The organism is Morganella psychrotolerans (genome assembly GCF_001676055.1).
GTDB classification, from domain to species: domain Bacteria; phylum Pseudomonadota; class Gammaproteobacteria; order Enterobacterales; family Enterobacteriaceae; genus Morganella; species Morganella psychrotolerans_B.
In genome coordinates this window covers 288,357-346,027 of the sequence record NZ_LZEX01000012.1, presented here as the reverse complement: position 1 = coordinate 346,027, position 57,671 = coordinate 288,357, and the positions used below count along the sequence as shown (strand labels likewise).

The following is a 57,671-nucleotide window of genomic DNA, read 5'->3' as shown; positions in this document are numbered from 1 at the left end:
AGGCTATCAGACTCATACCAACAGACCATTGCGGATTTATCCGCAGAGCCAGACTCGGTGCCATCGCAATACCGGTAATATTCCCATACTGAATATAACGGCTGCCGCTCCACTGCGGGTCGTAACTCAGCCCCAGCCCGTGGCTGCCAAACAGACCAATACCGGCAGACCAGCGTTCATTTAATTCATGAGTGACATAAAGAGTGCCGAGCGGCGCTGTCTGCACCGGATTTCCGCCGGAAACACCGCCATTATCCAGCTTTATTGTCATATCACCGCTAACGACTCCGGCACTTAATTGTATTTGTGTTCCGTCAAGTAAGACCATTCCGGCTGGATTTCCGGCAATTGTTGACGGCCCCTGCGCCTTTGCAGCCGATCCCGCATTGGCGGATGCGCTGTTATCCGGACTGGTTTCATATAATGCCAATCCTCCGGCAAGAGCCGGACTGTTAAATAAAAATGTCAGCAATAACCCGTTAATATATTTATTCATTTTAGGTAAACTTGAGATGTGAATAAATCAGGCTCCGGAGAGCCTGACAGGTTTAAAAACTAAGAGATTTAAAAACGAAAAAATTAAAAAATGAAGAATCAGCGGTTAACCGGGGATTTTTTATCAAGACTGAAACCGTGACTGTAACTACTGTGGTCATTTGGTGTCACGATATTAAACCAGAACGGAAAATCATCGAGATAGGTATTAAGTTTTGCTAACCGTTCTTTATCGCCGGTAATAATCAGACGCCCCTGCTTTTGCAATGTCTCAGGATCTTCTTTTTTACCCATAAAATCACGTAATGCATCACGGTTAAGAGCCAGGCTGACATCAGGTTTGTCAGATAAATATCCCTGAATATGGCTCATATTGCCATTCTGAACAGTAATAAGGTATTTTTCGTTACTGTCCGAAATAGTCAGATTTGCCGTTAACGTATAATTATCTTCAGCAACTTTGTTACCATCCATACGTACAGCCATATAATCCAGGAAGCTGCTTACCGGCATTTCTGCCAGCATATCCGGACTGCCCGCCTTGGTTGCCATACCGTCAGGAACACCATTGCGCAGCTCATACGCCCCCATCAGGAAACTGTTCCGCTCACCTGCAGATTCACTCTGATAGCCGAGTTGTTCCAGACAATCCGCCTGTAATAAACGGGCCTTTTCATTCTGCGGCTGCGCAAACACAGCGTAATTAACCACTTCAGCACACCAGCGATAATCGCCCTTTTCCGATGCTTTTTTTCCTTCGGCGAGAACGTTGTCAATTCCGCCCATTACGGCAACATAACGCGGCGCGGCTTCTGCCGGTGATAATGTCAATAATTTGGCCGGATTAAGGTCGGAATACCCGAGATAACGGTTGATTACTGCTTTGGCATTGCGATGGTAGCTTCCGTGATAGCCCCGGTTATACCACTCTTTCGCCAGCACTTTCGGCACTTTAAACTCATCCTGAATCTCATCAATGGTAACGCCGTAATTCGCCAGACGCAGTGACTCATTATGAATAAAGCCATACATATCCCGCTGCTTTTCGAGGAATCCCGTAATATTTTCATTTCCCCATCGAGGCCAGGTATGCGATGCCATGATCACGTCAGCCTGCTGACCGAACTGCATCAGCGCCTGGTTGATATAAGCACTCCAGACTTTCAGGTCACGCACCGGCGCACCACGTAATGTATAGGCATTATGCAGACCACCGATGGTATTTTCAGCCGCCCAGAATGTTTTAAACTGAGGCAGCCAGGTGTTCATCTCAACAGGTGCTTCCGTGCCCGGCGTGTTTTGCATTACCATAGTTACGCCGTCAATCGTAATTTCTTCGACAGGGTTTGATATCTCTATATTAGGTTTGATAAAGGATGTCTCGCCCAGTGCAACCCCCTTACCTATCGCCGCATCAACCTGGCCTTTTGCATTTTTCGGCAGCATATTACCGTATTGATAGGTTGCCCGGCGCGCCATAGCATTACCGGCTAACACATTTTCACTGACAGCATGTTCAGTAAATCCTGCCGGAGCGATCACTTTCACTTTGCCGCTGTCCACATCTTCCTGGCTGATAATTCCCTTAACGCCGCCGAAGTGATCGGCATGAGTGTGACTGTAGACAACCGCAACAATCGGTTTTTTGCCCAGATGCTTACTGACCAGTTCATATGCCGCCTTCGAGGTGGCAGGTACTGTCAGCGGGTCAAACACAATCCATCCGTTATCACTTTGAATAAACGTGATATTCGCCAAATCATAGCCACGAACCTGATAAATACCATCCGTCACTTTGTAAAGACCATGATTCATATTCAGCATAGCCTGACGCTTTAAACTCGGATGAATAGTATCGGCAGACTGACCGGCATCCATAAGAAACTTATAAGAGCCTAATTCCCATACTACCTTTCCATTCGCATCTTTTATTTGTAAATCTTTTTCCTGTGCAATTAATCCTTTTTTCGCCAAATTAAAATCATCAATATCTGACATTGGCAATGTTTTCAGGATGTCATCAAACATATTTTTTGTTGATGCAGAACTGTCCCCGGAACTGATATCGACAGCTTGTGCCAGCGAATACACAGGGAATGATAATGCTAATACAAGAGTTAATTTTTTCATTTAATATAAATATCCTATATTTACTATTCTGAGATACACACACCGGCATTCACACGACAGAAAATGACGTTTGGTATATCCGCATTTACGTAACACAATCATTAAAGAACCGAGGTTTATATTCCTTAAAAACGTTGCTGAAAATAAGATACAGATATAGTCATACTGACGGGTAATTCTGTTTATAAATAAAGGTATTCATTATTTAAATGCCCCGTTATTTGCAGATAACATCAGAATGAAAAATGGTAACCGGTTCCCTGTTACATCAATAACGCTACCATCCGGATAAATATAATAAAATTAACAAACAACGCTATTTGTTTTCAAAAAACACCCATTTACACAAAACAAACCACATAAAACTAATAGATACACCATACACATCTCAGGCATGTCAGATGCAACAAAAATGATACCGACCTCAACGCATTAATTCATATAAAACACTAACATATTGATAATAAAAAGATAAAATAAAATATTTTGTATTTTACCTCAGAATGCAAAATAGGGTTGGCAATCAATTTTTCATACTATGCAACAAAACCAACACACCAATACAGTTGATATAGCACAGTCCTAAAATTAATAACTCAAATTGTCAATGATTACGTAAATATATCTATAAATATCATAAAATGTGTATTAGCATTAAACAAAATACAATGTAATATTGAATATGAAATTATTCATAATCTTAGATCTCTATTTCAAACCTATACATAAGAGATAAATATTATAAGAAAGGGCTGACAAAAATGAATTCTGAAGTTTATCATTACTACATGATAGGAAATCTTATCAGCTGGATTGAGGACAATCTGGAGAACGAGCTTAGCGCTGAAATAATTTCAAATAAATCTGGCTACAGCATCAACTATCTGCAAAGAAAATTTAAAAGGATAACAGGTTACTCAATTTCAGGATATGTACGTCGTCGCCGTATATTCAGGGCAACATTATACCTTTGCCTGACAGGAAAGAGTATTGCTGCCATTTCAAAATGCTTAGGATATAGGTCATCATCCGTATTTATTCATCTTTTTAAAAAAAAACTTCCTGACCACACCTTTAGTATACAGAAGGAATAAAGTGCTGGATCTTTTTAATGCACTACCGCGAATTGAGTTAATGAAGGAAAGACCAAATATTGAGATTAACAGGCACATAGAGCATGAAGAAATAACACTTTATGGAAAAACATACACTTATACTATTGCCGTAACTGACTTTGATAAACCCCACTACCCAATCAGAAAGGTTTTCCGCGAAATTTTTTTTACAGAAACCGGATTTAATCCTGACTATTACTGTACTACCGCACATTACTCCCCTTCATTTGATGATCAACATATTGATGTATCTTATTTTATCGGTACAGATGATATAACAATGATGAATTCCTGCCCTGATTACTGTAAATATATAACAATAAAATTTAGAAATGCCAAATCATTCAAATGTACTGATAACATCATCAATCCTTATGATGTAATTATTGATGTTTTATTCAGAATATTAACACAATATAATGAAGGATGGACGACAGAATGGGATTTTGAAAGATTTGGGCTGATAGATAATAACAGAGTAACACTGGAGTATATCATTCCGGTTCAGTATATTAATAAGCAGGTTAAAAATGAACATTAATCATAATGCTTTTAAAATAAGTAATCTGGTTGCATTCCATTCTATTATTAATCACGGCAGTTTTTCTATGGCGGCTAAATTGACACACCGTTCCCAGGGGCAATTAAGCCAGATAGTCAGTGCTATAGAAGAAATATGCGGTACAGGGCTGCTTATACGAACAAGCTCCGGTGTTCAGCTAAATGAACAAGGACATATTTTTGCACAGGAATCCCGGAAATACCTGGAATCCTATAATATTTTTTTGAAAAACATTAGTGAATTATCTGAACCTGATGATAAATCCATCATAATTTATGCACCACCCGGCTTTATTCATTATTTATCCTCACATATAATACAGCCATTGTCTGTTAAATTTCCTTATATTTCAGTAACAATGAAAAAGTGCCATCCTGGCGACATTAATAACTATGACCACCTTCTCCGTGAAGCTGATATTATTTTATCTTTTGTTCCGTCACTACACCCTATGACTGTTAATACAGAATTAGAATTAGAAATGGGCTTCTACACAGGTGTTAATTATGCAGAAAAAACTGATCTATCACATCCGTTAAATTTATTAAAAGAACAATGTATTATCGTTGACAGCTACGGCTCAGAACATAATGCATGGCGCTATTGTGATAATAAAAAAAATACACAAATTAGATATACAGCCAAAATTTCAATGCCATGACATTATATCGGCTATTATTATGGCAACAAATAATATCGGCATTGTCTACGTACCTAAAATAGTAGCTGATGAATATGTGAATACAGGAAAACTCAGACCGCTGCTTTCCTCATTTAATCTTAAAGTACCTTATTACATCATTTATAAAAAAGAAAAAAATATAAATAAAAATATAGCACCTGTCAGATCTTTCCTGATTAAACATATAAGGTTAAAAGATTAGTAATGTCATACATTACAAAATACACAGATATAAATACAATGATTTACATTACTTTTTAGTTTTATATGTCCATTAATATATGATAACTCGATATAAAATATAATTACATCAAATAAATGGCTAATTGGTAACCGACAAATGAACATCGACAACATACGCGAAGATATTATTAAAAGTTTAGTACTATGGATAGAGCAAAATTTAGAATCTGATTTATCTCTGGATATTGTTGCACAACGCTCAGGTTACTCAAAATGGCATCTTCAGCGCTTGTTTAAAATTCATACCGGAATGGTTCTCGGAAAATACATACGTTCCCGTCGCTTATCCTGCGCAGCCAGAGCACTGCGGATAACAAACAGCAGTATTCTTGATATCTCACTTAAATTTCGCTTTGATTCACAACAAACATTTTGTCGGGCATTTAAATCCCAATTTATGATTACACCATCAGGCTACCGGAAAAAAATTGGCTGGGACACGACCGGCTTTTGTTTCCCGCTACGCCCGGAGCGTAATATCCATATTCAGTCTGATTTGGTCGTACTGCCGGATTTGAAATTACTGGGCGCTGACCATTACTATCAAAACAATACAACAGGCCCGCATACTAAAACAACACCGTTTCGCCGCAGGTTCTGGCATCAGTTTTTGAGCCATGTGGATACCATTCCCTGTGACCTGTATGCAATGCATGCTCCGTCTGTTTCCTCTGTCGATGACATTAATTATATCTATACAACGGCGATTGCTGAGGCGTTATTACCGAAACAACTTCCCCGCAGCACTGTGCTCTCCGGCAGAGTTTTAAAGGGAGGACACTATCTCAGAATAAAAATACGCCCGGAAACACTGACAGAAAACATGAATGGCTATAATGATATAATCCATTCTGTTTATGAAAAAATATTGCCTGAGTTTAATCTGTTACGCAGAAAAGGGGCCGATATTGAGCACTATAAACTAACAGCCCCCTATACGTATAATGACTTTATGACTAACGGCTTACCCTTCCTGAAAGAAATTAATTACTTCATCCCCGTCATTTCATAACATCACATAGCATGCTGTATAATTTTCAAACGAAATGTCACTGTGACAGCACGCGTCACACTTGTTCCGTGTGAGAAATAATTCAAGAACACCAGATGATTGCCGATATTGATAGCATGTACTACAGACACGAGTAAATTAACATACTGATACCAATGAATTTTTGCCTTACAGCCATATATTCTTACTTTTTTATTGGGTAAGGTGATATTCACACCGATTTTACTCTTAAAATGCGTTATTTTAAGTTAACGCCTTGAATTTTAACATGCGCATATTGTAGTAATAATTTGTAATATTTCAGATTGTTTACTTGTTATAAAACTAACCAATTGAAATACAATGACTATTTTTATAATATTATGTAATGCATATTGTATTTTTATGTTAACGAAACTTCTTAAAAAAACAAAATTACGCCTTTTGATAGAAAGAAAGATAAAAAGCATTCAGATGAGACTATCGCGCACCATGCCGATAGTTTTTTATACTTAGAAAACGCAAATTACAAAAACAAATAATTAGATAACTATCCACATGAACAATTATTATTCATTTCAGAATAATTGATTTTATTTTTATTTAATATTTTTAATGTTGTAATTCAAAAGATTACAACCATAAATTGATAATTATAATGAATTAATTCATAATATGACATTAATGCAGGTTTTTCATCAACCATGAAAAAATAAAAAAAATAATTATCATTTAATTTCATTGATTTATGAATTATCATAAAAAAGATAAGCAACCAAAACTCACACATCACATTTTGTTAATTTTTAAAAAAGATTATAACGATCAAAATATCGTTATTGATAGTTTTTATCTATTAATAATGCCTGTTTGATCGTTACAACTAACTTTACTTAACTCTTGTAAGAGCTAATACTTAACACCGAAACATAACCGGCTATTCCCGGGAAATACTTTTGTTTTCTGATTTATCTGCCCTGATTTGTTAATCCATACTATCTGATTATTTATTCAGGCAATCTTATTAGTCATTTTCTATAGAGAGAATTAATAAATTTCGAGTGTTGAACATGATGAATATAAATAAAATTGTTGGAGAACAAATAAGAGCAAACAGAAAAAAACAAGGATTGTCCGGTTCGGAGCTAGGTGACAAATTAAGATTAAGCCAGCAACAAGTTTCGCGCTATGAGCGTGGTGAATGTAATATACCTCTTGATATGCTATTTACTATATCGCTGGTTCTGGATATACCTTTTGTTAAATTATTTGGCGATCTTAATAAAAGCCATGAATTGATGTATTAATTTTTCCGACCCTGAGTACACACAATATTAAAAAATTGTATCTGAAGATAATCGTCTTCAGATGTAGTGGTTTACTATGTTTTATTGATAGTAAAATTCAAAGATGGCGTTTATTTTTTAGGAATTTAGTATTATGAAATTAAATATTATTGGTGCATCTGTTGTTTCAGCATTGTTATTTTCAGCAGCAGCTTCTGCTGATCCGGTCATCGTAAACGGTGGTTCAGTTCATTTTAATGGTGAACTGGTGAACGCTGCATGTGCAGTCAGCACTGATACCAGCAACCAGACCGTTGAATTAGGTCAGTACCGTACTGTTAAATTAAAAGCAGCCGGTGATATGACTACACCGGTACCTTTCAAAATCAAATTAGTTGACTGTGACCCTACTGTTTCCGCAACTGCGGCAATCGCGTTCTCCGGTCAGAGCCTGACAGGTGATGCTACGTTATTAGCTGTTAACTCAGGCACTAATGCGCCGGCAGCACAGAACGTTGGTATCCAGATCAGCGATATCGCATCTAAAGTATTACCACCAAGTGGTGCTGAGTTCTCTACAGCTAAAACATTACTGGAAGGAACAAATACTTTAGATTTCACTGCCCGTTATGTTGCTAAAGGCGCAACAACACCTGGCCAGGCAAACGCAGATGCAACGTTTGTTGTTAAATACGAATAACAGATTATTTATCTGTAATTAAATAATTAAAATCTCTCTCTGTATAAAGTTAATTTATATTAACTTTATCGATGGATCATGTTTATAAAAAGGAACAGAGAGAGTTTTGTAACTGATTTATGGCCTATCTGATTACCAAGCCATTCTATAAAAATGAAATACCATACTCTATGCGTTATTTCTGACAGAAAATATCAAGAGGTATCTTTGTGATTTCTTACTTTAAAAATAGTGCATGGATATTGTTTTTCACATTAATATCAGGCTTTGCTTATTCTGCTTCAAATCAAAATACCGGTATTGCACTGGGAGCAACGCGTGTTATTTATCCTTTAAACGCAAAGCAAACATCATTATCTGTCATTAACCACAGTCCGAAAGAACGCTTCCTTATTAACTCGTGGGTTGAAAACGAAAACGGGAAAGAGAAAAATTTCGTTATTACACCGCCACTGTTTGTTATGGAACCAAACAGCGAAAACACTCTGCGTATTGTTAATTTGGCAGATGACCTGCCCAACGATCGTGAATCTGTTTTCTGGTTAAATGTTAAAGCAATACCGTCTGTTGATAAAGATTCACTTGAAGGAAAAAATGTTCTGCAACTCGCTATTTTATCGCGAATAAAATTATTTGTCAGACCGGATAATTTATCAATTCAGACCGAAGACGCCGCTGAAAAAATTAAAATAAATCAGAAAGGCGGAGACATCTATATTGATAATCCATCCCCTTATTACACCACCCTTGTCAATATCGTTTTAGACGGACGCTCTCTCGATAATGTCATGGTTGCCCCTTTTACCATACACCGGATACAGGGTAAAAACGGGCAAAAAATAACATACCAAACTATCAACGATTACGGCGGATTACGTAAACAACGTGAAGTCAGTCTGAAATAAGTCGTTAGAGATTAATTTTTATTCAGGGAATGCGGCGAAATGAGTAACATTAAAAAGGTTTTCACTTACACACCGGTTTATATTGCTGTGCTTGCAGCAGTAGCCTATCTTTTGCCTGCGGGAACCGCTGGTGCAAAACCCTCCTTTAATGCCGCCTTTTTGTCTGACGACCTCTCTGACACGGATGTATCAGATCTGTCCCGTTTTGAAACCGGCGGTTATCAGCCGCCCGGAAATTATCTGGTTGAAGTATCGGTTAATGGTGAGTTTGTTTCATCATCAGAGATAACCTTTACCGAACATAAAAATAAAGACGGTGAACCGGTTTTATTTCCCTGCTTTAGTGCAGACACAATTACCGGTTTCGGCGTGACTATCGCAAAACCGGAAGAATTAACCGATCAGGAAAAACAGTGCTTTCCGTTTACACAAAAAATACCCGGATCTGAATACCATTTTGACTTTCAGAAACAACGCCTGAATGTCAGTTTTCCGCAGGCCAGCCTGTCCGGTCAGGCACGTGGTTATATTTCACCGGATAAATGGGAATCAGGTATTCCGGCATTGTTTGTTAATTACTTTGCCTCAGGAAATAATAACTCTGATAACACCAGCAGTTATTACGTCAGTCTTAACTCCGGATTTAACCTCGGTGTCTGGCAATTCCGCCAGTCAAGCGCCTGGAATTACAATAAAAATAAAAATACCAGCAGCAGCCAGTGGCGCAGCCTGATGAATTATGTCCAGCGGCCGGTAATCGCACTGAAAAGCCAGTTGGTTATCGGTGATGGTAACTCAGACGGTAATGTATTTGATTCTGCCGGCTTTCGTGGTGTGCGCATGTTTTCTGTCGATAATATGTATCCTGACAGTCAGCAGGGCTATGCGCCGACGGTCCGCGGAATGGCCAAAACAGATGCAAAAGTGGTTATCCGTCAAAACGGATATGTTATTTATCAAGTCTATGTGCCGCCGGGTCCATTTATTATCAATGACTTAAACCCAGCCACATCCAGCGGTGACTTACAGGTTACCGTAGAAGAAAATGATGGTTCAACACAGCGCTATGTTGTGCCTTATTCAACATTGCCGGTTTTACAACGTGAAGGCCGGGTAAAATATGATGTTATGGCCGGTGAATTCCGCAGCGGGAACAGTAATCAGGATACACCGACATTTGTTCAGGCAACATTGCTGGCCGGTTTATCACGTGATGTATCTGTCTATACCGGGACACAACTTGCCAATAAATATAAAGCCATATTGGTGGGTGTTGGCCAGAACATCGGACAATTTGGTGCATTTTCATTTGATATTACCCATGCAAACAGTGAATTAGCTGATGGCTCCCGTCATAAAGGCCAGTCATTACGTTTCCTTTATGCAAAATCACTGAATACTACCGGAACAACATTCCAGTTATTAGGTTACCGTTATTCCACCAAAGGTTTTTATACGTTAAATGACGTCGCATATAAACAGATGAGCGGCTATGAATTTGCGCCTGACGGCGAAGAAGGTGATAACAACAAGCCGATTATTATTAATTACCATAATCTGCTTTATAACAAAAAAGGCCGCTTCCAGGTCAATCTTTCGCAATCATTCGATAACTACGGGTCACTGTATTTATCCGGTAACCAGCAATCGTACTGGGATAAAAGCGGTAAAGACGAATGGTATCAGGCAGGTTATTCCAACAGCTGGAATGGTATGAATTATTCAATTTCACTGAGCACCACCAAAGCACTGGAAATTAAAGATCGCGATAACATGATCTCAATGAATATTTCTGTTCCGTTCTCTTCATTTTCATCCGGAAATGCACGGAGTAACAGCGCCTTTAATAATGCTTACGCCACCTTCTCTGCCACTAATAACTCCGGCGGACGGAAAGCGTATCGTGCCGGCATTAACGGAACACTTCTGGAAGACAGAAACCTGAGTTATACCGTTTCGCAGGGACATATCAGCCAGCAGGGCTATAACGGTTCAGCCGGTCTCGATTATCAGGGCACATATGGCGATTTCGGGGTCAGCTATAACTATGATCCGGATCAGAACCAACTAAACTACCGGGCTTCCGGTGCATTACTGGTGCATGAAAACGGGATCACATTAGGACAATCTCTGAATGAAACCACGGTACTGGTTAAAGCACCGGGTGCCGCCGGTGTTTCTGTCGAGAACTATACCGGAGTGAAAACGGACTGGCGCGGTTACGCTCTCGTACCCTATGCCTCAGCTTACCGGAACAACCGTATCGCACTGAATCCTGACTCATTCAGTGATAATACCGAGATTAAAAACAATGTGCAGAATGTCGTGCCGGTCAGTGGTGCTGTTGTCCGCGCATCATTTGATACCAGTATCGGTATCCGCGCACTTATCACGCTGACCCATAATGGCAAACCAATCCGCTTCGGCAGTATGGTGCAGGAAACCGGCTCGCAGATAAACAGTATCGTCGCTGATGACGGACGTGTGTATCTGACCGGTCTGCCACTAAGCGGAAAACTTCTTGTGCAATGGGGAAATACCCCCGCTGACCAATGCACCACGGCTTATGACTTTACCCGTCAGGAATTAAACGGGCCGTTCCTCCGCACAGCGCTTGAATGTAAATAGAGAGTTAATGATGAAAAAAATATATTGGGCTCCGTTATTAATGACATTTTTACCTCTCCCGGCACTTGCGGTGATATGCAGTAATGCCTCCGGCGGAGTCGGTGAAGTATATTATGACCTGTCAAAAAGCTTTTCTTCCGCAAATAACCAGGTCGGCCAGGTCGTGCAAATGTCTAAAAACTTTGCCGAGCGGGTCGACGGTATATGCCCGAAGCATAAGGGAAACAGCACCACGATGCGAAGCTATGTGGCAAATACCCCCGTGGTGGAAACAGTAGGAAACTATAAATATCTGAGGCTCAATGATTATCTGATTGGTGCAATGAGTATTACTGACAGTTCTTCCGGTACATTTTATCCGCCACAGAATTATGTCCAGATGGGCATGCACCCTAACGTGGTATTAGGAAAACCGTTCGGGATCCAGGACAGTAATTTTATTTTCCACCTGAAAGTTACGCGCCGTTTTGTTGACCAGGTTGTCATTCCGAAAAAAACACTCTTTACCGTGTATGTCACCACAAATTATGGCGAGGCATTAAGTACACCGGTTTATACCATCAGTTACAGTGGTAATATTAACGTTCCGCAAAACTGTAAAATTGGCGTTAATGACATTGTTGTTATCGATTTCGGTAAAATTGGTTCTCAGCTTTTCAGCCAGGCCGGTGCCGGTAATAAACCGGATGGTGTGAATAAGAAAACAGAAAATCTGGCGATACAGTGCACTAATATCGACGCAAAAGCCTATCTGACATTACGTATTGAAGCTGAAAAAGTTCAGGGGAAAATGATTGTCTCGGATAATCCGGATGTCGGGTTTATGGTCGGTGACAGCAGCGGTAACGCATTAACACCGAATAATGTCAGCAGCCTTATTCCTTTTCAGCTGGATGGCACCGGTGCTTCCCGTACTACTATTACAGCCTGGCCTGTCAGTGTGACAGGAAATAAACCGAAAGAAGGCAGGTTTGAATCCCGTGGTTATTTACGCGTTGACTATCAATAGGCCGGACAATGAAAAAAATATTAAATCCGGCATTACTGATAATAGCATCCGGATTCCTCAGCCCGCACTTTGCAGCCGCTTATGAACTCGGCAGAGTAAATCTTCGGTTATCAGGTGAAATTGTGGCTTATACCTGTGGTGTGGAAGTTTCTCAGGCAAATAAAAAAGTTAACCTGGGACGCTGGCCACTAAAACACCTGAAAGCAACAGGCGACAGAACCCAATCAATGCCATTTGGTTTTCAGCTGCAAAATTGCCCGCCCTCTTCTTCCGTTACAATTGTCTTCAGCGGAAAAAAAGATAAGCAGGATAATACCTTGCTGGCGCTCACAGAAGGAGCAGCTGCCGCAAAATCAGTAGCGGTTGAAATATTGGACAGCCAGAAAAAACGACTGCCGCTTGATACCAAAAGCCCGAAAATTGCCATGGATATTAACGGAAACGGACAAGCTCAGTTTTATGCAAACTATATTGCCACAGGCAGTCAACCGACACCCGGCACAGCCGATGCTGATGCAACCTTTATGATTACTTACGAGTAATTCCCCGTTACGATGCTCCCCGCTGGTCTGTTCATTCAACAACTGACGGGGATTTTGTGCTATTTGTTTAAAAGATGCATTTAAAATGCTTTTTTATATCTGATAAATTTCATAAGATAGTTCCCTAAACATGCGTTCATGTTCAGGAGAAAAAAGATGGATCGCATTATTATACCCACACATTATATTCATATCCGCAGCACCCCTCTCTGGACCAAAGAGACAGCCCCGAAATCTATCTGGCAGAGGCACCTGGACAAAGGTACACGCCAGGGCGTTTATCCAAAGCTCTCTGTTATGCAGGGAACCATCGTTTATTATGCCTATGCTGATGAAATAAGTCCGGAACCGACAGACACGCTGGTTATTGAGGCCGGTCAGTTCGGTGTATTTCCTCCCGAAACCTGGCACCGGATAGAAGCGATGACAGAGGATACGGTATTTAATGTCGATTTTTATGTCGCACCGGAAATTCTGACTGAGGAGTAACACAATGATGAATGAAGAAAATAAAGGTTATCTGCTGGCGCTCATCAATGATGTTAATAAGGTTAAGGCGGAAAAAGTCTTTCTTAATCCGAAAAAACTCTACATTCCTGAGATAGCGAATGAAGAAATGTCATTTCTAATCAAAGAATTAGGAAGAAAAGAGAGTATCAATGGCAGTACATTCACTGTCACCATCACAAATCAGAACAATGGTGTTTCTGTTGATAAAGAGATTGAGTCCGTTGATGCTTTATCCGATCCGGAAATAACCTCGCAGGTCATTAAAGACCTGATAAACATCATACGTGGTTATGATATGGATGAAGAAATCAATATCTGCGGCTGGTAAACAGCAAACAGATACAGTGAGGTGGCGCTATATCTGCCGCCACCTCCGTTATTTATGTCCGCTTTAAAACAGGATGATATGCAAAACAGTCCGCAGCAAAATTCCGACAAGCACAGCAGGAATAACATATCTGAATAAACGGACAAACCGGGAGCTTATTCCCAGAAAAATACCAATCCCCGGCAGGTCAAACGTCTGGATTAATAACCCCGCAGATGCATTTATCTGATTTGCCGTGACCATTCCCTGCTGAGCCAAATCCGATATTACACCAAAATATGCTGTTCCTCCGGCCACACATTTCACCAGGGCAGGAAGAACAAAAATATCAGGAATATGTAATAACTGAAGTAAAGGCATCAATATATGATGGAGCCATTCAATCAGCCCGGCAGACTGCATAAGCCCCACAATACTTAATGACAAAATAAGCATCGGGATTGCCCCGAGCGCCAGACGAATAGCATCGGCTCCTGCACTGTTTATAACAGACAACAGCCCCTGATTATTTTGTTCGGCATCCGGAAGCGGTTCTGCGCTGGTTGTTTCAACTGCCGACAATTTTCGCCCGGTAATATACCAGGTAAATGCCGCCGCACATAAACCACCGAGTATTGAGATTGAGATTGATGTCATCCAGTGCAAACCAAACGGCATTAAGGGATAAAATACATTTCCCTGCCCCATTGCAAAACACATCGCCAGTGTCGCCGCCATATGACGATCAGAAACACCCCGCTTGTCCATAATGGATAATGTTGCGAGAGGAGCCGCAAAGCTGACAAAATTTATCTGGATCAGTGCAAACGCACTCATGCCGGTCAATCCGAATGGTTTGAGTAATGGCGCCAGCCAGCGGACTATCACATCCAGGACACCTCTGACGGAGAGGTACTTCATTATGATCAGCATCACGACCATAATCGGTAATAAAGTATAAAGCGCTACATCAACGGATGATTTACCCGCCGATATAATAATACTGATAACGTCCATCTATCTGTCACTGCATATAAGTCAATTGATTGTCAGGATTATAAACCTGCCAATCCAGAAGTAATTTATTTTTTTCAGGCAACTAAAATAAAGGCAATGACACTAACAAAAGCTGCATTTGCAGATTTTAACTTCACTTAAACTCACAAAAATGAAATTAAAACGCATAGGATGATTTTGGCAGGAAGTATCGGAGAATATCCGGCAATAAACGCATTGCCGGATATTTTTGTGCAGAATATTCAGTATTCTGAATGATTAATGTATATCACCAATGATAAGAGTAATTCAGACCAACCTGCACACCGTCATTACGATAATCCGTAGTGTGGTAGCCCACATTTGCGCGCAGCGTGGAATCAGGTGTAATCGCATAATTCAGACCCGCATGAACATAAGGTTTTACACTCTGGCTTTCCCCGCGGTAGTAAATATAATCTGAATCGTTCACATAGCGGATAAGCCCTGTAAAATCATCACGTTTATGATTAATCCGGATATCCGCACCAATGCCGCCATCAAGTTCGATACTTTCATTAACGCGATGATTTATATTAACACCAAGCTGTAAATCAAGGTTTTTATTTCCTGCCCGGCCATAAACTGCAGGGAAATTAATATTATCAGATTCAGTATAGCCGGCGCGGCTTACATCATGGTATTTGAGTGCTGCTAACGGTGTTATGTTAGTCTGTTCACTGAGCGCAATACCATAACCCGTCTGTAAGCTGACATAATAGCCTTTGATATCCGAATATCCTTTCCCTTCCTCGGAATTTTTTTGAGCTTTGCGCGTAATCTCCAGTCCCTGCTGTAAGAATGCAGCAGAAAGCTCAGAATTGAGTCCGGTATTATCCATATTCTCCTGATAACGCAACCAGGCACCTACAGCAGGATGATTACTTCCCCGGGTATCATAACCTTCAGCCAAATTAGTATTATTGGCAAAATTTAAAGACGCGCCCGTTGTCCAGTTTTCTGCACGTAAACGGAATGAACCAAATAAACCGGTCGCAACACGGTTGTTTTGCTGCACACTGTCATACTGCGTGAATAAACCGACACAATAACTGTCACTGCCCATCTGGCAACGGCTGTCGGCCAGGTTATATAGTGCCGTTTGATAAAGATCCAAAATCTGGTCACTGCTATTCGCCATCTTATCAAGAGTTTTGCGGGTCTTATTCACTTCAATCGGCTTTGATGGCTCAAGTGGCGTCAGCGGTATCACCGGTTTTGACGGCTCAAGTGGCGTCACGGGGATTACCGGTTTTGACGGCTCCAGCGGTGTCACGGGGATTTCCGGCTTCGATGGCTCCAGCGGCGTCACCGGGATTTCCGGTTTTGACGGCTCAAGTGGCGTCAGCGGTATTACAGGTTCAGGCGGTATTATCTGTTCCGGTGTATAATTCAGCTTCCATAAAACAGCTGTGGTTTCGTTATTATCGCCCTGAACATAACCCGCCACCACTTTACCGTCATCAGAAATAGCTTCAGCACTCGACTCACCCGTCAGATTATTCTCTAACGGTTTTAATTCATACATCTTCTTCTCATCTGATACATACACAAATGCGCGTGAATAATCATCTTCATTTGATGACGACCCGACAATAAACTGACCATCACGGGAGACAGAAGATGCCGTTGAAAAGCCGCTGTTATCTTTTCTTAATGTCCCGAGATCACGCATTCCCTCAATATCCGTATGACGGAAAGCATGCATATCATCATTTTCATTGGCAAAAGACCAGCCAACCGTCACAAGACCATTTGAAGAAATAGCATTTGCACTTGATTCACCCTTATTATCTTTAATTAACGTACCTAAACTAACAACACCAGTTGAATCAGTATATTTAAATGCCTGTAAATTATTTTGTTTATTTGTCGACCTGCCGACAATAACGCTACCATCAGTATTTACGCCATTAGCACTGGAAAACGCAGTATTGCCTGAATCTAAAAGTGAAAAACCTTTCTCTTCAGAAAAACGAAATGCACGGTTGTCAGCAATACCAACCATCATTTTTCCATCACCTGAAATCGCAATTGAAGCGGCGTTCCCGTATGATTTACTATCAGATAAATACAGATATCCGGTATCCGTATTATAAATATAAGCCTGTGATACTCCGTCACTACCCATATCACGGATAGAGCCCGTGATGATATTTCCGTCAGCAGAGATCCCTGTAATATATGTACTTTTCCCTTCTTTCTGTATTTCTGATAAATCAACAGATTGACCATTTTTTATCAGAAAAGGACGGTAACTGTCAGACGCGATTTCATAGGTACCCCCGACAATACTGCCGTCAGCCGAAATTGCAGTTGCTTGCCCGCTCGTTTCAAGAGCCGACAGTTCATAATCCATTGCGGCAAAAGAAAATGAGGTTCCTGAAAAAAACATTAATACTAATAACGATTTTTTAAATACTTGTTGTTTATTCACAGACATAAAAACTCAAATGGTGTTTAGTAAAATTAATAAAGTAATTAATTACGGATGGTGGATAAAAACACACGAACAAATAGCGTTGAATAATTAAATAATTAAATAATTAAATAATTAAATAATTAAATAATTAAATAATTAAATAATTCAGCTTTCTTGACTCTTTTGCTTTCTATACAGTGACATAATGTCTTTTAAAAACCAATTGATACTGGTTCTGAATATAATTGATATATTTACTAAAGTAACAATATCAATGCGACTAACCCCTCTCTCATAACAAGAGTACTGTTGCTGGCTTATACCGAGGAGTTCGGCAACCTCCCGCCCTGATAAATGCCGTTCTTTTCGTTTATCAAATATACGTTTTCTTATTATTATACTTATATTATCTTTTAATTCATCGCTGCTGATCATGCTGAATTCCCCCGCAGAGGTATATACTTACTGTTTCAATAGAAGAGAGTATTACTTTGTAAAAATACAATAACAGTTTAATCCATAATAAAAGAATGATATTCAATTCAGATGAATATCAATAATATCTGCCATATGGTACTCAGGCGATTAGATTACCGCCTCTGGGATATCGGTATTTATCGGCATAATTCACCAGGCAGTCATAACCATACCATCGCCACCATTTATTTTGGTTTAAACCAGAGACGCTAATTTATTGGATTTTTCTTACTAAGACAAACAAAAAATGTGCATGAAATGTGTTTTTTGTTAAAAAATAAAATTAAAAACCAATAACCACTTAAAATACCCTCACTAAAGGTGTTTAATTCTACAAATTATCAATTGAAAGAATAAAAAACCAACATGCTCAATATACTTACGATGGAAGGCTAATAATACCAGAATTGGCAGATCAATATATAATTATGTAATTGATTGAATTTAAAGTTATTTTATTATTGTAAAAGAAAAAATAAGCAGCAGCAGGGCAATGCCGGGTCAAAAATGACACATCAGACAAAGCCCCCACCAACCGTTAGCTTAAGTTAAATATATTGTATTAAATCTGGCCGTTTTGGTGTCACTGCCACTTTGCGGTTACCAGTGTGAAACGCTGAAAGGATCCTGCTATGAGCTTCGATCTCGTCAACTATCCGGAAATTCCGGATAATTGAATCCACCGTGTTTTAAATTTGTTTTAATAATTTAATGTCCAGCACATCAAGCCTGCCATCAATTTTATTAATTAATTCTTTAAAATGCGGCGTCTCATTATGCTCATCTAAAGCGTCCTGTGACTTCCATATTTCAAAAAACACATAGGTTCCATCGTGTTGCATATCCTGATGTAATTCATATTTAATATTTCCGGCTTCCCGGCGGCTCGGTATTACAACGGACTTGAGTGCATCATATACATCATCTTTGTATTCTTCTTTTGCTACCATTGTTGCAACTACACGGATCTCGTTCATGTCCGGCTCCATCAGCTCTTAAATAGATAAAATACACTATACGAACAGCCTGCTTATTGACTCATTTAATGCAGGCGGACTCGTGCTATTTTTGAGTTAACCTGTAACTGCCATCGATCAATGATTTAAGTTCAGATTCACTAAAATTATTATCCAATTTTATGGTAATCCAGTGCTCTTTATTCATATGGTATGCCGGAAAAACACCCTCTTTTAAGCGAAGCGAACCAACCAGTTCAGGCTCAACCTTAACATTGATGATATCAATGATAGTCCCTGCGCCCTTTTCATGTAATTTATCCGCAGATATATCCATAATGACGGCAAACCACTTAGAACTGCCCTGATGTCTGAATACAACATAATTTGGGTACTTATCCCATGGATATTCAGGAGATACCCCATAATTATTTTGGATATAACTAATCAGATCATTCCTTTTCATGTTGCCACCTTAAAATGAATTATCAACTATTACAGTTAACGCCATTTATCGCAGTCAATCAAGCGGGCTAATCGGTCCCGGTTCCATGACCAATCGTTATTAACGCTGACTTCTGGTTTTAAACAGAGATTGTTTACGCTTAGCTTTATAAATAGGTAACAGATTTTAGCTGTGATATTAAAAATTGCTCATTTTGAGGATAAACAATCCAATCGCTATCGACAGGTACTGAGGAGAATTAAAATATAGTGGCATATGGAAAGGAGCTTAAAAGCAAAAACGCCATGCTAATTAATAGCATGGCGTTGAATAGTGGCGGAGGAGGAGAGATTCGAACTCTCGGATGGTTACCCATCGGCGGTTTTCAAGACCGCTGCCTTAAGCCGCTCGGCCACCCCTCCGCAATGACGTGCACTATAGACCTCTCTCCGGGTTCTGTAAAGTCCCCGGGGTTCTGAATGTTGAAAATTTAGTCATATCTCAATGTGTTAGCTCTATTTTTCATCATCATTGCTGATTTATCTGTCCGAAAGCTTGGGATACTCCCCGTTTTTTGCTACATTTTCGGTCTCATTACTCATCAGGTTTACCAGGTTTCGATTATGTTTGTGTTTGAAGGGCGTGAAATCGCCACCGATGCTCAGGGCTATTTGCTCAATGTTCAGGATTGGCAGGAAAGTATGGTGCCGCTGCTTGCTGAGCAGGAAGAGATTTCTCTGACAGAGCAGCACCGGGAAGTCATCCTGTTTGTGCGGGAGTTTTATCTGGAATTCAACACTTCACCGGCTATCCGTATGCTGGTAAAAGCCATTACACAAAAGTATGGCGAAGATCGGGGAAACAGTCGCTATTTGTACCGCTTGTTCCCGAAAGGTCCGGCTAAGCAGGCGACAAAACTGGCAGGTTTACCTAAGCCGGTAAGATGTATCTGACACCAGCCGGTTCGCAATGAACCGGAAAATCGCGTCCTGTATTCATTATGTCACTCCTTTTCATGCCATTATCCCTATTTTAATCTTTATCGTTATCCGCCGGTTGTAATTTACCGCAGCCGCCGATAACCTGAAACAGTCAGATACCACTGATTACAGAAATAGGTAATACCAATCTATAAAGGGATTGAATCTGTTATCGGTAACCCCCATATTAGTAACAGAGCAACGTTTCTTCGGAGGTGATTATGATGATTTCAAGTAAATTCGGTATCGGACAACAAGTTCGCCATAAGCTGCTTGGCTACCTGGGCGTAATTGTTGACATTGATCCTGAATACTCACTGGATCAGCCGGAAGAGGACGATATCGCATCCAATATGAACCTGCGCTCTGCGCCCTGGTATCACGTCGTGATGGAAGATGATGAAGGTGAACCTATCCATAGTTATCTGGCTGAAGCTCAGATTACTTATGAGATGGACAAAGATCACCCCGACAATATCACTATGGACGATCTGGCTGAATCTATCCGCAACCAACTGTTGTCGCCCCGGTTGCGTAATTAGGGCTTAATACAGATAAGCCCCCGCCACTCACATGCCGGGGCTTTATTTTTTTCTTATTTATTCTTATTTTTCCAATCCCAGACGCGGAATTTCAATCTTCGGGCATCTGTCCATAACAAAACGCAACCCGGCATTTTCCGCCACTAATTTTGCTTCCTCACTGATAACACCCTGCTGTAACCACAACACCTTTGCGTGAACAGCAATGGCTTCCTGTGCAATACCGGGTGCGGCATCAGCATTGCGAAATACATCCACCATATCAACCGGTTCCGGAATATCAGCAAGCGTGGCGTAAACCATCTGGCCTATCAGTGTCTTACCTGCAAGTTTCGGACTGACAGGGATTACCCGGTAGCCCTGACCCAGCAGATATTCCATCACATGATAAACCGGGCGATCCGGTTTATCACTCGCGCCGACAACAGCAATGGTTTTTACCTGCTGAAGAATATCTGTCAAAACGGTATCATTCATATATGCCCCTTATCATACACCCGCAAAAATAATCTGAGTTTCTGAGTTATATACCCAACGTCATTCAAGATGCAGGCAGGCGGCAAGGGAAGACAGACGGGGAGCATACACAAGTATGTGACCCGGCTGGCTGAATGCAGCCAACGAACCTGCAGTTTGAATGAATAAGGGTATAACATAAGAGAGGGACAATCACCGGTTGGCGGGATGGTTTTTTTCGCTTATGTTATTGAATAATATTTTATTCGTCTAATCTGCCGCAAAAAGAGAGTGTTATGGAATCCACAACCCGTGTACTGACCAAGCATAAAAAAATTGCCCTTGTAGCGCATGACCATTACAAAACCAAATTACTGGACTGGGTTAAACGTAATCTGACAGCATTACAGGAACATAAGCTCTTTGCCACCGGCACCACCGGACTGCTTATCAGCAAGGAGACAGGACTGGAGATTACCGGGATGCTGAGCGGGCCGATGGGTGGCGATCAGCAAATTGGCGCAATGATTGCTGAGGCAAAAATTGATGTACTGATTTTCTTCTGGGATCCGCTCAATGCGGTACCGCACGACCCGGATGTCAAAGCACTGCTGCGCCTGGCGACCGTCTGGAATATCCCGGTCGCCACAAATATGTCCACCGCTGATTTTATTATTCATTCCCCGGATTTTGACAAAGATGTGGATATTGTCATCCCGGATTACGCCCGCTATTTAAATGAGCGCACAAAATAAAATAATCAGGGCTTTTTCACCCGGCTGACACCCATGTCAGCCAACTCGGCGGCAAAACAGGAGGGTGATGCGTTATCATACAGCAGCCAGACCTGTTTTTTCGCCCGGGTCAGCGCCACATACATCAGACGGCGCTCTTCGGCGTGCTGAAATTCTTCCTCACGGGGTAATAGTCCCTGTTCAATCACCGATTCCCGCGCAGCCGCCGGAAAACCGTCTTTCTCATCGGTCAGACCGGTGAGAATCACATAATCTGCCTGTTGCCCTTTTGAGCCGTGCATTGTCATAAAGCGGATATTAAGCTGCGGCCAGCGGGTTGCCGCCACCGATAAAATGTCCGGTTTCAGGTGATGATAACGCGCCAGAATCAAAATAGTTTCTTCTGCGGTAACGTAACCACTCATTTTATTGAGCAATGCGTCCAATTGGGTATCCGGTAGTAACAGAACCGCTTTTTTATCCCCTTTTGTCAGGCTGTTCAGCGGCTTGGCTAACTGCTGCGGATTTCGCTGAATAAACTGATTAGCAACCTCACCGATCCGGCTGTTAAAGCGGTATGTGGTATCCAGCGCGCACTGCCCGCCCTCTCCGAATACCGCGCTGAAATCCGTGGTCAGCGTCAGTTCGGCACCACTGAAGCGGTAAATCGCCTGCCAGTCATCGCCGACAGCAAACAGCGTTGTCTGCGGATTTTGTGCCCGCAAAGCATGAATAATGTTGGCACGCAGCGGTGAAATATCCTGAAATTCATCCACCAGCACTGCTTTCCACGGCGAAATAAACCGTCCTTTTTCGATAAGGTTTACGGCCTGGTGAATAAGCCCGGAAAAATCGGTCGCGCCCTCTTCTTTCAGCGCACTTTTCCATGCTTTTAAAAATGGCGCCATCAGTTTGATTTGCTTTGTAAATTCAGGTGCGATATCCGGTTCGGCGGATTCGATCATTACTTTCTGGCTACCGCCATTCATCCGCATCAGGCTCAGCCAGCGATCGATTCTCGGGACAATGCGGCGACACAGTGCCTCATCTTCCCAGTATTCGCCCTCATCAAGCAGCCAGTTCAGACTGATACTGATAAGCTCCCGCCAGCCTTTTGCCTGTGCTTTTTTCTCACGACACTGTGTTTGCCAGACCGATTTAATCAGTTCATGGCGGGCAGCGGTATCACTTTCCAGCGCACTGATAACCGGTGATTTATTAGTTGCTTCGCGGATAATATGCAGTGCCAGCGCATGAAATGTTTTGGTACGGATCTCATCTGTGTGCAGGCAGCGCTGAATACGTTCATTCATTTCATCTGCCGCCTGCCGTCCGAAAGCCAGCATCAGAATTTGTTCCGGTAATGCCTGCTGCCGGCGTAACAGCCAGCCCGCTCTCGCCACCAGCACGGATGTTTTACCACTGCCTGCGCCCGCCAGTACCAGCACAGACGGCTCACCATTTACCACCGCTTCACTTTGTGATTGATTCAGCGGGGAGGATTCAATATTGGCAAAAAAATCAGCATAGGTTTCAAGGCATTGCTGTGACCAGTCACGATTACGCTGACGGCGTTTCTTATCGGTATTTTCCAGCCAGCCCAGGCAGAACTGATACGCCGCGGCACAGTTTTCAAACGCATTTAACCGCACCTGCGGCAACGGAAGCGCGCTGAATGATTTTATGATGTTATCGCGCAGTTTCCGGCTTTCAGGTTGTGTCAGCCAGCGATCAGCCTGAATGACGGCGGTGATTTCACCTGCCTGCTTTTCCAGTACCTGCGCACTGACCACACTCATTTCATCACTCCAGCGGGTCCAGACATCCGTCAGGTAATGATAAAATTGCTGAGTTTCCTGCCATTGTGTACCGTGCAGACGGACAACCTGTTCATCCGGAAGCTCAAATTCCATCTCTCCCCAGACAATGCCCCGTTTACATTGAATATTGATTAACTCATTGAAAGGAATAACATACCGGTGTTTTTCCCCGCTGACTTCGATACCGGCGTTAAGTAACCGTACGCGATTGTAAGGATGCCGGGCTAATGTCTGCCCCATTTGTGTTGATTTTAATTCCATGAGTTACGCACCGTTACGTTACTGATACAAGATTGAAATCAATATGTGATAAAAACAGATGTGGTAAAAACTGTACCTGCGCCATACCATTGCCATATTACAGAAAAGACACGATTAGTTTACTGCCAAATTCCTGTTAAGGGTATTTCTGACTTATTGAGGTTACTGTGCTTGCAGCATTTCGCGGCTTCAGCCGTTATATTTATAACAGCCATTTTCTTTACTATACCCGCATATTTATTGCGCTGACAGGTACCACACTGGTGCCGTGGCTGTTGCATATGCCGCCGAAAGTCACTATCGCACTGACACTCGGGATGGTAGCCGCAGCGCTGACTGACCTGGATGACCGGCTGGCCGGCCGCCTGCGCAACCTGTTTATCACACTTATCTCTTTTTTTGTCGCCTCAGCCTCCATCGAGTTGCTGTTTGATCACCACATTCTTTTTATGGCAGGTCTTGCGCTGTCAACCAGCGGATTTATTTTGCTGGGCGCGCTGGGGCAACGCTACGCAACTATTGCGTTTGGCGCACTGCTGATCGCCATTTATACCATGCTGGGAAAAAACCTGTTTAATGACTGGTATCAGCAACCACTGCTGTTGCTGGCCGGGGCGGTCTGGTACAACCTGCTGACACTGACCGGACACCTGTTGTTTCCGATACGCCCGTTACAGGACAATCTCTCCCGCTATTATCTGCAACTGTCAAATTATCTGGAAGCCAAAGCGAACTTGTTTGATCCGGATATTGAAGAAGATTATCAGCAGACAGTATTTGAACTGGCGATGGCGAACAGTGCGCTCACCGCATCAATGAATCAGGCAAAAACGTCGCTGTTCTCGCGGCTGAAAGGTGACCGCGGGCAGCGAGGCACCCGGCATGCATTACACTATTATTTTGTCGCCCAGGATATTCATGAACGGGCCAGTTCATCCCATATTCAGTATCAGAATTTAAGCAATGAGTTGCGTTACAGCGATATTATGTTCCGTTTTCAGCGTCTGATGTCAATGCAGGGGCGGGCCTGTGCCGCCGTCGCACAGGCCATCTTACAGCGGAAAAAATATGAGCATAATCCGCGTTTTGAGCGGGTATTTTCCTATCTGGAAAACTCACTTAATCTGCTGGAGCAGCAAAAGCCCGGTAACAGCAGTGTGATGGCACTGCGCCATCTGCTGAGTAATCTGCGGGGTGTCGATTCTCAGCTTAAAGGGCTCAGTGCGGAACAGACCAAATTACCGGCTGAAAAATTGCAGGAAGATGCAAGGCTTTCCAATGAAAACCTTCAGGGGCTGCGTGATATCTGGTCACGTTTCCGGCAGAATCTGACCCCGCGATCGGCACTGTTCCGCCATGCTATCCGGATGTCAGTACTGCTGTGTGCCGGTTACGCCATTATCCAGCTGTTTGATTTAAACCGCGGCTACTGGATTATGCTGACCAGCCTTTTCGTCTGCCAGCCGAACTACAGTGCCACCAAACGCCGCCTGATGCTGAGGATAACCGGGACACTCACGGGGATCCTGATCGGTCTGCCAATCATGTATTTTGTGCCGTCTTATGAAGGGCAGCTGATTCTGATGGTAATTTCCGGGCTGATGTTTTTTGTTTTCCGTACCAGCCAGTATGCTCAGGCCACTATCTTTATTACCCTGCTCGTTCTGTTCAGCTTTAATTTGCTGGGCGAAGGGTTTGATATCGCACTTCACCGTATTGTTGATACCATCATCGGCTGTGGCCTTGCCTGGTTTGCGGTCAGCTATATCTGGCCGGACTGGAAATACCGTCAGCTTCCTCTGGTTATTGACCGCACGATGCAGGCAAACGGCCGTTATCTTGAGCAAATTCTGCGCCAGTATTATGACGGTAAAAATGACGGGCTGGATTACCGGGTAGCCCGCAGGGATGCGCACATCAGTGACGGCGAATTTGCCTCTGTTGTGGCGAATATCTCATCTGAGCCCAGCAGTTACCGGACATCTCATGATGAAGCATTCCGCCTGCTCTGCCTGAACCACACACTGCTGAGCTATATTTCCGCTCTCGGCGCTCACCGCACAAAACTGACGGATGATACTATTCTGCGTCTGCTGAATGACACTATCCGTTATACCGAAGCCGCCCTGCAACAGGGTCGTCAGGGCGAATTGCAGATCCGGGCGATTGCTGATGCACTGGCGCAACGTCTTGATAAATGTAAGTGTGAAAACAACAGTGCAGAGCAGTTGGTTGCAGAGCAAATCCGCCTGTTGCTCAATTTAATCCCTGATATTGTTATGCTTATCCGCCAGATTACTGAAAAAGAACATAACAGGCAGCAGAGTACGAAAAAGCGGAACAAACAAAAAACCACAGCTGACAATACAGAGCCCGGCAACCATCAGCCATCATAATCAGCCGGACCCCGGGGACAAAACAGATAACAGCATTCCCCGGGGTATCAACACCAGCCTTAATTTAAGCGGCCATGCCAGTGAATCAGATCCTCACGCAGTGCTTTCGGTAATACTGCACTGTGGCAGCCTTCAATCGCACCGGCGAGGGCAAATAACAGTTTCAGTTCATTTTTCGGACGCGCTTTTACCTTCAGAAAACTGGCTTTCGCGCCTAATAAATAGAGGTCATCCACCTGGCGGATCCCCGCATGCCAGAGACGACGCTCTAATGCTCTGTCCACATTAGGTAAATCTTTAATCCGTGACGGCAGCCGCTGCTGCGAAAGTGCAAATGCACGGACATGGAAGTAGGTCTGATAAAAAAGAGACTCACACTGCTGAGGGCACAGCCACACGGCTTCAGTCACCCGGTAATAATTAATCCGCATCGGCAGTATCCTTTTCGGATATGTGAACCTGTCGTACAGCTCCATCTGACAGAAAAGATCCCGGGTCGCCTCTGTGCTTTTCAGCCAGAGCTGACTATTGGCAATGAGTGCAAAGGTTACCCCGTCAATTGATAACCCCATACATCCGAACTGTGATTTTAACCGGATCCGGCCAAACGGCTGTGTGCTGCGTTGAAGACGATCAAACTGAACATCTGACAATTTCAAATAATCCTTCATATTATCAGTCCCTTGAAAGCAGGTTAAATGTATCGTTATGTCATTCCGTGACTGAGCTCAGCGTCGCCACAAAATAAGGAATGTTTCTGCAATTGCCAACGATAAATTCGTATTTACGCCCGGCAATCCTGAAATTTGCGAGTTGCTTGGAAAAAATTTACTTGATCTAAGGGAAATTGAATTGTACTGTACATCCATACAGTATCACTATGTGAGGTCAACTATGCGCCAGCAATCAATCCGGGAATATCTCCCTGCCACGTCTGCATCCGTGTCACCAGCCCTTCCGCGGGCGGGTCACTCACAAACAGGCACAACCGGTATGGTCAGCGAATTGGTCTATCGCAATAATGATATGATCCTGACTCATATTCTGCTTCCGTTGTTACGCCAGTTTGCCGGTGAACCACGCTGGCTGCTCTGGCTGGCACCCGGTGAAAAACTCAGTCGCCGGTGGCTGGCGCAAAATCAGCTGCCCCGTGATAAAATCATGCAACTTTCCCGTATTCCGGTAATCAACAGTGTCGATGCAATGGAGAAAGCACTCGCCAGTGGTAACTACAGTGTTGTTCTTGGCTGGCTGCCGGTATTAACTGAACAGGAAAATTACCGGTTGCAGCGGGCGGCTCTGCTGGGAAGCTGCCTGGGCTTTATTATGCGGCCTCAGGAATGGCATAATGATAATGCGCCGCAGGCACGACAACTGAACATAGTACAAATTCACTCTTTCCCTTATCACTAAGCAGAATTAAGAATATTCTCAGTCTTTTTTACAAGCCCGTATCATTTGCTCGGCTTAGTTAATAAAATTACAATATTTCAATGCGTTAAGCTAAATATCCAAAGAAATTGACTATTTTGTATGTTTATGAATCAGTACACTTTTTTGCTTTTTTTTTAACCAAATTCTGTCGGATACCCTTGTAACTTTTGAACTTCGCTGTAGACTTTACACCGTTAAGGTAGTGCTTAAAATTCCCTATTGGGAGCTATTTACTAAATTGAGCACATAATCCCTGACTATTTTTAAAAACCAAAGGCAAAAATAAGGCTATTCAAGCCAGAGCCTATTTGGATGATAACGAGGCGTAAAATGAAAAAGACAGCTATCGCAGTGGCAGTAGCAGTAGCAGCTTTCGCAACTGTTGCGCAAGCAGCTCCGAAAGATAACACCTGGTACACTGGTGCTAAATTAGGTTGGTCCCAGTATCAGAACACCGGTACAAGCCTGGACGGTGAAACCTTAGGCAACACTGGTCCTACCCATAAAGACCAGATCGGTGCTGGTGCATATGCTGGTTTCCAGCACAACCAGTACATGGGCTTTGAATTAGGTTACGACTGGTTAGGTCGTATGCCTTATAAAGGCGACGGTAACAACGGCGCGTTCAAAGCACAGGGTATTCAGCTGACTACCAAACTGAGCTATCCGGTAATGGAAGACTTAGACGTTTATACACGTCTGGGTGCCATGGTATGGCGTGCAGATTCAAGCTATTCAACTGTTGCCGGCGGTGTTCGCAGCGCACAGAAAACTCAGAACGACACCGGTGTTTCACCGTTAGTTGCACTGGGTACTGAATACGCAATTACCCGTGATATCGCCGCTCGTGTGGAATATCAGTGGATCAGCAACATCGGCGATAAAGAAACTCTGGGCGCACGTCCGGATAACGGCATGCTGAGTGTTGGTATCGCGTACCGCTTCGGTCAGGATGACGTTGCAGCACCAGTTGTAGAGCCAGCTCCTGCTCCTGCTCCTGTTGTTGAAAACAAACGTTTCACCCTGCGTTCAGACGTTCTGTTTAACTTCAACAAGTCAACTCTGAAAACTGAAGGTCAGGAAGCTCTGAACCAGCTGTTCAACGAACTGGCGTCAATCGACCCAACTCAGGGCAACGTCCTGGTTATCGGTTACACTGACCGCATCGGTTCACAGAACTACAACCTGCCACTGTCACAGAAACGTGCTCAGAGCGTTGTAGATTACCTGGTTGCTAAAGGTATCCCTACAGGCAGCATCCGTGCAGAAGGCCGCGGTAAAGAAGATCCTATCACTGGCAACAAATGTGATAATATCAAACAGCGCGCTGCTCTGATCGAATGTCTGGCACCAGACCGTCGTGTTGAAATCGAAATTCAGGGCGTAACTGAACAAGTTTCACAGGCTGCTGCTCAGTAATTTCTGATTCGGTTGCATAACGCAATGAATTCATAAACCCCGTCTCCGGATGGGGTTTATTTTTGTCGCTGCCCAATAAGTTTTGCAGATCTTCCTTCAGAGACGTCATCTTCGTCGCGTATTTTTCTTTCCGCTCCGCATCTTCCAGTAACTGAATAATCGTATCTGACAATGTACTGCCGCGTCGCTGTGATAATGCAGATAAACGCTGCCAGACCAAAAACTCCAAATCGACAGATTTCTTACGGGTATGTTGCTGCTCAGCATTAAAATGGCGCTTACGACGGGCACGGATAGTCTGACTCATCCGGTTTATCAATACCGGTGACATATGCTTTTGTATCCAGCCGGTGACTTTGACAGGATGAGATTCAAGTTTCAGCAGCAGTGCAACCGCGTCTTCTGCCTGACTTTTCTCCACATGCCGGGTAATAGCTTCACCTTCACGGTGTTTTTTGACCAGATATGCCCACTTCCAGCCGCACTCCAGGTTCTCTAGTTGTTGATATTTCATTATTTTTCTCAGTGACAGGGTAACACTTTCATAAGCATAGCAATATTTGCTTTAAAAAACCGCTCCTAAATCAGATTCTCTCTTATCCGGCCGGGTAAAATAAACGTCACGAGGATAGCTATCAGACATACTTACGCGCTACAATGCCTCATTATTTCCGTTACTATTCAAAGGCAGTGCTGAGAGCCGCACACGGCGGAAAGCACCTGATCCTTACATACCTCACATACGCCTGACATCATCAAAAGTAGACAATACCGAGTGAATATTAAACAATTAACCTGGCAATCATTACTGCCTGATGAAAACAGTTACCACGAGCTCCTGCAAACCGCCTCTTCACTCCCTGCACTGGGTACAGACGCGGTACAGGCCCGTTTGCAGGAAAGCCTGTCACTTTTCAGTCATCCGGCTGCCAAGCGCCGTTTTATACTGGTAAAAAGTGATGAAAGTGAATGTTATCTGAATACGATAGCGCAATTGCTGCCGCCTGATGCACGCGCTCAGCAAAAACGTACCGCCGGCGGTGAATACCATTTTGATAATCACCGGTTTATTTTTACACCTGCGGATAATGGTCACTTCAGTGCAACACGCCCTTTTGCTGTCTGCGACTGGGTCGAGCCGGAACAGCTGTTTGGTCAGGTATTTACACATCATCAGCATGTTCAGCTGCAACCCGGTCTGATCCATCAGATTAACGGCGGCTACCTGATTATCTCAATGCGCAGCCTGCTCGCACAGCCGTTAATGTGGCTGCGCCTGAAACAAATGGTCTGCGCTCAGCGTTTTGAGTGGCTGGCACACACAGAACAACACCCGCTGCCGTTCCCTGTCGATGGTATGCCTCTGGATCTGCGTGTCATTTTAGTCGGTGACCGTATGAGTCTTGATGAATTCATGCTGACAGAGCCGGAACTCAGTGAAGAAGCCTGTACGGGGAATATGAGTTTGACAGTCAGATTGAAGACATTGAGCAGCTCACTGTATGGTGTCAGTTTATCAATGGTCTGCTGAAAGAAAACCAGCTGCCGTCACTCAGTCCCGATGGCTGGTATGAACTGATCCGTCAGGGAATGCGCCACCAGGAAGATAAGAAACGACTGCCGCTTGATTTGTTATGGCTGACGTCATTACTGCGTGATGCGGCAACACTGCTGCCGTCTGAGACAATTACAGCCGAAGCTCTGCGCAAGATTCAGGAAAACCGCCTCTGGCGTCATGGCTATCTGGCTGACAGAGGCCTGGACGAAATGCTTCAGGGCCAGGTTTATATCCAGACGCAGGGCAGTACCGTCGGTCAGATAAACGGGCTCTCTGTCCTTCAGTATCCGGGCCACCCGCAGGCGGTGGGCGAACCCTCCCGCATTACCTGTGTTGCACATATCGGTGACGGTGAGTTTGTTGATGTTGAACGCAAATCTGAGCTTGGCGGTAATATTCATGCAAAAGGCATGATGATTATGCAGGCTTATCTGATTGCCGAACTGAAACTGGATCAGCCGTTCCCGTTCTCGACTTCTGTGGTGTTTGAGCAATCCTATGGCGAAGTAGATGGTGACAGTGCCTCTCTGGCCGAGCTTTGTGCACTGATAAGCGCCCTCTCCTGGCAGCCGGTTGACCAGCAGATTGCCGTAACCGGTTCGGTCGATCAGTTTGGTTTCGTCCAGGCTATTGGCGGCGTGAATGAAAAAATAGAAGGTTTTTTCCGTCTGTGTCAGAGCAGAGGGCTCACCGGGGAACAAGGGGTCATTATTCCTGCCTCCAACGAACGCCATCTTGTACTGTCGGATGATGTTGTTGATGCAGTACGTGCGGGTGAGTTCCGTATCTGCACAGCTTCGCATGTGTCACAGGCGGCATCACATCTGATGAAAATGCCGTATTATGAAGAAGAAAATAATCCTTCCGGAGAACACCTGTTAGCTATAATTCAGGATCGGATTTTCCTGGCAAACAATCAGGATAAACCAAGAGCACCGTGGTTCTCCCGTTGGTGGAAGTAGCTCACATTTTATCTGATCGGACTTGTTCAGCGTACAAGTGTACGCTATTGTGTAACCTATCTGAAAAACAAGGCAAAGATTGAGTTATGGTCGCAAAACAAGATTCATACACAAAGCAGGAACTTGAAGCCTCAGGACGGGGTGAACTCTTTGGTGAAAACGGGCCGCCATTACCATCCGGCAACATGCTGATGATGGATCGCGTCATTAAAATGAGCGAAACCGGCGGTCATTTTGATAAAGGCTATATTGAAGCTGAGCTGGATATCAACCCTGAACTGTGGTTTTTCGGTTGTCATTTCACCAACGATCCGGTAATGCCGGGCTGCTTAGGCCTGGATGCAATGTGGCAGTTAGTCGGATTCTATCTCGGCTGGCTGGGCGGTGAAGGTAAAGGCCGTGCGCTGGGTGTGGGTGAAGTTAAATTCAGCGGACAGATATTACCGACCTCGAAAAAAGTCACTTACCGTATTCACCTCAAGCGTGTTATCAACCGTAAGTTGATTATGGGTATCGGTGATGGTGAAGTCTTTGTCGATGACAAACTGATTTATACCGCCACGGATCTTAAAGTAGGACTATTTAAAGATACCAGCGCGTTTTAATCCGCCGGTCTCAGACGTCTTACCTGCAAAAAACCTCCGCTTGCGGAGGTTTTTTATTATTCAAATCCGGTTACGCAATGACCGCCCTGTTATCGATGGCCTCGCGCCAGCCTCCCAGCCAGTGAGAACGTTCGTCAATCTTAAGATACGGGCAACACTCTTTAGAACGTCCTAAAATACCCGCCTGATAACCTTTGGTTAATGCTCTCGCTAAACGATCACGCTTTTGTCTTTTCATGCCGTTACTTCCCTCATGTTATTCAGTGTCAAAACAGGTTGAGTTTTATTCAACCCATAACAGAAATACGCTGTCGGGCTGAGGATTGCAAGTAAAGAAGATTCAGGGCGTGTCAGGTGCGCTTTGCAAAAAAATACATAGTAAAAACAGGGGGATTGTTTTATCAGCGTAATCAGTTGATTAGTTTTTATGCAACCGTAAACACAGGCAGAGAGTAAAACAGAATGGGAACTAAATTAGTTTTGCAATCAGACTGTTAATCAGAGGAATGAGAGCTGTTTCACAAATTTGCTCTTTTAATACTAAACTGCCCTTTGTTTTTACACCACAGAGGGCAGTTTGCGGATTACTTACGTATCTCTTCTGCGACCGATTTCGCCACCTGCGCCCATCCCTCGCCGAGGGTACGGACCAGTTCAGGATACCCGTTCTCACTTTGTGTCAGAACAAGGTTAAACGGATGACGAATAACATTTTCGCCGTGGGTATAAATCCAGCTGCCCGCCACAATCACTTTACCGTCATAGCGTCCGTGGAAACCGGTCACACTGATGGTCAGTGTATCCGGTTTCATTTCCAGCGGCTGCACAGAAACCAGTCTGTCCGGTAATGCCTGGCTGAGTTCTGTGGTCATCGCATCCAGTAACTGCTGCTCCAGCGGTCCTGCCCATAAATTTGTGCTGCCGATGCTGTATTCCACATCACTGGTCTGATAAACGATGCCTGAATTACCCAGCACATCACTCAGTGTGATGCGCTGGATCCACAGCTGTGGTGCCCGGTTATCGCCGGTGCTGCTCCGGTAACCGGACTGATCCGCACCGGCTGATGATGAGGTAACAGACGGCAACTGATAATACTGTTTTTCAGGGATGCTGCTGCATCCCGCCAGTACAAAAATACCCAGAAATGCCAGCGCTTTCGCCAGGTTTTTCATCTTAATTCTTCCCCTTCTTAGGTTGAGGATCAGACTGCGGCTTCGCTTCAAAGACCAGCGCATTGCTCTTATTGTTCAGTGTCCGCAATACCGGTTGCAGTTCACGCAGAACCTGATCCAGGCGCTGCATATCATCAACCAGCTTATTGTAAGCCGGTGATCCCGGCTGAACACCCTGCATACTGCGGTTCAGTTCGCGCAATGTTGATTGCAGATCTTTCGGCAGCGCTTTGAACTCTTTGCTGCCCAGTAATCCATTCAGCTCAGACAAGGTTTTTTGTGCTTCCGCAATCGTTTTTTCACTGGCACGCAGCGTATCTGTTGCCTGTTTCATCATCGGCTCAATCGGCATACCGTTGATTTTATCCAGTGCAGCAAGGACTTTCTGTTGCAGCTGAACCAATCCGCCACTGGTGGTCGGCAGAACTTCATAATCAGAGATACTCAGCGGCGCTTTCCAGGCATCCTGCTCCGGATAGAAATCGAGATCAATATACAGTGCGCCCGTCAGCAGATTGCCGGATTTCAGAGAAGCACGCAGCCCTTGCTGAAGTGCGGTTTGCAGCTCTTTTTCCAGCTTGAAGCCCTTACCGACATCTTTCTCAAAACGTTCCGGTTCAATATGGATAAGCACCGGGATACGGAAGTCCTGATCAAATGTCTGTGCCAGCCCTTTCGCATAGAAAGGCACCTGTGCCACGGTTCCCAAACGAATACCGCGGAACTCCACCGGAGCGCCCGGCGATAAACCACGGACAGAGTCAGAGAAGAACAGCAGATAACTTTTATACTGGGTATACAGTGAGTTCTGTGTATTTTTCTGGTTATCAAACAGTTTAAACAGCGTTTTCGGGTTTACTTCTTCGCCCGGCTGCCAGCCATCCGGCACATCAAAGCTGACACCACCGCTGAACAGCGTTGATAAAGAGCCCATCTGCACACTTACGCCCTGTGAGGACATATCAAAGGAGATGCCGCTGTCTTTCCAGAAACGGACATTTGTGGTGATCAGTTTGTCATAAGGCGCATTGATAAACAGTTCATACTGCATATCGCGTTCTTCGAGATTAAATTCGGCTGTTTCCACAGAGCCGACACGGAATCCGCGAAACAGTACCGCATCACCCGGATTAAGCTGACCGGCCTGCTGGCTGGTCAATATCACGCGGATCCCTTTTGCATCGGGTGCGGCAAGCGGTGGAGAATCGAGCAGCTCAAATTCTTCGCTCACAGCCCCGGTTTTTGCCGGTTGCACCTGGATATACGCACCGGACAACAGAGTGCCCAGCCCGCTGACGCCTTCACGTCCGACAGTCGGCTTGACAACCCAGAACGCCGTATCTTTGCGCAGCACATCTTTCATTTCCGCATTCAGACGTGCTTTGATGATAACGCGGCTGTAGCTTTGATCCAGCATAACGCTTTCCACCACACCAACATCCACGCTGCGGCTTTTGATCTTGGTTTTCCCGGCTTCAACCCCTTCCGCATTATAGGTTATCAGCGTGATCTCCGGTCCCTGCCCGCGAAAATGGCTGATGAGGATCCAGGCACCGATCAGCACCGTGACGATGGGGATAATCCAGACCGGTGACCAGCTTTTCAGTTTACTGACTTTCGCGTCCGTCAGGCTGTCTGCATCTGAGTCTGTCAAATCATCATTTTTGTCGTTCAAGCTGAGGCTCCTCTGAAGACTTCGCCCGTTGTTTATCACGTCGATCCCACGTCAGGCGCGGGTCGAACATTTCGGCGGCGATCATCGTCAGGACAACCACCAGCGCAAATAAAATCACACCAATATCAGGATAAATACTCATCAGGCGTCCCATCCGGACTAATGCCGCCAGCACCGCGATCACGAAAACGTCGATCATGGACCAGCGCCCGACAAATTCCACCATTTCATAAATAAAGTGCATCCGGCCCGGATCACGCATCCCGTAACCTTTGGCATCGAGACATAACCAGCCTATCGCCAGCATTTTCAGGCTCGGCACCATAATACTGGCAATAAAAATAACCATCGCCACCGGATAAGAACCGTCTCCCCAGAGCAGGATAACCCCCGCCATAATGGTTGAGCCAAATCCGTTACCCAGTGTTTCAGTGATCATAATCGGCAGCAGATTCGCCGGGATATATAAAATCAGTGAGGTAAATAACAGTGCCAGGGTCAGTTGCAGACTGTTCGGCCGCCGTGCATGTCCTTTGCTGTGACAACGCGGACACTCCCGCATACCTGCCGGCAGAATAGCCTGACAGGTGCCGCACAACCGCACGCCCTGCGCCAGCCCGCCTTTTCCTGCAATCAACGGGACAGACAGAGCAGGACGCGGTGCTATCCGTTCCCAGATCCAGTGTTTATCAAGGCACTGAAACGCCCTCACCTGCATCACACAAAACAGGCAGTACGGCAGAAAACTCATGCCCAGCCCGATATCCCCGTAAGCCATCAGTTTCACAAAGCTGACAAGGACACCCGCCAGAAAAATTTCCGCCATACACCAGGTGCGCAGCCGGAAAAGCAGTTTGGTCATGGGTACAGCTAACCACCGGGGCAGGCGGATCCCGTTACACAGCAAGGTAATCGCTGCGAGGCAATACACAGGAACCGCCAGAACAAATGCCATAAAGAAGAGTGCCAGCTCAGCATAATTATCACCCAACATCACTGTCGGTATCTGATAAATCGTGATTTCACTCTCAATGCCCGCCACTTTCATCGAGACAAACGGGAACATGCCGGCCAGAACAAACATCACCAGGCCGCAGAGAGCATACATCAGCGGCTGACGACGTGGTTCACGCCAGCGGGCAGTCAGGTGTGTGTGGCAGCGCGGACATTCGGCTTTCATTCCCCGGGCAAGCTCAGGGACATCAACCACCAGGTCGCACTGCGGACACAGCACCATGTCAGAATCATGTGAATGATGAGCACACACTGTTACGTTATTTCTCCGGAGTCATCACAGGCGGGATCAGCTCCCGCTCTGCATTGATTCCAACGTCTGCCACCGATCAAACGCCACTTCCAGCGCATGCTCTTTTTCAGCTAACAACGTCAGAACTTTATCGGTTTCTTCGCGCGACTGATTAAAAAACTCAGGCGCTGCCACCTTGCTTTGTAACTGCTGAATTTCCTCGTCGAGGGATTCAAGCAGTGCAGGCAGCTGTTCCAGCTCCCGTTGTAATTTATAACTTAATTTCGCAGAAGTATTTGCTTTTTTAATGTTATCGGTACGTTTTTCTTCCGGCGCCGGCTGTGATTTTTTCTCTGCCGGAGCTTTCAGTGTCTGAACCTGGCTGCGCTGCTGCTGTGCGTCAAAATAGCCGCCGACAAAGCGTTCAATCGTGCCGTCGCCTTCAAAAATCCAGCATTCGGTAACACTGTTGTCCACAAACTGACGGTCATGGCTGACCAGCAGCACTGTGCCCTGATAACCGTCCACCAGCTCTTCAAGCAGCTCCAGCGTTTCGACATCAAGGTCGTTGGTCGGTTCATCGAGGATCAAAAGATTACTCGGTTTCAGGAATAACCGGGCAAGTAACAGACGGTTACGCTCACCGCCGGACAGCGCACGAACTGGTGTCATCGCACGTTTCGGGTGGAACAGGAATTCCTGTAAATACCCGAGCACATGGCGCGGCTTGCCGTTCACCATCACTTCCTGCTTGCCTTCCGCCAGGTTGTCCATCACGGTTTTATCCGGATCTAATGCGGCGCGGTGCTGGTCAAAATACGCGACTTCCAGTTTTGTTCCGCAATGCACACTGCCACTGTCCGGTTGCAGATCACCGAGCATCAGTTTCAGCAGAGTGGTTTTTCCGCAGCCGTTCGGTCCGACCAGCGCAATTTTATCACCGCGCAGCACCTGCGCACTGAAATCACTGACCAGTTTTTTACCATCAATACCGTAGCTGATATTTTCGATTTCAAACACTATTTTGCCGGAGCGCGTTGCTTCTTCCACCTGCATTTTCGCTTTGCCCATCACCTCACGGCGATCGGCACGTTCATTACGCAGTGCTTTCAGCGCACGGACACGCCCTTCGTTACGGGTGCGCCGGGCTTTGATGCCCTGGCGGATCCATACTTCTTCCTGCGCCAGTTTGCGGTCAAATTCTGCATTCTGCATCTCTTCCACGCGCAGGGCTTCTTCTTTTCCTACCAGGTATTCATCATAACTGCCCGGCCAGGACGCCAGTTTACCGCGATCCAGATCGATAATCCGCGTCGCCATATTGCGGATAAAAGAGCGGTCATGGGAAATAAAGACGATACTGCCGCCGAAGCTTTTCAGGAAACCTTCCAGCCACTGAATGGTTTCGATGTCCAGGTGGTTGGTCGGTTCATCGAGAAACAGTACACCCGGTCCGCAGACCAGTGCACGTCCCAGCGCAGCTTTACGCAGCCAGCCCCCGGAGAGCGCAGAAAGTGTCTCTTCTGCCGGTAATTCCAGATGGGCAATCACATCTGAAATACGGCTGTCCAGCAGCCATAAATTCTGAGTATCGAGAATTTCCTGTAAATCTGCCATTTTTGACAGATTTTTATCACTCGGATCCGTTTCCACCAGTTTTGAGATCTGATGATACGCTTTGATATGTTTAGCCTGCTCTGCCACCCCTTCGGCGACAAAATCAAACACAGTACCTTCCACATCACGCGGCGGATCCTGCTGTAAGCGGGAGACAATCAGATCCTGCTCATAGGTCACTGTACCATCATCCAGAGGCTGCTCTTTGGTCAGAACGCGCATCAGGGTGGATTTTCCCGCCCCGTTACGTCCGACCAGACAGACACGCTCATTTGCTTCGATGTGGATTTCGGTATTTTCCAGCAACGGAGCATCACTGAATGCGAGCCAGGCGCCCGCCATATTAATCAACGACATAGTTCTGTTATTCCTCGCCTGCGTGGCGGATTAGCCAGCAGTTATGAATCTGACGGTTACGTGCAAAATCCTGTGATTGTGTTTTGGCGGTGATTTCCTGTGCCACCAGCCCGGCTTCATCCATCCCCGCCTGATCTAATTTAAAACCACGTTTGTTATTGGAGAACATCAGTGTTCCGCCCCGGCGCAGCAGACGTTTCAGCTGTTTCATCAGCATGATGTGGTCGCGCTGGACGTCAAAGGTGTCTTCCATGCGTTTTGAGTTAGAAAATGTCGGCGGATCAATAAAGATCAAATCAAATTGTTCCGGGGTCTGCGCCAGCCAGCTCAGGCAGTCAGCCTGCACCAGACGGTGCTGTCTGCCGCTCAGTCCGTTACTTTGTAAATTACGTTCCGCCCACTCCAGATAGGTGCGTGACATATCCACGGATGTGGTGGTGCGTGCCCCGCCAAGCCCGGCATGAACGGTCGCAGAGCCGGTGTAGGCAAACAGATTAAGGAAATCTTTACCTTTACTCATCTGCCCCAACATTTTACGGGCAATACGATGGTCAAGGAACAAACCGGTGTCCAGGTAATCAGTCAGGTTAACCCATAACTGTGCGTTATACTCTTTTACCAGGAAACTGTTCTTTTTCTCATCCAGCTTTTCATATTGCTGTTTGCCTTTCTGACGCTGACGGGTTTTTAAAACAAGCTGATTCGCCGGCAGTTCCAGCACCGCAAGTGTTGCGCTGATCACATCAAACAGACGCTGACGCGCTTTGTTCGGGTCAATCGTTTTCGGCGGAGCATACTCCTGAACCACGACATAATCGGCATAGCGATCGACTGCAACATTATACTCCGGCAAATCTGCATCGTACAGACGATAACACTCAACACCTTCCTGCTTCGCCCATTTTGCCAGTTTTTTCTCATTCTTACGCAGACGGTTTGCGAAATCTGAACCAATATCCTGCGCACCCGCCGGTGGTGTTTCACTTAACTGATAGTTTTTCTGTACGCAGTCCAGCGGACCATTTTTCGCTTTAAATTCGCGCTCTGCGCGTAATTGCAGGCTGCTGAGCAGTTCCGGTGAACCACTGAACATAGATAAACGCCAGCCCGGGAAACGGGTACGGACAACCCGGCTGAACACACTGTGCAGCGCAATCAGTGCCGGTTCGCTTTCCAGACGCTCGCCGTATGGCGGGTTGGAAATAATCGTGCCTTTTGGTCCTTCCGGCAGCGGGTTTTCCAGTTTGGTGGCATCTTTCTGCTGAAATGTAATCAGTTTATCCACACCGGCACGGCGGGCATTGGCACGCGCCATATCCAGCACACGCTTGTCGGTATCCGACCCGAAAAACCGCGCCGTGGCACTGACAACACCTGCATTGGCCCGCTCACGGGCTTCTGCGCGGACGGATTCCCAGATAGCGCTGTCATGGCTGCTCCAGGCTTCAAAGCCCCAGTGAGTACGGTTCAGACCGGGCGCACAATCAGCCGCCATCATTGCCGCTTCAATCAACAGTGTGCCGGAGCCGCACATCGGATCCACCATCGGGGTGTCCTTCTGCCAGCCGGAACGCAGAACAATCGCTGCCGCCAGATTTTCTTTCAGCGGTGCCTGGCCTGCCAGTTCACGGTAACCACGGATATGCAGGGAATCGCCGCTGAGATCGATGGCCAGCGATGCTTTTTCTTTATTCAGATACACATTGATACGGATATCAGGCTGCTGTTTTGCCACATCAGGACGCGCATCAATTTTGCGGGTAAAGCTGTCGACGATAGCATCTTTCACTTTCAGCGCGCCGTACTGACTGTTACGGATTTCATCATTAGTGCCGTTAAAATGCACGGCAAAGGTTTTATCCACCGTAAAGACAGACGGCCAGTCTATTGATTGCACCGCGAGATAAAGATCTAAATCGCTGTAGACATCGAACTCATTCAGCGGTAATAAAATACGGGATGCCAGACGGCTCCACATCAGGCATTCGTACATGGTACGCGGTGAAGCACGAAAATGAACACCACCCTGCGCAATGCTTAGGTCTTGCGCACCCAGTGTTGCTAATTCAGTTTTTAAAAGCTCTTCCAGCCCACGGGCGGTGCTGGCAAAATACGTGTTCATCATGGTTTACCGTTGAAATAAAAATTTGGAGCGCATTATAGCGGATCCGGGCGTTAAATCATAAAATTGACGTTCACCTTTTTCCCGGCAACCCCGGATGCCACTGTGGTATTTACCGATAACAACGAAAAGAATGGATAACTATGACAAAAACAGCCATCACACTCTCCCGTTTATATACCTTCCCGGTAAAATCAATGAAAGGCGTGCGCCTGTCGCAGAGCTATGCCGGGGACACCGGGCTGAGTTTTGACCGCAATTTTATGATAACTGACGAAGACGGAAAATTTCTGACCGCCCGCCGTTATCCGCAAATGGTGCTGTTCACCCCGGCACTGCTGAACAATGGTATTTACCTGCGCAGCCCGGACGGCAGCAGCGCCACTATTTTATATGATGATTTTCTGCCGGAGAGTCTGGCATGCGAAGTCTGGGGAAATCATTTTACCTCACTCATTGCCCCGGAAAAAATTAACCAGTGGCTGTGTCAGTTCTTTGATATCCCGGTTCAGTTGCGCTGGCTCAGCCCGCACTCCACCCGGCGCGTGAAGCTCTCCCCGGACAGCCCGGTATCCTTTGCCGACGGCTATCCGTATCTGATTGTAAATGAAGCCTCTTTTCAGGCGCTGCAGAAGCGGTGCAGTGCCGCGATTAAAATTGAACAGTTCCGCGGTAATATTATTGTCACCGGCGCAGACGCCTTTGCCGAAGACAGCTGGAAAGTGATCCGGATTGGCGATGTGATATTTGACCTGAAAAAACCGTGCAGCCGCTGTATTTTCACAACAATCAGTACAGATAAAGGCGAAAAACACCCGCAGATGGAGCCGCTGCACACTTTACAGACCTTCAGAACCGCAGCGGATAAAAATGATGTGGATTTCGGCATGAATGCCATCGCCCGCAATACCGGTGTTATTCAGGTCGGCGATACGGTGACAGTTTTGGAAACCTGCCCGCCGCGTCAGTATCAGGAGCAGGAGATTGCGAGCGTTCAGCCCGTTACAGCGCAGCCGCAAGCCATGCTGACGATGACGTTTAACGATAAAGAGTATGCGGTGAATAATCAGCATGTCCTGCTGGAACAACTGGAAGCGCATCAGGTTTCCATTCCTTACTCCTGCCGTGCGGGTGTCTGCGGCAGTTGTAAAGTGACGCTGTTGTCCGGTGAGGTAACACCACTGAAAGCCGGAGCAATAAAAAGAAACGGCGATATTCTGGCATGCAGTTGTATTCCAAAAACCAATATTACAATTCGTCACGGCAAATAACAGATAAAAAAATACCCTCAGGCAGATTAATCCGCCCGGGGGTATTTTACTTGGCGTAACTTGTATATAAACACCGGATCATTTTAATACGATACGATCACCGGTGATCAGTAAATTATATCTATACCCAACGTCATTCAAGTTGCAGGAAGGCGGCAAGGGAAAATAGACGGGAAGCATAGATAAACTATGTGACCCGGCTATTTGAGCGCAGCCAACGAACCTGCAGTTTGAATGAATAAGGGTATAATTGTCTTTCCGGTATTATCACCGTCAAACCGCTTTACCCATTAACAGACTTCGTTGTATTGATTTGCGGGATAATAAACGATCGTTCATGATCTTTATCGGATCACAAAAGGACATGGTACGATCATTTAATTGCAGTTCAGGGTCGACCAGTAAACACAAACTGGCATTCTCACCCGCTTCCGCGACAATAAAACAACTCCGCTGCCGGGTGTTATCCAGCACGACTTCAACAATTTGTCCCTGCGCCGGTTTTGCCATCGCGCAGCATAATGAAAAATACCAGCTCTTCGGCATCTGTGGTTTTAAAAACCGGGACGCAATTAAAGCATTGAGTGTTAATTCTGCACACTGCTGCGCCGGGATATTTAATTTTTTAATCTGTTCGTCGAAGATGACAAATAAAGCGGCATCATCAACAGAAAACGGACTGTGACACCGGGCATACGGCGCCAGCAGGCGTGGTGCAAAATGGGAGCGGAATACCATTCCGTTGGCAAGATCGAGCATAATACGCTCATGCGTATCATCATAATACCACTGCCATTGATCGTCAGGTTTTATTTTCATCTGATCACATTCCCGGCTAATATCGGGTCAGCGATAAATAGCCACTTCATATTGAATAAAATAATTAAAATTTATTAATAACTTTAACGTGTGCTGCCGGATAATGATAATTTATGAGCAACATCTTAAAATATAAAAGAAACGGGGGCAAAAATAAACCCCCTCAGAAAGATAAATCTTAAAATCAGATACAATTTACAATATTTTTAATTAATTTGGGTCCGTGGTAGATAAATCCTGAATAAATCTGGATCAATGATGCACCTGCATCCATTTTTTCCCGCGCGGCAACCAGTGAATCAATTCCGCCGACACCGATAATCGGTAATTTACCGTTCAGCTCTTTTGATAACAGACGAATAATTTCAGTGCTTTTACTCTGAACCGGGCGGCCACTTAATCCGCCGGTTTCATTACAGTGATTTAATCCCTGCACTAAAGAGCGATCTAATGTGGTATTGGTGGCAATAACACCATCAATATTATGTCTGACCAGACTGTCAGCCACCTGAATTAATTCATCTGTTGTTAAGTCCGGGGCAATTTTTACGGCAACCGGAACATATTTCTGATGCAGCTGATGTAATTCCTGCTGTTTAATTTTAATCGCAGTCAGTAATTCATCCAGCATATCGCCGTATTGCAGACTGCGTAATCCCGGGGTATTCGGTGAGGAAATATTAACAGCGATATAACCGGCGTGAGCATATACTTTATCCATACAAATCAGATAGTCATCTTTGCCCTGCTCAACCGGTGTATCTTTATTCTTACCGATATTAATACCAAGAACACCCCCGAAACGTGCCTGTTTAATATTCTCAACCAGGTTATCCACCCCGAGATTATTAAAGCCCATCCGGTTAATAAGCCCTTCGGCTTCAACAATACGGAACAGACGCGGTTTATCATTTCCCGCCTGTGGTTTGGGTGTCACCGTACCGACTTCAACAAAACCAAAGCCCATTGCATCAAAAGCCTCAATACATTCACCGTCTTTATCAAGACCCGCGGCTAACCCCAGCGGATTTTTAAAAGAGAGCCCCATGCACTGTACCGGTTTGGTGGCAACATTTTGCTGAATAAGAAAACGTAAAGGAGAACGGGAAAGGCGTTTGAGTTGCTGAAAGGTAAATTCGTGGGCGCGTTCGGGATCAAGGCGGAACAGCGCCTTCCTGACTAACGGATAATACATCTTGAATACCTTTTGTTATGAGTCATCAGTACATAACCCGCGTACCGGGTGGTTTCTCTGTAACAAAATAGGTTGTGGGTTCTGCCTGAAACAGTGCCGCCTATTTCAGGCGGCTATATTAGGACAAATTTTCCCGCTCTGCACTGCTTTTTTACGCGGGAAATGATGCAGGCAGGCGGTAAGCTAAGACCGCCGGGGAGCATACATCAGTATGTGACCCGGCGGGTGGAGCGTAGCCAACACACCTGCAGTTTGAATGAATAAGGGTATATTACCAGCGCCCGGATGCCCCGCCTCCACCGCTGCGTCCGCCGCCACCGGAAGAGGAACGACTGCCGCTGCTGCGACTCCCGCCGCCATTGCTGAACCCTCCGCCACCGCGTCCGCCACGCCCGCCTCCGGAGCTTCCGCCGCCGGAACCGACAGTCACAAATCCGCAATAGTGCCCGATACCGACAAACAGCCCGAATCCGACGCCAACCAGCACGCCTGCCGCCAGACTTCCGTCAAAGAACAGCAATCCGAAAATAAAGGCAAACCCACCGAAAAAAAGACCGATGCAAACTGAAATATACAGCTTCTTAGGTTTGATAATTTTACTTAATATCCAGAAAAATGTGCCTACCACAAGTAAAAATAAGAAAAATGCCGCGATAAACATAGTGAATATCAGCACAATAACCAGCCAGAGCGGCAGGATTTTCAGGAAAATAAACTGACTCCAGCGCGGTAATTCGGTATAGAAAAAATCTTCCCCGAATTCCATGCCGTTACCGGCGGGGTTATTAAAGCCGCCAAAATACCAGGTAAGATAGATAATGATACCTATCGGGATAGCGGCTTTCAGTTTATAGTTTTTGATCATACTGAAAATGAAAAAACACCACAGATACGCACTTGCCGCCAGTACCGCACCCAATACAATGTCAATCCAGCCAACCGGTGCGGCCTGTTTGGCAATATAAAAAGCCGGGGTGGTCACCGCAGGCAGCGGCTCATTTTTGACCAGTGCAGTCAGGGCGTCGAGCGTGTTATTGATCCCGCCTGCGTAATTACCCTTTTTAAAATCCGGGATAAAATAAGTATTAAGGATCCGGTTAGCCGTGGCGTCACTTATCGCGCCCTCCAGTCCGTAACCGACTTCAATACGCATCGCACGATCGTCCGCGGCAACCAGTAATAAGATCCCGTCATCGATATTGATCCGCCCTAAGCGCCATTGGTTGAATACATTTTCGGCATAGCTTTCAATATCACGCGGGGCGGTGGTGTTAACTGTCAGAACCGCTATCTGCGCCCCGGTCTTCTCCCGCAATGCGCCGAGTTTATCCTCAATAGTACTGCGCTCACTCGCGGTCAGCAGCCCTGCGGTATCGGTTACCGCGCCCTGCATGCGGGGCAGTTCAGTGCTGTCCGCCACTGCCACAACGGAAAAGAGCAGAAAAAATACGCCCCACAACCAGTGACGGTACAGACTCATTCCATATCTCATAATGACATCCTTTCTTTATACCCTTATTCATTCAAACCGCAGGTTCGTTGGCTTCGCTCAGCCAGCCTGCATCTTGAATGACGTTAGGTATATATTGCAGATAATTCTCCGGAGTTTACCGTATCGGGCGGAAAAGGGTGCAATGAGACAGTAACAATTCTATTCAGAATGGATTATTACGTATAAAAAAGCACCTCCGGAGAGGTGCTTTGTCTGTATCCCGTTCAGAGAACGCGCTGATAACGGGCAAAAACGAAAAGTCGCTGTAAATACAATCCCTGTACGCTCAGGCGCGCCATCCATGGCGCGCATGCTTTTCGTTTCCCTGCCCGTTATCGCTTATCTGTCAGCAAGTGAAAATCAGTTCTCATCCAGCGCTTTGGTGATTTTCTCAAACAAGTCACCGGAGAGATTATCCAGCCCTTTAAGACGCAGCAGTGCATCGCGCATTTTGCTCTGACGGCTGTCATCATAACGTTTCAGGCGGATAAGCGGCTCAATCAGGCGTGATGCCACCTGCGGGTTGCGGGTGTTCAGATCACAGAGGATCTCTGCCAGGAACTGATATCCCTTCCCGGATTTGTCATGGAACGCTTTCGGATTGTTCATCACAAACGCACCCACCAGCGAACGTACGCGGTTCGGGTTTGCCATAGTAAATGAGCGGTGCTCCAGCAAGGCTTTCACATTATCAAGAACATCGGTATCCGGACGGGTGGCCTGTAAAATAAACCACTTATCCATCACCAGACCATCCTGATGCCACTTGTTATCATAATCCGCCAGCAGAGTGTCACGGCACGCCAGACCCGCTTTCACCGCCGCCGACAGGGCTGCCAGCGAATCGGTCATATTATCTGCCTGCGCATATTGCAGAGAGATGCGTTTATCCGCCTGCGCGCTGTCTTCATCCAGCGCGAGGTAACCCAGGCAGACATTGCGTAAATCACGTTTTGCAATATCAGCATGATCAATCTGGTACGCACCGGTCTTCATGCTGATATACACCGCATAGAGTTCATCCGCCAGTTCGCGGGCAAATGTCTGCGCAATAAAGGTCATTACCGCATTGACGGCGTCCGGATCAATCACCGCGAACCACTCCGCCACTTCCGTTTCTGACGGCAGCGTCATAATCTGTGCGGCAAGTGCCGGGTCAATGTGCTCATCAAGCAGCACAGCGCGGAATGCATCAATCACCTCATCCGGAAGCTGTAATACTTCACCATCCTGATAACGGCGGACATTTTCTTTTATATGCAGCGCCAGCAATGACTGCGCGGCATCCCAGCGGGAAAATTCATTGCGCGCATGCTGCATCAGAAATGCCAGCTGTGTGTCGGTGTACGGATAATCGACTTTAACCGGGGCTGAGAATTCACGGAACAGAGACGGTACCGGCTTTTCACTGACGTCATCAAATGTGAATGTCTGTTCTTCGCGGGTGATATTCAGCACAGAGTGAACCGCCTCTCCTTTATAACGCAGAGGAATAATATTGCCGTTGCTGTCATATAATTCCACGTCAAACGGAATATGCAGCGGCTGTTTATCCTGCTGATCCGGGGTCGGCGGGGTCATTTGTGTCACATGCAGCTGATACTGTTTTGTCGCGGCATCATAGCTGTCACGGATAGTCACCACCGGCGTACCGGACTGGCTGTACCAGCGGCGGAACAGAGTGAGATCCACATTGGAGGCATCTTCCATGGCCTGCACAAAATCATCACAGGTCGCAGCGCTGCCGTCATGACGATGTACATACAGTTGCATCCCCGCCTGGAATAACTCTTCACCCAGTAAGGTGTGGATCATGCGGATCACTTCTGAGCCCTTTTCATACACAGTCAGGGTATAGAAGTTATTCATTTCGATAACTTTATCCGGACGGATCGGGTGCGCCATCGGACCGGCGTCTTCCGCAAACTGTGCCGCGCGCATAACGCGGACATTGTTGATCCGGTTAACCGGGCGTGATCCGAGATCAGAACTGAATTCCTGGTCACGGAAAACGGTCAGACCCTCTTTCAGACTGAGCTGGAACCAGTCGCGGCAGGTGATACGGTTGCCTGTCCAGTTATGGAAATACTCATGGCCGATAACCGATTCAATGCCCAGATAATCTTTATCTGTTGCCGTTTCGTTCTTCGCCAGCACATATTTGGAGTTAAAGACATTCAGCCCTTTGTTCTCCATCGCACCCATATTGAAGAAATCAACTGCCACAATCATATAGATATCAAGGTCATATTCGAAACCGAAACGCTCCTCATCCCATTTCATGGCATTTTTCAGCGAGGTCATCGCCCAGCCTGCGCGATCAAGATTGCCCTTGTCGACAAACAGTTCAAGCGCCACATCGCGCCCGCTGCGGGTAATAAAGGTATCACGCAGTACATCAAAATCACCGGCAACCAGTGCAAACAGGTAGCTTGGTTTCGGGAACGGATCTTCCCATTTCACCCAGTGTTTATCACCGGCATCACCGGAATCGACACGGTTACCATTGGATAACAGGAACGGATAACGGGCTTTTTCTGCCGTGATCCGGGTGGTATAACGCGCCAGCACATCGGGGCGATCGAGATACCAGGTAATATGGCGGAAGCCTTCAGCTTCACATTGTGTACAGAGCGCATCACCGGAGACATACAGCCCCTCAAGTGCAGTGTTCTGCGCCGGGCTGATTTCATTGACAATCTGCAACGTGAACTGCTCAGGTACATTATCAATATGAAGTGAGCCGCCTTCTTCGCGGTACGCAGACCACGCCTGACCATCAATTGTCAGCTGTTTCAGTACCAGCCCTTCACCGGCAAGCACCAGTGTGGCCGCACTGTCATTCAGGCGTTTTACCCGGCTGGTGGCAGTTACCACCGTTGTTTGCGGGTCGAGTGCAAAATCAAGATCAATATGAGTAATAGTATAGTCAGGTGCCTGATAGTCCCGGCGATACTTCGCCTGCCGCTGTTGTGTCATTGGATTCTCTTCATTAGTTATATGCACTCTAAATAATTCGGGATGCCTGCAGGCGACAAGCAAAGACCGCCGGGGAGCATAGATAAACTATGTGACCCGGCGGGCTGAACGCAGTCAACAACCAGGCATCCTGAAGTATGACGAGTATAAATGATAACAATTACGCTGCCACTTAGACTGTCATAATTCAAGCTCTGCGATAAAAGAAATTTTATCAGTCTGTGATACATCCTGATTTTCAGGCTGTGCGATCCGGTAATTATTATGAATGAAATGTTAACAAATAATGTGATAACAGCGCTGATCATCACGCACCGGGAAAAGAACGTGTTACTATACCCGGATAATAGTAAGCTATAACCTGTTTAGGTTGATTGCTCCGTGAGGATGCTGAAAGCGCCATGAATTCAGAAGCAACCCCGATTATCACATCCCTGCTGGATACAGATGCATATAAATTGCACATGCAGCAGGCGGTGTTCCATCATTACCGCACAATCCCTGTTGTTGCGGAGTTCCGCTGCCGGAGCAGTAAACGCCTGGGTCAGTATGCAGACCAGTTGCGTGCTCAGGTATCAATGATGGCAGAGTTGTCAGTCAGTGATGACGAATATCATTACCTGTGCGGGCTGCCGTTTTTTTCAGCAGATTATCTCGCCTGGTTCCGGCAGTTCCGTTTTGATCCCTCGCAGGTCACTATCCGCAGCGACAGCAACGGCCAGCTGGCTATCCGCATCAGCGGACCCTGGGTTGATGTTATCTTGTGGGAAGTTCCGCTTCTCGCGCTGATAAGTGAACTGGTTCATCGTCATCAATCCCCGCAGGTCACAACAGAAGATGCTGTTATCCGCCTGCGCAAACTGGTTACCCGGTTTTTCCGGGACGCTGAGCAGGCAAATCTGGATCTCAGTCAGTTTAAACTGATGGATTTCGGTACACGCCGCCGCTTCTCTTATGATGTTCAGATGGCGATTGTCAGTGAACTGAAAGAAAATTTCCCGTACCTGGTCGGCACCAGTAACTATCTCCTGGCACAAAAGCTGGATCTGGAGCCGGTCGGCACCCAGGCCCATGAATGGTTCCAGGCCCATCAGCAGATAAGCCCGGAGCTGGCAAACAGTCAGCGCGCCGCCCTTCAGACCTGGCTTGATGAATATCCCTCACAGCTCGGCGTGGCATTAACCGACTGTATCACCATGGATGCATTCCTGCGTGATTTTGATGCGCCGTTTGCACGGGCTTACCAGGGATTGCGCCATGATTCCGGGGATCCGGTTGAGTGGGGTGAAAAAGCCATCGCCCATTATGAAAAACTCAATATCGACCCGATGAGCAAAACTCTGGTGTTTTCCGACAGCCTGGATTTTCACAAAGCGCTTGCACTCTATGCCCATTTCCATGACAGGATAAATCTGGTCTTTGGTATCGGTACACGCCTGACCTGTAATATTCCGGATGTTGAGCCGCTGAATATTGTAATCAAGCTGGTGGAATGTAACGGAAAACCGGTTGCCAAGCTGTCAGACAGCCCCGGCAAAACCATTTGCGAAGATGATGAATTCGTCGACCGCCTGCGCCGCGCTTTTGATATTCCGCACGTTCAGCGCGCCTGCTGATCCCCCCGTTTTTACCCTCAACGCCTGAAGACAGAAAAAGCCGCCTGTTTTTTCTGTTTTTCGGGCAGTTAACCCCGAATTTCTGCTTGTTTCCTGACAGTGAGCAAGTAACATAGTGAGATTGCCCTTTTCGCGGCAAACTGACAGATTATCTGTTACCCGGCATCACGCAATGGCGGGTAACGCGTGTAACAGACCTATATATAAGAAGAGAGAGTTTCAACTATGAGCATAGCGCCTGTGGTCGACGTACTGCAAGGCCGTGTACCTGTTGACAGCGAAGTCACAGTACAGGGTTGGGTTCGTACAAGGAGAGATTCAAAAGCCGGGATCTCATTCCTCGCCGTCTACGACGGTTCCTGCTTTAATCCGGTACAGGCTGTCATCGAAAGTAATTTACCTAATTATAATGATGACGTGCTTCATTTAACCGCAGGCTGTTCTGTCGAAGTCACCGGTAAAGTGGTTGCCTCACCGGGTCAGGGTCAGAGTTTTGAAATTCATGCCACGAATGTCCGCGTTGTCGGTCTGGTGGATGACCCGGATACCTACCCGATGGCGGCAAAGCGTCACTCTGTCGAATATCTGCGTGAAGTGGCTCACCTGCGCCCGCGTACCAATCTGATCGGCGCTGTTGCCCGCGTCCGTCATACCTTGTCCCAGGCATTGCACCGCTTCTTTGATGAGCAGGGTTTCTTCTGGGTATCCACCCCGCTTATCACCACCTCTGATACAGAAGGTGCCGGTGAGATGTTCCGCGTCTCCACCCTGGATTTCCACAACCTGCCGCGTAATGACAAAGGCGAAGTGGACTTCAGCGAAGATTTCTTCGGACAGGAAGCATTCCTGACGGTATCCGGTCAGCTGAATGGTGAAGCCTACGCGTCTGCGCTGAGCAAAATTTACACCTTCGGCCCGACATTCCGTGCAGAAAACTCCAATACCAGCCGCCACCTCGCGGAATTCTGGATGGTAGAGCCGGAAGTGGCCTTTGCTAATCTGGATGATGTCGCCGGTCTGGCTGAAGCCATGCTGAAATATGTCTTCAAAGCAGTGCTTGAAGAGCGCCGTGACGATCTCGAATTCTTTGCTGAGCGTATTAATAAAGAAGCAATCGAGCGTCTGGAACGTTTTGTCACCTCAGATTTTGCGCAGGTTGATTACACCGACGCGATTAAAATCCTGGAAAATTGTGGCAAAACCTTTGAAAACGAGGTGTTCTGGGGCGTGGATATGTCCTCTGAGCATGAGCGCTACCTGGCAGAAGAGCATTTCAAAGCCCCTGTGGTCGTGAAAAACTACCCGAAAGCCATCAAAGCCTTCTATATGCGCGAAAACGAAGACGGAAAAACCGTGGCGGCGATGGATGTCCTGGCACCGGGTATCGGTGAAATCATCGGTGGTTCCCAGCGTGAAGAGCGTCTGGACAGACTCGATGCCCGCTTTGACGAACTCGGTATGAATAAAGAAGATTACTGGTGGTACCGTGATCTGCGTCGCTACGGTACTGTGCCACACGCCGGTTTTGGGCTGGGTTTTGAACGACTGGTTTCATATGTGACGGGCGTCTCAAATATTCGTGAGACCATCCCGTTCCCACGGACTCCCCGCAGCGCCACATTCTGATTGTTCATCAAAAATATTGAACGTGAAAAGCCGGCCTTTGAGCCGGCTTTTTTTTATGCACGACAAATTAACTGCTCAAAAAGTTCCCTATAATTTACATTTTGACACACATTATTGCCATTTATTACAGATTCTTCGTTTTTGTAGCACTTTCAGGGTAGATAAAATATTTTACCAATGGAACACTGGTCGCCGACACAGACGACACTAAACTCTCACAAATAGTTCCAAATTTTTTTCGAACTATTTATGGCAGTGGCAGGTGTCCGAATAACACCAATGAGGGTAATAATAATGAAACGCAATATTCTTGCAGTGGTTATCCCGGCTCTGTTAGTAGCTGGCGCAGCAAACGCTGCTGAAATCTATAACAAAGACGGCAACAAAGTAGACCTGTACGGTAAAGTTGACGTTCGTCACATGTTCGCAGATGCTAAAAGCGGCGAAGATGGTGATAACTCACGCGTTCGTTTTGGTATCAAAGGTGAAACTCAGATCACTGACCAACTGACTGGTTTCGGTCGTTTTGAAAACGAAATCAAAACCAACAGCATCGAAGGCGACAACAAAAACGAAGTTCGTTTAGCTTACGCTGGTTTCAAATTTGCTGAGTTTGGTTCAATCGACTACGGCCGTAACTACGGCGTAATCTACGACGTCAACGCATGGACCGATGTGATGCCTCTGTTCGGTGGCGACACCATGGCACAGAAAGACATCTACATGACCAGCCGTACTGCTGACGTTCTGACTTACCGTAACAGCGACCTGTTCGGTTACGTTGACGGCCTGAACTTTGCACTGCAATACCAGGGCGCTAACGACGAAAACTCAATCGCTGGCGAGAAGCGTGAAGACGCAGCTAAAGCTAATGGTGACGGTTACGGTTTCTCCACTACTTATGACCTCGGCTGGGGCGTAAGCTTAGGCGGTGCGTACGCTAATTCAGCACGTACTGTATGGCAGCAGAATGATTCTGAAGCACGTGGTAAACGTGCTGAAGCATGGGATTTCGGTGCTAAATACGACGCTAACAACGTATACCTGGCAGCTATGTACGGTGAAACTCGTAACATGACTACTTTTGGTGACGGTCAAATCGCAAACAAAACCAAAAACATCGAATTAGTAGCACAGTACCAGTTCGACTTCGGTCTGCGCCCATCCATTGGCTATAACCAGTCTAAAGGTTATGACCTGGATAACGGTAAATACAACTCTGACCTGGTTAAATATGTTGATTTAGGTGCTTACTACTACTTCAACAAAAACATGTCTGCAGTTGTTGACTATAAAATCAACCTGCTGGACAGCGACAACAAAGCCAAAGTTAACTCCGACAACGTTGTTGGTTTAGGTCTGACTTACCAGTTCTAATTTAGCCTTTTAGCTAAGTCTGAATACAAAACCCACGGTACGCCGTGGGTTTTTTGTTATCTATATAACCCGTTTTGTGATGCATTTTCATGCTAATCTCAACAGGACGTCACCCACTTCACAAGATCTTCGTATTTTCTCTGTAAACAGTTGGCAAATGATTTACAGCGGGTTAACCTGAGATCCTTGTGTAATTCCGCTTATCCGCACTTATCAGACACTATTGGGATCAACAACTATGTTTGAGAATATTACTGCCGCGCCTGCCGACCCGATCTTAGGTCTGGCTGATACCTTCCGCCAGGACCCCCGTGAAAATAAAATTAATCTGGGTATTGGTGTTTATAAAGATGAAACCGGTAAAACACCGGTACTAAACTGTGTAAAAAAAGCAGAAAAGTATTTGCTGGAAAATGAAACCACCAAGAATTATCTGCCAATCACAGGTATCCCGGCGTTCGGCACAGTAACTCAGGTATTATTGTTCGGTGCTGACAGCGAAATTGTGACCAGCAAACGCGCCCGTACCGCACAAGCGCCCGGTGGCACCGGAGCACTGCGTATTGCGGCTGATTTTATTGCCAAACAAACCAGTGCCAAACGTGTCTGGATAAGCAACCCGACCTGGCCTAACCACAACGGTATTTTTGCCAATGCCGGACTGGAAATCTGCACTTACAATTACTATGATGCCGAAAATCATGCCCTTAATTTCGACGGCATGCTGGCAAGCCTTGAGTCTGCACAGCCCGGTGATGTGATTTTACTGCACGGGTGCTGCCATAACCCGACCGGTATTGACCCGACTGCAGAACAGTGGGCACAATTATCAGTCATCGTGAAAGAAAAAGGCTTATTACCGGTCTTCGATTTTGCGTATCAGGGCTTTGCTGCCGGTCTGGATGAAGATGCACAGGGGCTGCGGATTTTTGCCAAATCGCATCCTGAAATGCTGGTTGCCAGTTCTTATTCTAAAAACTTCGGCATGTACAATGAGCGTGTCGGGGCCTGCACACTGGTGGCAACAAGTGGTGAGATTGCTGATACCGCCTTCAGCCAGGTGAAAGTGATTATCCGCACAAACTACTCTAACCCGCCGTCACACGGTGGTGCGGTTGTCACCACTATCCTGTCTGATCCGGAACTGAAAGAAGAGTGGATCCAGGAACTGACCACGATGCGTGAGCGCATCAAACGTATGCGTCAGCTTTTTGTGAACACCCTCCAGGAAAAAGGCGCAAAACAGGACTTCAGCTTTATCATCCGCCAAAACGGTATGTTCTCTTTCAGCGGGCTGACCAAAGAGCAAGTTGAGCGCCTGCGCGCAGAATATGCTATCTATGCGGTCAGCTCAGGGCGTATTAATGTCGCCGGTCTGACTCTGGAAAATATGGTTCCGCTGTGTGAAGCGATTGTCGCGGTACTGTAATCTGATTATCTGTTTTTAAAACAGAAAAAGCCTGGCAATCACTGTCAGGCTTTTTGTTTTTGGCTATTTTAAGCGGAACAATATCGGCTGAACGATCACCAGACCGGCTGTTCATCTTGCAAAAACGGATTAGTACGGCGCTCATCACCGAGTGTGGACATCGGCCCGTGCCCCGGAATAAAGCGATAATCATCACCCAGCGGTAAGATTTTTTCTTTAATTGAACTGATAAGATCCTGATGATTGCCTTTCGGGAAATCACTGCGCCCGACGCCACCTTTGAATAAAACATCACCCATCGAAATCAGTTTGTCCTGCTTATTCACAAAAACGACGTGTCCGGGGGTATGTCCGGGACAGTGCAGAACATCCAGTTCAATATTACCGACAGTGACTTTATCGCCCTCTTCCAGCCATTGATCCGGTGTAAATGCACGACATGGCTCCACACCAAACATCTGGCTTTGTGAGGTCAGCCCTTCAATCCAGAATTCGTCCTCTTTCTGAGGACCGATCACCGGCACATGAAAATGCTCAGCCACATCAGCAGTTGCGCCAACGTGATCAAAATGACCATGAGTAAGGAGGATTTTTTCTAATTTCAGCCCGCGCTGTTCAATTTCACGGATAAGACGCGGTGCTTCACCGCCGGGATCAACAATAGCAGCGGCTTTTGTTTCATCGCACCAAATCAGGGTGCAATTTTGCATAAAGCCGGTGACAGGAATAATTTGATATTGCATGACACAAAACTCCGGTTAAATCTGACAATTACATCAGATTACCACGTTCTGACCGGTCCTGTATCCATGTGAACGAAATTACTGCTCGGGTAATAACCGACACCACCGGCACGCATTTTCTGTGCAGCTTTACGCACCTGACTTAACTGAATTCCCGGAATACGGAAATCCATCGCCTGCCCGCGTGTATGGTAGCTCTTTTTCGCCACACCGGAAGTGGTTCTGCGTAATTCATTATTGGTCACCAGGGAGCGGTAACCTGAAATTAACTGAATAGGTTTATCCGTATTCATCATCACCTGTAACAGATACATCTGGTCAAACAGGTGCGGATCTATCATTTTAACCTTGTTGCTGCGGTGATCACGGAACAATTTATTCAGCCGGGCCAGTTCAGAACGGTTATAACGCTTTCCGTCAAAAAACTCTGCTTTTAAAAATTCGCCGGTATTGAGGTTCTCAAGACGTAAAATTTTTGGCCGTGGCGTCGTTAAAGATGCGAATGCATGCCCCGGTAATAAAGCCAGCCCCAGCGCCGCCGCACCAAATCCCAGCCATTTACGGCGGTCGTTATTAATTGTATCCATTGATAGTAATCACTCTTTGACTAATTTGATCATTAACATGGCCGACAGTAATAATAATTCACTATTCAGACCTGCAGCGGATCCGTTTTGTCTATTTCTGTAAATTTACGTCAATTAATTTCAGAATTAACACATAATGTGTAAAAACAGCGATAAACAAAACTGACCTCCTATTTTCTACCTATTCATGGCCCCGGAGTCAAATAAAAAGACAATTTTTTACTCAGAAAGTAAATATCGGCAACACTTCGATACTCCCGGGGAGCTGATCAGCCGTAAGGCTCATCCAGCGAGCCTTTGCAGGTTCAGGAGACAATAGCCAATTTAGTTATTCATCATTAATTAATAAAACTAACAAATATAGCTTTGGCTGGTCAATTATCCGGAGCATACATCTGTTTTTGTTTAATTAATATAAACAGAAAATCGGTATTTTAATAATAAAGAAAAGGCCGCTTATTCATAATAAATAAACGGCCTGTTTTGATTATTGTTTAATAAGGAATGGTGAGATATCCGCTAATTTATCGAGCCCGTTCAGGCTGGCGTCATCATAGCGGTAAATATCAGCACGATATTGCGGGACATTATCCGTATTCACCCATGCGGTCTGATAATAGAGGAAAACCGGTATGCGGTCAGGGATAGAGACATAACGGGTGCTACCCGCTTTTAATGCACCATCAACACGCGATGCATCCCACCCTGCATCACCCAGCAGGATAGCGGCTAAGTCCTTCGCTTTATTGACTCTGACACAGCCGGAGCTGATAGCACGCATGTTTTTATTAAACAATGAGTGGTTTGGTGTGTCATGCAGATAAATCGCCTCTGAGTTCGGCATATTAAACTTATACCGCCCTAACGAGTTCGTCGGTCCCGGCGCCTGTGTTATCCGGTACGGGAAGTTTGACGGGGTAATAACACTCCAGTTAATACTGTACGGGTCAACAACGGATGAGTTATTGCTCCATCCGTTATAGATAGTATATCCCCGGCTGCTGAAATAGCTTGGATCAGCGCGTCCGCGCGGCACGATATCCTGGCGGCTCATAGTCGGCGGAACCGTCCACGGCGGGTTAATCACCACATTATTAAGCGCACTGCTCATAATAGGGGTTTTACGCGCCTCACGTCCGACAATAGTTCTCGACTCGAGGATCAGATTTTTATCTACATAAAAATAGAGCGAAAAATCAGGGATATTAACAAGAATTGCTGTCGGAACATTATCAGGCACAATATGCAGGCGCTGAATATTCGCGGCCATAATAGCCGCCCGCATCTGCGGAGTCTTATTCAGCCATTCACGGGTTTGCTTACCGATAACACCATCCGCTTCCAGCCCGTGCTGCGCCTGGAACTGCTTAACCCCGGCCACCAGCGTTTTATCATACACCGGGCTTGCACTCATCATGTCATTAGCCGATATCAGTTTAAAGCGGTGCAAAATTTCCCGCAGCGCAATAACAGACTCATGGCTTTCACCCGGGCGTAATGTCCGGGCAATAACCATTTCCGGCCATACCCCGGTATCAGCCAGCTCTGCCAGCATGGCTTTACGCATTGCCGGATACATTGAGTTCACCGGCCGCAATCCGTCGGTAAAGGTGGCGAGTGTTCCGTTATGCATCGCCGTATTCAGCCGTGCAAGCGCCGGGGCACTGACCTCAGAAAAGGTAAACGGCTTTGCACCGTAAAGCCACTTATCCCCTTTTGTTTTCACGTTATCAAGATA

The 57,671-nt window shown here is 45.8% G+C and carries 48 protein-coding genes, 1 tRNA gene and 2 pseudogenes (2 of these 51 cut by a window edge); 26 read left to right on the top strand and 25 right to left on the bottom strand.

Annotated features, from left to right (window positions below; translation table 11 throughout):
* Both AYY17_RS10045 and AYY17_RS10040 read right to left on the bottom strand, forming a co-directional pair.
* A protein-coding gene (locus AYY17_RS10045; RefSeq protein ID WP_067423396.1) for an OmpP1/FadL family transporter crosses the window boundary here: on the bottom strand, nucleotides 1–496 show its beginning. The gene continues 683 nt to the left of window position 1, outside the view; 496 of the gene's 1,179 nt are visible here — the first part of the coding sequence; its start codon is at nucleotides 494–496; its stop codon lies beyond the left edge, outside the window.
* A gap of 98 nt (nucleotides 497–594) precedes the next feature.
* The gene (locus tag AYY17_RS10040) at nucleotides 595–2,625 is read right to left on the bottom strand and encodes an alkyl/aryl-sulfatase (RefSeq protein ID WP_082981354.1); all 2,031 of its coding nucleotides are present in this window, start codon (nucleotides 2,623–2,625) and stop codon (nucleotides 595–597) included.
* 761 nt (nucleotides 2,626–3,386) lie between these two features.
* Here AYY17_RS10040 and AYY17_RS10035 point away from each other — a divergent pair.
* From AYY17_RS10035 to AYY17_RS09980, 13 genes are all read left to right on the top strand, one after another.
* Nucleotides 3,387–3,719 (top strand): helix-turn-helix domain-containing protein, encoded by a 333-nt coding sequence (locus AYY17_RS10035; RefSeq protein WP_067423394.1) that lies wholly within the window; start codon nucleotides 3,387–3,389, stop codon nucleotides 3,717–3,719.
* Between the two features lies 1 nt (nucleotide 3,720).
* The gene (locus AYY17_RS10030; protein WP_067423392.1) at nucleotides 3,721–4,281 is read left to right on the top strand and encodes a hypothetical protein; all 561 of its coding nucleotides are present in this window, start codon (nucleotides 3,721–3,723) and stop codon (nucleotides 4,279–4,281) included.
* Entirely contained in the window at nucleotides 4,271–4,963 is a 693-nt protein-coding gene (locus AYY17_RS10025; RefSeq protein ID WP_067423390.1) for a LysR family transcriptional regulator, read from the top strand. Before AYY17_RS10030 ends, AYY17_RS10025 begins: the two co-directional genes overlap by 11 nt.
* A 19-nt stretch (nucleotides 4,964–4,982) precedes the next feature.
* Nucleotides 4,983–5,186 (top strand): LysR family transcriptional regulator, encoded by a 204-nt coding sequence (locus AYY17_RS10020; protein ID WP_067423388.1) that lies wholly within the window; start codon nucleotides 4,983–4,985, stop codon nucleotides 5,184–5,186.
* A 138-nt stretch (nucleotides 5,187–5,324) separates the two neighbouring features.
* A complete protein-coding gene (locus tag AYY17_RS10015; protein ID WP_067423386.1) occupies nucleotides 5,325–6,239 on the top strand; it encodes a helix-turn-helix domain-containing protein in 915 nt (304 codons plus the stop codon).
* 1,049 nt (nucleotides 6,240–7,288) lie between these two features.
* Nucleotides 7,289–7,525 (top strand): helix-turn-helix domain-containing protein, encoded by a 237-nt coding sequence (locus AYY17_RS21210; protein ID WP_082981352.1) that lies wholly within the window; start codon nucleotides 7,289–7,291, stop codon nucleotides 7,523–7,525.
* A 133-nt stretch (nucleotides 7,526–7,658) separates the two neighbouring features.
* Nucleotides 7,659–8,204, top strand: coding sequence for a type 1 fimbrial major subunit FimA (gene fimA / locus AYY17_RS10010; RefSeq protein WP_067423384.1), 546 nt, complete (start codon nucleotides 7,659–7,661; stop codon nucleotides 8,202–8,204).
* 209 nt (nucleotides 8,205–8,413) lie between these two features.
* Nucleotides 8,414–9,109 (top strand): fimbria/pilus periplasmic chaperone, encoded by a 696-nt coding sequence (locus AYY17_RS10005; RefSeq protein ID WP_067423381.1) that lies wholly within the window; start codon nucleotides 8,414–8,416, stop codon nucleotides 9,107–9,109.
* Between the two features lie 39 nt (nucleotides 9,110–9,148).
* Nucleotides 9,149–11,737, top strand: coding sequence for an outer membrane usher protein FimD (gene fimD / locus AYY17_RS10000; RefSeq protein ID WP_067423379.1), 2,589 nt, complete (start codon nucleotides 9,149–9,151; stop codon nucleotides 11,735–11,737).
* Nucleotides 11,738–11,747: 10 nt separating this feature from the next.
* Complete coding sequence (locus AYY17_RS09995) at nucleotides 11,748–12,746, top strand: fimbrial protein (RefSeq protein ID WP_235845351.1); 999 nt, start codon at nucleotides 11,748–11,750, stop codon at nucleotides 12,744–12,746.
* 8 nt (nucleotides 12,747–12,754) lie between these two features.
* The gene (gene sfmF / locus AYY17_RS09990; RefSeq protein WP_067423375.1) at nucleotides 12,755–13,288 is read left to right on the top strand and encodes a fimbria assembly protein; all 534 of its coding nucleotides are present in this window, start codon (nucleotides 12,755–12,757) and stop codon (nucleotides 13,286–13,288) included.
* 156 nt (nucleotides 13,289–13,444) lie between these two features.
* Nucleotides 13,445–13,777, top strand: coding sequence for a DUF1971 domain-containing protein (locus tag AYY17_RS09985; protein ID WP_067423373.1), 333 nt, complete (start codon nucleotides 13,445–13,447; stop codon nucleotides 13,775–13,777).
* A gap of 7 nt (nucleotides 13,778–13,784) precedes the next feature.
* Nucleotides 13,785–14,126, top strand: a complete 342-nt coding sequence (locus tag AYY17_RS09980) for a DUF1869 domain-containing protein (protein WP_067423559.1) — start codon at nucleotides 13,785–13,787, stop codon at nucleotides 14,124–14,126.
* A 63-nt stretch (nucleotides 14,127–14,189) separates the two neighbouring features.
* Here the strand turns inward: AYY17_RS09980 and AYY17_RS09975 are convergent, their stop codons facing one another.
* From AYY17_RS09975 to AYY17_RS09950, 6 genes are all read right to left on the bottom strand, one after another.
* Nucleotides 14,190–15,122 carry a nucleoside recognition domain-containing protein gene (locus AYY17_RS09975; protein WP_067423371.1) on the bottom strand — a complete coding sequence of 311 codons (933 nt, stop codon included), beginning with the start codon at nucleotides 15,120–15,122 and terminating at the stop codon, nucleotides 14,190–14,192.
* 268 nt (nucleotides 15,123–15,390) lie between these two features.
* Complete coding sequence (locus AYY17_RS09970) at nucleotides 15,391–17,583, bottom strand: autotransporter domain-containing protein (RefSeq protein WP_067423369.1); 2,193 nt, start codon at nucleotides 17,581–17,583, stop codon at nucleotides 15,391–15,393.
* A 144-nt stretch (nucleotides 17,584–17,727) separates the two neighbouring features.
* Nucleotides 17,728–17,997: a helix-turn-helix domain-containing protein gene (locus tag AYY17_RS09965; protein ID WP_067423367.1), complete on the bottom strand. Its 270-nt coding sequence runs from the start codon at nucleotides 17,995–17,997 to the stop codon at nucleotides 17,728–17,730.
* Between the two features lie 731 nt (nucleotides 17,998–18,728).
* On the bottom strand, nucleotides 18,729–19,016 hold the full coding sequence (locus tag AYY17_RS09960) for a putative quinol monooxygenase (protein WP_067423365.1): 288 nt from the start codon (nucleotides 19,014–19,016) through the stop codon (nucleotides 18,729–18,731).
* An 85-nt stretch (nucleotides 19,017–19,101) separates the two neighbouring features.
* The gene (locus AYY17_RS09955; protein WP_067423363.1) at nucleotides 19,102–19,461 is read right to left on the bottom strand and encodes an MmcQ/YjbR family DNA-binding protein; all 360 of its coding nucleotides are present in this window, start codon (nucleotides 19,459–19,461) and stop codon (nucleotides 19,102–19,104) included.
* 313 nt (nucleotides 19,462–19,774) lie between these two features.
* Nucleotides 19,775–19,862, bottom strand: a tRNA-Ser gene (locus AYY17_RS09950).
* Between the two features lie 201 nt (nucleotides 19,863–20,063).
* Between AYY17_RS09950 and AYY17_RS09945 the strand changes: the two genes are divergently transcribed.
* Together AYY17_RS09945 and hspQ are read left to right on the top strand one after the other, a co-directional pair.
* On the top strand, nucleotides 20,064–20,393 hold the full coding sequence (locus tag AYY17_RS09945; RefSeq protein ID WP_067423360.1) for a TusE/DsrC/DsvC family sulfur relay protein: 330 nt from the start codon (nucleotides 20,064–20,066) through the stop codon (nucleotides 20,391–20,393).
* 248 nt (nucleotides 20,394–20,641) lie between these two features.
* Nucleotides 20,642–20,962 carry a heat shock protein HspQ gene (hspQ, locus tag AYY17_RS09940; RefSeq protein WP_190973062.1) on the top strand — a complete coding sequence of 107 codons (321 nt, stop codon included), beginning with the start codon at nucleotides 20,642–20,644 and terminating at the stop codon, nucleotides 20,960–20,962.
* Between the two features lie 63 nt (nucleotides 20,963–21,025).
* Here the strand turns inward: hspQ and AYY17_RS09935 are convergent, their stop codons facing one another.
* Nucleotides 21,026–21,439 carry a CoA-binding protein gene (locus AYY17_RS09935; RefSeq protein ID WP_067405052.1) on the bottom strand — a complete coding sequence of 138 codons (414 nt, stop codon included), beginning with the start codon at nucleotides 21,437–21,439 and terminating at the stop codon, nucleotides 21,026–21,028.
* A 275-nt stretch (nucleotides 21,440–21,714) separates the two neighbouring features.
* Between AYY17_RS09935 and AYY17_RS09930 the strand changes: the two genes are divergently transcribed.
* Nucleotides 21,715–22,173, top strand: coding sequence for a methylglyoxal synthase (locus AYY17_RS09930; protein ID WP_067423358.1), 459 nt, complete (start codon nucleotides 21,715–21,717; stop codon nucleotides 22,171–22,173).
* A gap of 5 nt (nucleotides 22,174–22,178) precedes the next feature.
* Here the strand turns inward: AYY17_RS09930 and helD are convergent, their stop codons facing one another.
* Complete coding sequence (helD, locus tag AYY17_RS09925) at nucleotides 22,179–24,233, bottom strand: DNA helicase IV (RefSeq protein ID WP_067423356.1); 2,055 nt, start codon at nucleotides 24,231–24,233, stop codon at nucleotides 22,179–22,181.
* A gap of 167 nt (nucleotides 24,234–24,400) precedes the next feature.
* Here helD and yccS point away from each other — a divergent pair, with 167 nt between their 5' ends.
* Entirely contained in the window at nucleotides 24,401–26,629 is a 2,229-nt protein-coding gene (gene yccS, locus AYY17_RS09920; RefSeq protein ID WP_067423353.1) for a YccS family putative transporter, read from the top strand.
* A 59-nt stretch (nucleotides 26,630–26,688) separates the two neighbouring features.
* On the opposite strand, the gene AYY17_RS09915 is transcribed toward yccS, so the two are convergent.
* The gene (locus tag AYY17_RS09915) at nucleotides 26,689–27,300 is read right to left on the bottom strand and encodes a TfoX/Sxy family DNA transformation protein (protein WP_082981351.1); all 612 of its coding nucleotides are present in this window, start codon (nucleotides 27,298–27,300) and stop codon (nucleotides 26,689–26,691) included.
* A gap of 223 nt (nucleotides 27,301–27,523) precedes the next feature.
* Between AYY17_RS09915 and sulA the strand changes: the two genes are divergently transcribed.
* Together sulA and ompA are read left to right on the top strand one after the other, a co-directional pair.
* Entirely contained in the window at nucleotides 27,524–28,042 is a 519-nt protein-coding gene (sulA, locus tag AYY17_RS09910; RefSeq protein WP_082981350.1) for an SOS-induced cell division inhibitor SulA, read from the top strand.
* Between the two features lie 351 nt (nucleotides 28,043–28,393).
* Nucleotides 28,394–29,482, top strand: coding sequence for a porin OmpA (gene ompA / locus AYY17_RS09905; protein ID WP_067423351.1), 1,089 nt, complete (start codon nucleotides 28,394–28,396; stop codon nucleotides 29,480–29,482).
* A gap of 64 nt (nucleotides 29,483–29,546) precedes the next feature.
* Here ompA and matP read toward each other — a convergent pair.
* Nucleotides 29,547–29,996: pseudogene (gene matP / locus AYY17_RS09900) on the bottom strand (macrodomain Ter protein MatP); the annotation flags it as partial.
* Nucleotides 29,997–30,257: 261 nt separating this feature from the next.
* Between matP and AYY17_RS09895 the strand changes: the two are divergent.
* Both AYY17_RS09895 and fabA read left to right on the top strand, forming a co-directional pair.
* Nucleotides 30,258–32,002: pseudogene (locus tag AYY17_RS09895) on the top strand (AAA family ATPase).
* Between the two features lie 86 nt (nucleotides 32,003–32,088).
* Nucleotides 32,089–32,607 carry a bifunctional 3-hydroxydecanoyl-ACP dehydratase/trans-2-decenoyl-ACP isomerase gene (gene fabA, locus AYY17_RS09890; protein WP_067364065.1) on the top strand — a complete coding sequence of 173 codons (519 nt, stop codon included), beginning with the start codon at nucleotides 32,089–32,091 and terminating at the stop codon, nucleotides 32,605–32,607.
* Between the two features lie 70 nt (nucleotides 32,608–32,677).
* Here the strand turns inward: fabA and rmf are convergent, their stop codons facing one another.
* From rmf to rlmKL, 6 genes are all read right to left on the bottom strand, one after another.
* Nucleotides 32,678–32,845, bottom strand: a complete 168-nt coding sequence (gene rmf / locus AYY17_RS21205) for a ribosome modulation factor (RefSeq protein WP_074401164.1) — start codon at nucleotides 32,843–32,845, stop codon at nucleotides 32,678–32,680.
* A 346-nt stretch (nucleotides 32,846–33,191) separates the two neighbouring features.
* Nucleotides 33,192–33,782 (bottom strand): membrane integrity-associated transporter subunit PqiC, encoded by a 591-nt coding sequence (gene pqiC, locus AYY17_RS09885; protein WP_067423349.1) that lies wholly within the window; start codon nucleotides 33,780–33,782, stop codon nucleotides 33,192–33,194.
* 1 nt (nucleotide 33,783) lies between these two features.
* Nucleotides 33,784–35,436, bottom strand: coding sequence for an intermembrane transport protein PqiB (gene pqiB, locus AYY17_RS09880; RefSeq protein ID WP_067423551.1), 1,653 nt, complete (start codon nucleotides 35,434–35,436; stop codon nucleotides 33,784–33,786).
* Between the two features lie 4 nt (nucleotides 35,437–35,440).
* On the bottom strand, nucleotides 35,441–36,724 hold the full coding sequence (pqiA, locus tag AYY17_RS09875; RefSeq protein WP_082981349.1) for a membrane integrity-associated transporter subunit PqiA: 1,284 nt from the start codon (nucleotides 36,722–36,724) through the stop codon (nucleotides 35,441–35,443).
* 36 nt (nucleotides 36,725–36,760) lie between these two features.
* Complete coding sequence (locus tag AYY17_RS09870; RefSeq protein ID WP_067405077.1) at nucleotides 36,761–38,677, bottom strand: ABC transporter ATP-binding protein; 1,917 nt, start codon at nucleotides 38,675–38,677, stop codon at nucleotides 36,761–36,763.
* A 7-nt stretch (nucleotides 38,678–38,684) separates the two neighbouring features.
* A complete protein-coding gene (gene rlmKL / locus AYY17_RS09865) occupies nucleotides 38,685–40,799 on the bottom strand; it encodes a bifunctional 23S rRNA (guanine(2069)-N(7))-methyltransferase RlmK/23S rRNA (guanine(2445)-N(2))-methyltransferase RlmL (protein WP_067423347.1) in 2,115 nt (704 codons plus the stop codon).
* Between the two features lie 197 nt (nucleotides 40,800–40,996).
* On the opposite strand from rlmKL, the gene AYY17_RS09860 reads away from it, so the two are divergent.
* The gene (locus tag AYY17_RS09860; protein WP_067423549.1) at nucleotides 40,997–42,070 is read left to right on the top strand and encodes a YcbX family protein; all 1,074 of its coding nucleotides are present in this window, start codon (nucleotides 40,997–40,999) and stop codon (nucleotides 42,068–42,070) included.
* Nucleotides 42,071–42,343: 273 nt separating this feature from the next.
* Here AYY17_RS09860 and AYY17_RS09855 read toward each other — a convergent pair whose 3' ends face one another.
* The 4 genes from AYY17_RS09855 to pepN all read right to left on the bottom strand — a co-directional run bounded on the left by AYY17_RS09855 (nucleotide 42,344) and on the right by pepN (nucleotide 48,555).
* A complete protein-coding gene (locus AYY17_RS09855; protein WP_067423345.1) occupies nucleotides 42,344–42,889 on the bottom strand; it encodes a cell division protein ZapC in 546 nt (181 codons plus the stop codon).
* Nucleotides 42,890–43,073: 184 nt separating this feature from the next.
* Complete coding sequence (gene pyrD / locus AYY17_RS09850) at nucleotides 43,074–44,084, bottom strand: quinone-dependent dihydroorotate dehydrogenase (RefSeq protein ID WP_067423343.1); 1,011 nt, start codon at nucleotides 44,082–44,084, stop codon at nucleotides 43,074–43,076.
* 271 nt (nucleotides 44,085–44,355) lie between these two features.
* Nucleotides 44,356–45,576: a TPM domain-containing protein gene (locus AYY17_RS09845; RefSeq protein ID WP_067423341.1), complete on the bottom strand. Its 1,221-nt coding sequence runs from the start codon at nucleotides 45,574–45,576 to the stop codon at nucleotides 44,356–44,358.
* A gap of 360 nt (nucleotides 45,577–45,936) precedes the next feature.
* Complete coding sequence (gene pepN / locus AYY17_RS09840; protein WP_067423339.1) at nucleotides 45,937–48,555, bottom strand: aminopeptidase N; 2,619 nt, start codon at nucleotides 48,553–48,555, stop codon at nucleotides 45,937–45,939.
* A gap of 401 nt (nucleotides 48,556–48,956) precedes the next feature.
* Here pepN and pncB point away from each other — a divergent pair, with 401 nt between their 5' ends.
* The 4 genes from pncB to AYY17_RS09820 all read left to right on the top strand — a co-directional run bounded on the left by pncB (nucleotide 48,957) and on the right by AYY17_RS09820 (nucleotide 54,603).
* Nucleotides 48,957–50,171, top strand: coding sequence for a nicotinate phosphoribosyltransferase (gene pncB, locus AYY17_RS09835; RefSeq protein WP_067405508.1), 1,215 nt, complete (start codon nucleotides 48,957–48,959; stop codon nucleotides 50,169–50,171).
* Between the two features lie 225 nt (nucleotides 50,172–50,396).
* Nucleotides 50,397–51,797 carry an asparagine--tRNA ligase gene (gene asnS / locus AYY17_RS09830; protein WP_067423337.1) on the top strand — a complete coding sequence of 467 codons (1,401 nt, stop codon included), beginning with the start codon at nucleotides 50,397–50,399 and terminating at the stop codon, nucleotides 51,795–51,797.
* A 294-nt stretch (nucleotides 51,798–52,091) separates the two neighbouring features.
* Complete coding sequence (locus AYY17_RS09825; RefSeq protein WP_156656675.1) at nucleotides 52,092–53,174, top strand: porin; 1,083 nt, start codon at nucleotides 52,092–52,094, stop codon at nucleotides 53,172–53,174.
* A gap of 238 nt (nucleotides 53,175–53,412) precedes the next feature.
* Nucleotides 53,413–54,603 (top strand): amino acid aminotransferase, encoded by a 1,191-nt coding sequence (locus tag AYY17_RS09820; RefSeq protein ID WP_067423335.1) that lies wholly within the window; start codon nucleotides 53,413–53,415, stop codon nucleotides 54,601–54,603.
* A 95-nt stretch (nucleotides 54,604–54,698) separates the two neighbouring features.
* Here the strand turns inward: AYY17_RS09820 and AYY17_RS09815 are convergent, their stop codons facing one another.
* The 3 genes from AYY17_RS09815 to ldtD form a co-directional block, all read right to left on the bottom strand.
* Nucleotides 54,699–55,346, bottom strand: a complete 648-nt coding sequence (locus AYY17_RS09815) for an MBL fold metallo-hydrolase (protein WP_067423333.1) — start codon at nucleotides 55,344–55,346, stop codon at nucleotides 54,699–54,701.
* A 38-nt stretch (nucleotides 55,347–55,384) separates the two neighbouring features.
* Nucleotides 55,385–55,933, bottom strand: a complete 549-nt coding sequence (locus AYY17_RS09810; RefSeq protein ID WP_067405109.1) for a YcbK family protein — start codon at nucleotides 55,931–55,933, stop codon at nucleotides 55,385–55,387.
* Between the two features lie 487 nt (nucleotides 55,934–56,420).
* A protein-coding gene (gene ldtD / locus AYY17_RS09805; RefSeq protein WP_067423331.1) for a L,D-transpeptidase crosses the window boundary here: on the bottom strand, nucleotides 56,421–57,671 show its 3' portion. Its footprint extends 504 nt past the window's final position; only the last 1,251 of its 1,755 coding nucleotides appear in the window; the start codon falls outside the window, past its right edge; its stop codon occupies nucleotides 56,421–56,423.

What these genes read in the sequence shown, in the direction of transcription:
- AYY17_RS09845 (WP_067423341.1), bottom strand. Translation starts at nt 45,576, where the DNA reads ATGAGATATGGAATGAGTCTGTACCGTCACTGGTTGTGGGGCGTATTT.
- AYY17_RS10025 (WP_067423390.1), top strand. Translation starts at nt 4,271, where the DNA reads ATGAACATTAATCATAATGCTTTTAAAATAAGTAATCTGGTTGCATTC.
- AYY17_RS09930 (WP_067423358.1), top strand. Translation starts at nt 21,715, where the DNA reads ATGGAATCCACAACCCGTGTACTGACCAAGCATAAAAAAATTGCCCTT.
- AYY17_RS09975 (WP_067423371.1), bottom strand. Translation starts at nt 15,122, where the DNA reads ATGGACGTTATCAGTATTATTATATCGGCGGGTAAATCATCCGTTGAT.
- pqiC (WP_067423349.1), bottom strand. Translation starts at nt 33,782, where the DNA reads ATGAAAAACCTGGCGAAAGCGCTGGCATTTCTGGGTATTTTTGTACTG.
- AYY17_RS09915 (WP_082981351.1), bottom strand. Translation starts at nt 27,300, where the DNA reads ATGAAGGATTATTTGAAATTGTCAGATGTTCAGTTTGATCGTCTTCAA.
- AYY17_RS21210 (WP_082981352.1), top strand. Translation starts at nt 7,289, where the DNA reads ATGATGAATATAAATAAAATTGTTGGAGAACAAATAAGAGCAAACAGA.
- AYY17_RS09955 (WP_067423363.1), bottom strand. Translation starts at nt 19,461, where the DNA reads ATGAAAAGGAATGATCTGATTAGTTATATCCAAAATAATTATGGGGTA.
- AYY17_RS09985 (WP_067423373.1), top strand. Translation starts at nt 13,445, where the DNA reads ATGGATCGCATTATTATACCCACACATTATATTCATATCCGCAGCACC.
- fimD (WP_067423379.1), top strand. Translation starts at nt 9,149, where the DNA reads ATGAGTAACATTAAAAAGGTTTTCACTTACACACCGGTTTATATTGCT.
- AYY17_RS09945 (WP_067423360.1), top strand. Translation starts at nt 20,064, where the DNA reads ATGTTTGTGTTTGAAGGGCGTGAAATCGCCACCGATGCTCAGGGCTAT.
- AYY17_RS10040 (WP_082981354.1), bottom strand. Translation starts at nt 2,625, where the DNA reads ATGAAAAAATTAACTCTTGTATTAGCATTATCATTCCCTGTGTATTCG.
- AYY17_RS09965 (WP_067423367.1), bottom strand. Translation starts at nt 17,997, where the DNA reads ATGATCAGCAGCGATGAATTAAAAGATAATATAAGTATAATAATAAGA.
- AYY17_RS09970 (WP_067423369.1), bottom strand. Translation starts at nt 17,583, where the DNA reads ATGTCTGTGAATAAACAACAAGTATTTAAAAAATCGTTATTAGTATTA.
- hspQ (WP_190973062.1), top strand. Translation starts at nt 20,642, where the DNA reads ATGATGATTTCAAGTAAATTCGGTATCGGACAACAAGTTCGCCATAAG.
- AYY17_RS09815 (WP_067423333.1), bottom strand. Translation starts at nt 55,346, where the DNA reads ATGCAATATCAAATTATTCCTGTCACCGGCTTTATGCAAAATTGCACC.
- fimA (WP_067423384.1), top strand. Translation starts at nt 7,659, where the DNA reads ATGAAATTAAATATTATTGGTGCATCTGTTGTTTCAGCATTGTTATTT.
- AYY17_RS10015 (WP_067423386.1), top strand. Translation starts at nt 5,325, where the DNA reads ATGAACATCGACAACATACGCGAAGATATTATTAAAAGTTTAGTACTA.
- AYY17_RS10035 (WP_067423394.1), top strand. Translation starts at nt 3,387, where the DNA reads ATGAATTCTGAAGTTTATCATTACTACATGATAGGAAATCTTATCAGC.
- AYY17_RS09995 (WP_235845351.1), top strand. Translation starts at nt 11,748, where the DNA reads ATGAAAAAAATATATTGGGCTCCGTTATTAATGACATTTTTACCTCTC.
- AYY17_RS09980 (WP_067423559.1), top strand. Translation starts at nt 13,785, where the DNA reads ATGAATGAAGAAAATAAAGGTTATCTGCTGGCGCTCATCAATGATGTT.
- AYY17_RS09810 (WP_067405109.1), bottom strand. Translation starts at nt 55,933, where the DNA reads ATGGATACAATTAATAACGACCGCCGTAAATGGCTGGGATTTGGTGCG.
- pepN (WP_067423339.1), bottom strand. Translation starts at nt 48,555, where the DNA reads ATGACACAACAGCGGCAGGCGAAGTATCGCCGGGACTATCAGGCACCT.
- AYY17_RS09870 (WP_067405077.1), bottom strand. Translation starts at nt 38,677, where the DNA reads ATGTCGTTGATTAATATGGCGGGCGCCTGGCTCGCATTCAGTGATGCT.
- asnS (WP_067423337.1), top strand. Translation starts at nt 50,397, where the DNA reads ATGAGCATAGCGCCTGTGGTCGACGTACTGCAAGGCCGTGTACCTGTT.
- AYY17_RS09825 (WP_156656675.1), top strand. Translation starts at nt 52,092, where the DNA reads ATGAAACGCAATATTCTTGCAGTGGTTATCCCGGCTCTGTTAGTAGCT.
- ompA (WP_067423351.1), top strand. Translation starts at nt 28,394, where the DNA reads ATGAAAAAGACAGCTATCGCAGTGGCAGTAGCAGTAGCAGCTTTCGCA.
- AYY17_RS10020 (WP_067423388.1), top strand. Translation starts at nt 4,983, where the DNA reads ATGGCAACAAATAATATCGGCATTGTCTACGTACCTAAAATAGTAGCT.
- AYY17_RS09855 (WP_067423345.1), bottom strand. Translation starts at nt 42,889, where the DNA reads ATGAAAATAAAACCTGACGATCAATGGCAGTGGTATTATGATGATACG.
- sulA (WP_082981350.1), top strand. Translation starts at nt 27,524, where the DNA reads ATGCGCCAGCAATCAATCCGGGAATATCTCCCTGCCACGTCTGCATCC.
- sfmF (WP_067423375.1), top strand. Translation starts at nt 12,755, where the DNA reads ATGAAAAAAATATTAAATCCGGCATTACTGATAATAGCATCCGGATTC.
- AYY17_RS09935 (WP_067405052.1), bottom strand. Translation starts at nt 21,439, where the DNA reads ATGAATGATACCGTTTTGACAGATATTCTTCAGCAGGTAAAAACCATT.
- pyrD (WP_067423343.1), bottom strand. Translation starts at nt 44,084, where the DNA reads ATGTATTATCCGTTAGTCAGGAAGGCGCTGTTCCGCCTTGATCCCGAA.
- helD (WP_067423356.1), bottom strand. Translation starts at nt 24,233, where the DNA reads ATGGAATTAAAATCAACACAAATGGGGCAGACATTAGCCCGGCATCCT.
- AYY17_RS09960 (WP_067423365.1), bottom strand. Translation starts at nt 19,016, where the DNA reads ATGAACGAGATCCGTGTAGTTGCAACAATGGTAGCAAAAGAAGAATAC.
- AYY17_RS09820 (WP_067423335.1), top strand. Translation starts at nt 53,413, where the DNA reads ATGTTTGAGAATATTACTGCCGCGCCTGCCGACCCGATCTTAGGTCTG.
- AYY17_RS09860 (WP_067423549.1), top strand. Translation starts at nt 40,997, where the DNA reads ATGAAAGGCGTGCGCCTGTCGCAGAGCTATGCCGGGGACACCGGGCTG.
- pncB (WP_067405508.1), top strand. Translation starts at nt 48,957, where the DNA reads ATGAATTCAGAAGCAACCCCGATTATCACATCCCTGCTGGATACAGAT.
- rlmKL (WP_067423347.1), bottom strand. Translation starts at nt 40,799, where the DNA reads ATGAACACGTATTTTGCCAGCACCGCCCGTGGGCTGGAAGAGCTTTTA.
- fabA (WP_067364065.1), top strand. Translation starts at nt 32,089, where the DNA reads ATGGTCGCAAAACAAGATTCATACACAAAGCAGGAACTTGAAGCCTCA.
- rmf (WP_074401164.1), bottom strand. Translation starts at nt 32,845, where the DNA reads ATGAAAAGACAAAAGCGTGATCGTTTAGCGAGAGCATTAACCAAAGGT.